The sequence below is a fragment of the Azospirillum thiophilum genome, from assembly GCF_001305595.1.
Taxonomy (GTDB): Bacteria; Pseudomonadota; Alphaproteobacteria; order Azospirillales; family Azospirillaceae; genus Azospirillum; species Azospirillum thiophilum.
The window spans coordinates 1,487,765-1,544,611 of sequence record NZ_CP012401.1 but is presented as its reverse complement, the minus strand read 5'-3'; the positions used below and the strand labels follow the sequence as shown (position 1 = coordinate 1,544,611).

At 69.4% G+C, this 56,847-nt stretch carries 48 protein-coding genes (2 of these 48 only partly in view); 23 read left to right on the top strand and 25 right to left on the bottom strand.

The genetic code is table 11. The annotated features are described in order from the left end of the window. Positions 1-1,178, bottom strand: partial view of a ChaN family lipoprotein gene (locus AL072_RS07115; RefSeq protein WP_052709914.1) — the 5' portion only. It extends 52 nt beyond the left edge of the window; only the first 1,178 of its 1,230 coding nucleotides appear in the window; its start codon is at positions 1,176-1,178; its stop codon lies off the left edge, out of view. Between the two features lie 302 nt (positions 1,179-1,480). On the opposite strand from AL072_RS07115, the gene AL072_RS07110 reads away from it, so the two are divergent. Further along, the gene (locus tag AL072_RS07110) at positions 1,481-2,218 is read left to right on the top strand and encodes an SDR family NAD(P)-dependent oxidoreductase (RefSeq protein WP_045580918.1); all 738 of its coding nucleotides are present in this window, start codon (positions 1,481-1,483) and stop codon (positions 2,216-2,218) included. A 164-nt stretch (positions 2,219-2,382) separates the two neighbouring features. Here the strand turns inward: AL072_RS07110 and AL072_RS07105 are convergent, their stop codons facing one another. Both AL072_RS07105 and AL072_RS07100 read right to left on the bottom strand, forming a co-directional pair. After that, complete coding sequence (locus tag AL072_RS07105; RefSeq protein ID WP_045580919.1) at positions 2,383-3,561, bottom strand: pyridoxal phosphate-dependent aminotransferase; 1,179 nt, start codon at positions 3,559-3,561, stop codon at positions 2,383-2,385. A 46-nt stretch (positions 3,562-3,607) separates the two neighbouring features. Beyond that, positions 3,608-4,909, bottom strand: a complete 1,302-nt coding sequence (locus AL072_RS07100) for a gamma-glutamyltransferase (protein WP_045580920.1) — start codon at positions 4,907-4,909, stop codon at positions 3,608-3,610. Between the two features lie 91 nt (positions 4,910-5,000). Here AL072_RS07100 and AL072_RS07095 point away from each other — a divergent pair, with 91 nt between their 5' ends. The 4 genes from AL072_RS07095 to AL072_RS07080 all read left to right on the top strand — a co-directional run bounded on the left by AL072_RS07095 (position 5,001) and on the right by AL072_RS07080 (position 9,572). Then, a complete protein-coding gene (locus AL072_RS07095) occupies positions 5,001-6,380 on the top strand; it encodes a M48 family metalloprotease (protein WP_045582423.1) in 1,380 nt (459 codons plus the stop codon). A gap of 172 nt (positions 6,381-6,552) precedes the next feature. Further along, positions 6,553-7,992, top strand: coding sequence for an esterase-like activity of phytase family protein (locus AL072_RS07090; protein WP_045580921.1), 1,440 nt, complete (start codon positions 6,553-6,555; stop codon positions 7,990-7,992). 140 nt (positions 7,993-8,132) lie between these two features. Continuing rightward, positions 8,133-8,912, top strand: a complete 780-nt coding sequence (locus tag AL072_RS07085; RefSeq protein ID WP_045580922.1) for a DsbA family protein — start codon at positions 8,133-8,135, stop codon at positions 8,910-8,912. 39 nt (positions 8,913-8,951) lie between these two features. After that, entirely contained in the window at positions 8,952-9,572 is a 621-nt protein-coding gene (locus tag AL072_RS07080; RefSeq protein ID WP_045580923.1) for an HAD family hydrolase, read from the top strand. A 32-nt stretch (positions 9,573-9,604) separates the two neighbouring features. Here the strand turns inward: AL072_RS07080 and AL072_RS07075 are convergent, their stop codons facing one another. The 4 genes from AL072_RS07075 to AL072_RS07060 all read right to left on the bottom strand — a co-directional run bounded on the left by AL072_RS07075 (position 9,605) and on the right by AL072_RS07060 (position 13,465). Beyond that, entirely contained in the window at positions 9,605-10,273 is a 669-nt protein-coding gene (locus tag AL072_RS07075) for an MT-A70 family methyltransferase (protein ID WP_045580924.1), read from the bottom strand. A gap of 128 nt (positions 10,274-10,401) precedes the next feature. Then, positions 10,402-11,109, bottom strand: a complete 708-nt coding sequence (locus tag AL072_RS07070; protein WP_045580925.1) for a Crp/Fnr family transcriptional regulator — start codon at positions 11,107-11,109, stop codon at positions 10,402-10,404. A gap of 443 nt (positions 11,110-11,552) precedes the next feature. Continuing rightward, a complete protein-coding gene (locus tag AL072_RS35950; protein ID WP_045580926.1) occupies positions 11,553-12,116 on the bottom strand; it encodes a cold-shock protein in 564 nt (187 codons plus the stop codon). A 242-nt stretch (positions 12,117-12,358) separates the two neighbouring features. Then, positions 12,359-13,465 carry an alkene reductase gene (locus AL072_RS07060; protein WP_045580927.1) on the bottom strand — a complete coding sequence of 369 codons (1,107 nt, stop codon included), beginning with the start codon at positions 13,463-13,465 and terminating at the stop codon, positions 12,359-12,361. Between the two features lie 196 nt (positions 13,466-13,661). Between AL072_RS07060 and AL072_RS07055 the strand changes: the two genes are divergently transcribed. Both AL072_RS07055 and AL072_RS07050 read left to right on the top strand, forming a co-directional pair. Continuing rightward, positions 13,662-14,426, top strand: a complete 765-nt coding sequence (locus AL072_RS07055) for a histidine phosphatase family protein (RefSeq protein ID WP_045580928.1) — start codon at positions 13,662-13,664, stop codon at positions 14,424-14,426. 25 nt (positions 14,427-14,451) lie between these two features. Then, complete coding sequence (locus AL072_RS07050; RefSeq protein WP_245636616.1) at positions 14,452-15,372, top strand: NAD(P)H-hydrate dehydratase; 921 nt, start codon at positions 14,452-14,454, stop codon at positions 15,370-15,372. A gap of 6 nt (positions 15,373-15,378) precedes the next feature. Here the strand turns inward: AL072_RS07050 and AL072_RS07045 are convergent, their stop codons facing one another. Then, a complete protein-coding gene (locus AL072_RS07045) occupies positions 15,379-16,125 on the bottom strand; it encodes a ribonuclease T2 family protein (protein WP_045580929.1) in 747 nt (248 codons plus the stop codon). Positions 16,126-16,274: 149 nt separating this feature from the next. On the opposite strand from AL072_RS07045, the gene aat reads away from it, so the two are divergent. Continuing rightward, complete coding sequence (gene aat, locus AL072_RS07040; RefSeq protein WP_045580930.1) at positions 16,275-16,919, top strand: leucyl/phenylalanyl-tRNA--protein transferase; 645 nt, start codon at positions 16,275-16,277, stop codon at positions 16,917-16,919. 8 nt (positions 16,920-16,927) lie between these two features. Here aat and AL072_RS07035 read toward each other — a convergent pair whose 3' ends face one another. The 4 genes from AL072_RS07035 to AL072_RS07020 form a co-directional block, all read right to left on the bottom strand. Continuing rightward, complete coding sequence (locus tag AL072_RS07035; protein WP_045580931.1) at positions 16,928-18,070, bottom strand: anhydro-N-acetylmuramic acid kinase; 1,143 nt, start codon at positions 18,068-18,070, stop codon at positions 16,928-16,930. A 44-nt stretch (positions 18,071-18,114) separates the two neighbouring features. Then, the gene (locus AL072_RS07030; RefSeq protein ID WP_045580932.1) at positions 18,115-18,978 is read right to left on the bottom strand and encodes a phytanoyl-CoA dioxygenase family protein; all 864 of its coding nucleotides are present in this window, start codon (positions 18,976-18,978) and stop codon (positions 18,115-18,117) included. A gap of 212 nt (positions 18,979-19,190) precedes the next feature. Next, positions 19,191-19,670 carry a thioredoxin-dependent thiol peroxidase gene (gene bcp / locus AL072_RS07025; RefSeq protein ID WP_045580933.1) on the bottom strand — a complete coding sequence of 160 codons (480 nt, stop codon included), beginning with the start codon at positions 19,668-19,670 and terminating at the stop codon, positions 19,191-19,193. Continuing rightward, the gene (locus tag AL072_RS07020; protein WP_045580934.1) at positions 19,667-22,708 is read right to left on the bottom strand and encodes a bifunctional [glutamine synthetase] adenylyltransferase/[glutamine synthetase]-adenylyl-L-tyrosine phosphorylase; all 3,042 of its coding nucleotides are present in this window, start codon (positions 22,706-22,708) and stop codon (positions 19,667-19,669) included. Before AL072_RS07020 ends, bcp begins: the two co-directional genes overlap by 4 nt. Positions 22,709-22,855: 147 nt before the next feature. Between AL072_RS07020 and AL072_RS07015 the strand changes: the two genes are divergently transcribed. After that, positions 22,856-26,593, top strand: coding sequence for a DUF3971 domain-containing protein (locus AL072_RS07015; RefSeq protein WP_045580935.1), 3,738 nt, complete (start codon positions 22,856-22,858; stop codon positions 26,591-26,593). A 147-nt stretch (positions 26,594-26,740) separates the two neighbouring features. Here the strand turns inward: AL072_RS07015 and tyrS are convergent, their stop codons facing one another. Next, positions 26,741-28,003 carry a tyrosine--tRNA ligase gene (gene tyrS, locus AL072_RS07010; RefSeq protein WP_045580936.1) on the bottom strand — a complete coding sequence of 421 codons (1,263 nt, stop codon included), beginning with the start codon at positions 28,001-28,003 and terminating at the stop codon, positions 26,741-26,743. A 409-nt stretch (positions 28,004-28,412) separates the two neighbouring features. Between tyrS and bfr (AL072_RS07005) the strand changes: the two genes are divergently transcribed. Together bfr (AL072_RS07005) and bfr (AL072_RS07000) are read left to right on the top strand one after the other, a co-directional pair. Then, positions 28,413-28,895 carry a bacterioferritin gene (gene bfr, locus AL072_RS07005; protein ID WP_045580937.1) on the top strand — a complete coding sequence of 161 codons (483 nt, stop codon included), beginning with the start codon at positions 28,413-28,415 and terminating at the stop codon, positions 28,893-28,895. Between the two features lie 14 nt (positions 28,896-28,909). Further along, positions 28,910-29,389: a bacterioferritin gene (gene bfr / locus AL072_RS07000; RefSeq protein WP_045580938.1), complete on the top strand. Its 480-nt coding sequence runs from the start codon at positions 28,910-28,912 to the stop codon at positions 29,387-29,389. Positions 29,390-29,583: 194 nt separating this feature from the next. Here bfr (AL072_RS07000) and parA read toward each other — a convergent pair whose 3' ends face one another. Beyond that, the gene (gene parA / locus AL072_RS06995; protein WP_045582425.1) at positions 29,584-30,228 is read right to left on the bottom strand and encodes a ParA family partition ATPase; all 645 of its coding nucleotides are present in this window, start codon (positions 30,226-30,228) and stop codon (positions 29,584-29,586) included. 173 nt (positions 30,229-30,401) lie between these two features. Between parA and AL072_RS06990 the strand changes: the two genes are divergently transcribed. The 3 genes from AL072_RS06990 (at position 30,402) to leuC (ending at position 34,473) form a co-directional block, all read left to right on the top strand. Next, complete coding sequence (locus tag AL072_RS06990; protein ID WP_045580939.1) at positions 30,402-31,397, top strand: L-threonylcarbamoyladenylate synthase; 996 nt, start codon at positions 30,402-30,404, stop codon at positions 31,395-31,397. 112 nt (positions 31,398-31,509) lie between these two features. Then, positions 31,510-32,928: an FAD-binding oxidoreductase gene (locus AL072_RS06985; RefSeq protein WP_045580940.1), complete on the top strand. Its 1,419-nt coding sequence runs from the start codon at positions 31,510-31,512 to the stop codon at positions 32,926-32,928. Between the two features lie 141 nt (positions 32,929-33,069). Continuing rightward, positions 33,070-34,473 (top strand): 3-isopropylmalate dehydratase large subunit, encoded by a 1,404-nt coding sequence (leuC, locus tag AL072_RS06980; protein ID WP_045580941.1) that lies wholly within the window; start codon positions 33,070-33,072, stop codon positions 34,471-34,473. A gap of 128 nt (positions 34,474-34,601) precedes the next feature. On the opposite strand, the gene AL072_RS06975 is transcribed toward leuC, so the two are convergent. Together AL072_RS06975 and AL072_RS06970 are read right to left on the bottom strand one after the other, a co-directional pair. After that, positions 34,602-35,915 (bottom strand): branched-chain amino acid ABC transporter permease, encoded by a 1,314-nt coding sequence (locus AL072_RS06975; protein WP_052709915.1) that lies wholly within the window; start codon positions 35,913-35,915, stop codon positions 34,602-34,604. A 110-nt stretch (positions 35,916-36,025) separates the two neighbouring features. After that, the gene (locus tag AL072_RS06970) at positions 36,026-37,045 is read right to left on the bottom strand and encodes an aspartate-semialdehyde dehydrogenase (protein ID WP_045580942.1); all 1,020 of its coding nucleotides are present in this window, start codon (positions 37,043-37,045) and stop codon (positions 36,026-36,028) included. A gap of 466 nt (positions 37,046-37,511) precedes the next feature. Here AL072_RS06970 and AL072_RS06965 point away from each other — a divergent pair, with 466 nt between their 5' ends. Then, positions 37,512-39,170, top strand: a complete 1,659-nt coding sequence (locus AL072_RS06965) for an ABC transporter substrate-binding protein (protein ID WP_045580943.1) — start codon at positions 37,512-37,514, stop codon at positions 39,168-39,170. Positions 39,171-39,182: 12 nt separating this feature from the next. On the opposite strand, the gene AL072_RS06960 is transcribed toward AL072_RS06965, so the two are convergent. Continuing rightward, positions 39,183-39,779, bottom strand: a complete 597-nt coding sequence (locus tag AL072_RS06960) for an isochorismatase family protein (protein WP_045580944.1) — start codon at positions 39,777-39,779, stop codon at positions 39,183-39,185. An 84-nt stretch (positions 39,780-39,863) separates the two neighbouring features. Here AL072_RS06960 and AL072_RS06955 point away from each other — a divergent pair, with 84 nt between their 5' ends. Both AL072_RS06955 and AL072_RS06950 read left to right on the top strand, forming a co-directional pair. Then, positions 39,864-40,766: a LysR family transcriptional regulator gene (locus tag AL072_RS06955; RefSeq protein ID WP_045580945.1), complete on the top strand. Its 903-nt coding sequence runs from the start codon at positions 39,864-39,866 to the stop codon at positions 40,764-40,766. Between the two features lie 59 nt (positions 40,767-40,825). After that, positions 40,826-41,791 (top strand): alpha/beta hydrolase family protein, encoded by a 966-nt coding sequence (locus tag AL072_RS06950; protein WP_045580946.1) that lies wholly within the window; start codon positions 40,826-40,828, stop codon positions 41,789-41,791. A gap of 6 nt (positions 41,792-41,797) precedes the next feature. On the opposite strand, the gene truA is transcribed toward AL072_RS06950, so the two are convergent. From truA to def, 3 genes are read right to left on the bottom strand one after another with little or no spacing between them, the layout of a single operon-like run. After that, positions 41,798-42,535 (bottom strand): tRNA pseudouridine(38-40) synthase TruA, encoded by a 738-nt coding sequence (truA, locus tag AL072_RS06945; RefSeq protein ID WP_045580947.1) that lies wholly within the window; start codon positions 42,533-42,535, stop codon positions 41,798-41,800. A gap of 5 nt (positions 42,536-42,540) precedes the next feature. Then, positions 42,541-43,488, bottom strand: a complete 948-nt coding sequence (gene fmt, locus AL072_RS06940) for a methionyl-tRNA formyltransferase (RefSeq protein ID WP_045580948.1) — start codon at positions 43,486-43,488, stop codon at positions 42,541-42,543. 4 nt (positions 43,489-43,492) lie between these two features. Next, positions 43,493-44,005, bottom strand: a complete 513-nt coding sequence (gene def, locus AL072_RS06935; RefSeq protein WP_045580949.1) for a peptide deformylase — start codon at positions 44,003-44,005, stop codon at positions 43,493-43,495. A gap of 397 nt (positions 44,006-44,402) precedes the next feature. On the opposite strand from def, the gene cobS reads away from it, so the two are divergent. The 3 genes from cobS to AL072_RS06920 are packed head-to-tail and all read left to right on the top strand — an operon-like array spanning position 44,403 to position 46,559. Continuing rightward, complete coding sequence (cobS, locus tag AL072_RS06930; protein ID WP_052709916.1) at positions 44,403-45,272, top strand: adenosylcobinamide-GDP ribazoletransferase; 870 nt, start codon at positions 44,403-44,405, stop codon at positions 45,270-45,272. Further along, the gene (locus AL072_RS06925; RefSeq protein WP_045580950.1) at positions 45,269-45,937 is read left to right on the top strand and encodes a histidine phosphatase family protein; all 669 of its coding nucleotides are present in this window, start codon (positions 45,269-45,271) and stop codon (positions 45,935-45,937) included. Before cobS ends, AL072_RS06925 begins: the two co-directional genes overlap by 4 nt. Before the next feature lie 52 nt (positions 45,938-45,989). Next, positions 45,990-46,559, top strand: coding sequence for a pyridoxamine 5'-phosphate oxidase family protein (locus tag AL072_RS06920; protein ID WP_082108833.1), 570 nt, complete (start codon positions 45,990-45,992; stop codon positions 46,557-46,559). 119 nt (positions 46,560-46,678) lie between these two features. On the opposite strand, the gene AL072_RS06915 is transcribed toward AL072_RS06920, so the two are convergent. From AL072_RS06915 to mtgA, 3 genes are all read right to left on the bottom strand, one after another. After that, positions 46,679-48,073, bottom strand: coding sequence for a DEAD/DEAH box helicase (locus AL072_RS06915; protein WP_045580951.1), 1,395 nt, complete (start codon positions 48,071-48,073; stop codon positions 46,679-46,681). Positions 48,074-48,353: 280 nt separating this feature from the next. Further along, positions 48,354-48,893 (bottom strand): flagellar basal body-associated FliL family protein, encoded by a 540-nt coding sequence (locus AL072_RS06910; protein ID WP_045580952.1) that lies wholly within the window; start codon positions 48,891-48,893, stop codon positions 48,354-48,356. A gap of 94 nt (positions 48,894-48,987) precedes the next feature. Beyond that, positions 48,988-49,662 (bottom strand): monofunctional biosynthetic peptidoglycan transglycosylase, encoded by a 675-nt coding sequence (gene mtgA / locus AL072_RS06905; protein WP_052709917.1) that lies wholly within the window; start codon positions 49,660-49,662, stop codon positions 48,988-48,990. Positions 49,663-49,775: 113 nt separating this feature from the next. Between mtgA and AL072_RS06900 the strand changes: the two genes are divergently transcribed. Then, entirely contained in the window at positions 49,776-52,553 is a 2,778-nt protein-coding gene (locus tag AL072_RS06900; RefSeq protein ID WP_082108834.1) for an ATP-dependent DNA helicase, read from the top strand. A gap of 71 nt (positions 52,554-52,624) precedes the next feature. On the opposite strand, the gene AL072_RS06895 is transcribed toward AL072_RS06900, so the two are convergent. Continuing rightward, complete coding sequence (locus AL072_RS06895; RefSeq protein WP_342669600.1) at positions 52,625-54,244, bottom strand: methyl-accepting chemotaxis protein; 1,620 nt, start codon at positions 54,242-54,244, stop codon at positions 52,625-52,627. 968 nt (positions 54,245-55,212) lie between these two features. Here AL072_RS06895 and AL072_RS34865 point away from each other — a divergent pair. Then, the gene (locus AL072_RS34865) at positions 55,213-55,677 is read left to right on the top strand and encodes a helix-turn-helix domain-containing protein (protein WP_158511047.1); all 465 of its coding nucleotides are present in this window, start codon (positions 55,213-55,215) and stop codon (positions 55,675-55,677) included. Positions 55,678-55,758: 81 nt separating this feature from the next. Here AL072_RS34865 and AL072_RS06885 read toward each other — a convergent pair whose 3' ends face one another. After that, positions 55,759-56,706: an AEC family transporter gene (locus AL072_RS06885; protein ID WP_045582431.1), complete on the bottom strand. Its 948-nt coding sequence runs from the start codon at positions 56,704-56,706 to the stop codon at positions 55,759-55,761. 140 nt (positions 56,707-56,846) lie between these two features. Between AL072_RS06885 and AL072_RS06880 the strand changes: the two genes are divergently transcribed. Then, a protein-coding gene (locus AL072_RS06880) for a tellurite resistance TerB family protein (RefSeq protein WP_045580955.1) crosses the window boundary here: on the top strand, position 56,847 shows a 1-nt sliver of it. 425 nt of this gene lie beyond the right edge of the window; just 1 of its 426 coding nucleotides falls inside the window; its start codon straddles the right edge of the window (only 1 of its three bases is visible, at position 56,847); its stop codon lies off the right edge, out of view.

Below are 56,847 nucleotides of genomic sequence, written 5' to 3'. Positions count from 1 at the left end.
GCGCCGTCGCGGCGGATGGTCAGCGGCAGCCAGGTGCCGGGGGCCTGACGGCGGATGACGGCAACCAGATCGGCTGGCGCGCGCACCGGATTGCCGGCGGCGGCCAGGATGCGGTCTCCGCTCCGCAGGCCCGCGGCAGCCGCCACGCTGCCGTCACTGACGGCGCCCACCGAGATTCCGTCCGGACCGGGATCGAGCTGCACGCCCAGCCGCGGCCGCGGCGGCTCGGCCTCGGCAATGGACGGCCCCAGGCCGAAGACGGCGTCTGCGATCCTGCCATCCAGCTCGTCGCAATCGCGGTCGGCGTCCCAGGGCAGCAGCACGGCGGTCCCGGTAATGCCGAGGTCGGCAAGCTGGTGCGGCACGCCGTCGCCATGGGCGGCATGACCCTCGCCCAGGATGGCGACCACCGCGCGGCCGGTGACGCGGCGGGTCTCGGCGATCTTCTCCGCCATCGCGCGGTCCCAGACGCTTTGGGCTTCGATGAAGCGTGCGGCTGCATCGGTCGGGGTGACGCCGTTGGCAGAGCCGGCCTGCGATGCCGGGCGGTCATGCGCGGCCAGCGTCTCGGCCAGCCGGCTGCGGTAGGCCTCCGACGGGCCGGCCGGCGTGCCGACGCCCTCGCGCTCCGCCTCGGGGATGGCGGCCCAGCCGTTGCGGGCGGTGCGGCTGATCAGCGACCGTTCGACGTTCAGCGCCACCACCGGCAGCCGGTGCAGCCGTGCGAATTGCAGAATCGGCAGGTAGAAGTTCGGGTCGAATCCCCAGACCGAGCGCCAATCGGTTTGCCTCAGGAACTCCGCCTCCGTCAGGTCCCCCGCCGCCCAGCGATCGAGCACCGGCTGGAGCCGGCGCGGCAGCATCTCCATCCCGACGGCAAGGTCCGGATTGAGCGCATGCAGCCCGGCAAGCGTATGGAGTTGCCAGCGGTGATGATCCTGCCGGTCATGCTGCTCGCCCAGCAGGACCACCGGCGCCTCGGCCAGCCGACGCAGCAGCGGCACTGGCTCCATCGCCGTCCCGGTGCCGTCGGCCCAGACGCCCGGCGGCACGCAGCCGATGCGCGCGGCATCCTCCGCGCGGGCGGAGGGAGCACCCAAGGCAAGGGCCGCGAGGACCAGGGATGCGAGACGCATGCGCAGGATGGGAGCGACGGAACGGACGGGCTGGCGCGGCAAGGCGACCTCCGGCGGTGCGGGGATTGCGCCAAGGTTGGGCCTGCACCGCCCGCCGTCAATGGACGCCGCAGCGGATTGCGTCGTTCGGCCGCGTCAAGGCCGCTCGCCACGCATCTGCTTGGGCGCGGGCGGGATGCCGGCTGGCGGATGACAGGACCGGCGGCGACGGGTAGGATCGGCGTCAGGCGGTGGACCTGCGGCGGATGATGGGCCTTCGACGGCCGCATCCGCATCCCCCGAGGCCGATCCCAGGGCGCCCGCGCTCCCCGCCGACCGCAATCATCCGTGAAGCGCAAGCCCCCATGCCGCACCGCAAGACCGTCATCCTCACCGGCGCCAGCCGGGGTATCGGACACGCCACCGTCGCCCGCTTCAGCAGCGAAGGCTGGCGCGTCATCTCCTGCTCGCGCGAGGATGTGCCGGCCCATTGCCGGCGCGATCCCAACTGGACCCACCATATCCCGACCGACCTGTCGGATCCCGCCAGCCGCGCCGCCTTCGTGGAGGAGGCGAACAAGGCGCTGGACGGCGCGCCGCTGCATGCGCTGATCAACAATGCCGGCATCTCACCGAAGACCCCGATCAAGGAGCGGCTGGGCTGCCTGAACGGCTCGATCGAGGGCTGGCACCGGGTGTTCGAGCTGAATTTCTTCGCCCCCCTGGTGCTGGCGCGCGGCTTCGCCGCCCCGCTGTCGCGGGCGAAGGGGGCGATCGTCAACGTCACCTCGATCGCCGGCCATTCGGTCCACCCCTTCGCCGGCTCTGCCTATTCGACCTCCAAGGCGGCATTGTCCGGCCTGACCCGCGAGATGGCGGTGGAATTCGCCGAGATCGGCGTGCGCGTCAACGCCGTCGCCCCCGGCGAGATCGAGACGGCGATGACCGGCCCGGAATACGACGTGCTGATCCCGCGCATCCCGCTGAAGCGCATGGGCAAGCCGGAGGACGTCGCCGCGGTGATCTTCTACCTCTGCGGCCCGGATTCGTCCTACGTGACCGGGACGGAGACCTTCATCACCGGCGGTCAGCATCTGTTCTGAGGAGGCGGCTGCCCCCTCCCCATCCCTCCCCCGCTCTCGCGGGAGAGGGGGTAAAACGCTTGTCGGTATGACTTGGCTGCCGAAGCGGCGGCAGTCCCCTCTCCCTCGAAGAGGGGGAGGGTTAGGGAGGGGGCACCATGGCCGCACCCCTCCCCAAAAGGCCCCTACCTCCCAGCCCGCCAGGCGATCAGCCGACGCGCCGCCTCTGCGATCGTCTCCTCCGCCCCGGCGAAGCTGAAGCGCAGGAATCGGCGGCCGCGGGCGGGGTCGAAGTCGATGCCGGGGGTGCAGGCGATGCCCGTCTCCTCCAGGATCCGCTTCGCCAGCGCCTCGCTGTCGTCGGTCATATCCGACACGTCGGCATAGATGTAGAAGGCGCCGTCCGCCGGAGCCATCTTGGTGAAGCCGGCCTTGGGCAGCTCCTCCAGCAGCAGCGCGCGGTTGCGGGCATAGCGGGCGACATGGCCGTCCAGCTCTTCCGTGCAGTCGAAGGCGGCGACCGCCGACACCTGGCTCAGCGTCGGCGCGGAGATGAACAAATTCTGCGCCAGACATTCGACCGAACGCAGCAGATCATCCGGCACGATCATCCAGCCGAGCCGCCAGCCGGTCATCGAGAAATACTTGGAGAAGCTGTTGACGACCAGCGCCTCGTCGTTCACCTCGGCGGCGGTGACCGCGTCGGTGCCATAGGTCAGCCCGTGATAGATCTCGTCCGATACCATGCGCACGCCGTTGGCGCGGCACCAGTCGGACAGCGCGGTCAGCTCCTCCCGGCTCAGCATCGTGCCGGTCGGGTTGGCCGGGCTGGCGACGATCAGCCCCTGCACCGGCTCCTCCAGCGCCTCCAGCAACGCCACCGTCGGCTGGAAGCGGTGTTCCGGCCCGGTTGGCAGCTCCACCGGGACGACGCCGGCCGCGGTCAGGGTGTGGCGGTAGGCCGGATAGCTGGGCGAGGCCATCGCCACCCGGTCGCCGGGATCGAAGGCGGCCAGGAAGCCGAGCTGGAAGGCGCCGGACGAGCCGGTGGTGACGACCACCCGCCGCTCCGGCACCTCGACACCGTAGCGGTCCTTGTACCACCGGGCGATGGCCGCGCGCAGCGGCGGGATTCCCAACGCCCCGGTGTAGCCGAGCGGGTCGGTGCCCGCGACGGCGGCGGCGGCGGCTTCCACCACGCCTTTCGGCGCGCCGGTGGACGGCTGGCCCACCTCCATATGAAGAACCTCGAGCCCGGCGGCCTCCCGCTCGGCGGCGGCGCGCATCACTTCCATCACGAAGAAGGGCGGGATCGCCCCCCGCTTGGAAACCTTGGGCTTCGGCATTGTGGGCTGCTTGCTCATGATCGTCCGTCTCTGAACCCTGTTGGAACCCTGTCCGGGCACATCCTCAGTTCCGCTCGCGTTCGCTCTCGACCGTCAGCGCCAGGCTGTTGGCGCGCGGGTCGGCTGCCGTCCGGCAATAGCGGACTCCATCCTCCGACGACACCCGGCAGCCGACGAAGCTGACCCGCCCCGGAATGGACTGCGGGCGGGTGGCCTGGATCTGCGGGGCGGTCGATTTCTCGTCCAGCCCCGACGGCAGGGCTACCGACAGCAGCGCCGCCGGGCCGGCGGCCGGGCCGTCGTCGCCGTTGGAGGTGCCGACCCCGGCGAACAGGGTGCGACCGACGATGGAGTTGGCGATCAGGGCCGGCGCGCCGAAGCCGCCGCGGTCGACCCCTTGCGCCACCAGCATGCCGGTGCCGGGAATGCCGCGGCCGGTGCCGAAGGGGGCGCCCTGGGTGAAAGCGCAGGCCGCGCCGTTCTCATAGGGATCGATCACCATCACCCCGGCGCCGGCCGCGGTGGCGCCGGTGCCGCCAGCCCCCAGAAGCTGGGCGGCGCGGGTGGCGCGCTCGGCCGGTGGCAAGCCGGCCACCGCCTTCCAGGCCTGGATCAGGGCGGCGCCCGACTCCGGCCCACCCACATCGGCGACATGCAGGTCGGTGATGTCGAAGGGCACCGTCAGCGTCCCGGCGACGCGCGGCTGGTAGGCGCGCAGCTGCGCCGGATCCAGCCCCATGCCCTGGGCGACCGTCGTTGCCAACGGCCCGCTGTAGAAGGCACCGACACCCTGGCGGCGCAGGACCGACAGGGTCGCGGCCAGTTCAGGCTGGGCTGCGACCGTGCCGACCACGGGGGCTCCGCCGGCCAGCAGGCGGCGCCGCGTGTCCGAATCGGCGGCCAGACGCCCGCCGAAGCTGCCGAGATCCTGCACCAGCGCACGGCTGAGGCCGGGGGAGAACTGGGCCATCTGTTCGGCCGGCGCGACCACCTGCTCCCAGCGCATCACCCCGGCCGAGGCCTGGACGGCGTACAGGCCGCGCAGCATGGCCGGCATCGCCACGCTGCCCGCCCCCGCCGGACGCGGCAGGAAATCGATGGTGCGGGCCTGCTTCGCCGCGGCGTCGAACAGCACGCAGACGCCGCCGCCGGTCAACCCGACGCGGGACGGCAGGCTGGCAGTCATCGCCAGCGCCATCGCCGCCACCGCGTCGCCGGCCCGGCCGCCCTGGGTGATGATGTCGCGCCCGATGCCGGCGGCATAGGGTTCGTCGGCGACGACGAAGCTCTGCACCGTCGCGTCCGTCTTGAACTTGGTGTTGACGCAACCGGTCAGCAGTGATGCAGCTATGGCAACCGCGCCCAACCGTCGCCAGATTCCCAAGCGACTGTATCGCGGCCCGGAGTTCCGCCGGTCGTGCGCGGGGGTCCGTTGTTCCAAGCCGGAGGTCGTCACGGTGCGCAAGCCCAGCAGGCTGGTTTCGGTCGTCGCCATCTTGTCCGTATGTCTGGTGTCGCTGGTGTGGGGAGCGCCACCGGCGAGTGCGCAGCGCCGCGCGGAGATGCAGATCCTCGGCGACGCCGAAACGGACCATATCATCCGCAAGATGGCCCGGCCAATCTTCCAGGCGGCGGGCATCGATCCCGACTCGGTCCAGATCCTGCTGGTCAACGACCAGTCGGTGAATGCCTTCGTCGCCGGCGGCCAGAACATCTTCCTGCACACCGGCCTGCTGCTGACCGTCGACAACGCCGAACAGCTGCTGGGCGTCATCGCCCACGAGACCGGCCATATCGCCGGCGGGCATCTGGTGCGCGGGACCGAGGCGATGGACAACGCCTTCCTGTCATCGCTGCTCGGCATGGGGCTGGGCATCGTCGGCGGCCTGGCCTCCGGCAATGCCGGGGCGGGGGCGGCCGGCGTCATGCTGGGCCAGCATCTGGCCGAGCGGAACTATCTGTCCTTCTCGCGAACGCAGGAAGCCTCGGCGGATCAGGCCGGGCTGTCCTTCCTGGAGCAATCCGGCATCTCGGCCAAGGGGATGGAAGCCTTCCTGGAGAAGCTGGGCGTCGGCGAGCCGCTGATGAACGACCGCGACGCCGGCTATCGCATGACCCACCCGCTGACGCGCGAGCGCATCGAGGCGGTGAAGGCCTTCGTCGCCCGCTCCCGCTATGCCGATGCGCCCCTGCCCGCCGCGACCGAGGCCGACCTGCGGCGCATCCAGGCCAAGCTGTACGGCTATCTCGACCCGCGCGGCGCCCTGCAACGCTACAAGGCGAACGACCCGTCTGTGGCGGCGCGCTACGGCCGCGCCTATGCCTATTTCCGTCAGGGCGACATCAGGCAGGCCACGCCGCTGATCGACGGCCTGATCGCCCAGGAGCCGAAGAACCCCTACTTGCAGGAGATGAAGGGAGACCTGATGCTGCAGACCGGTCGCGCGCCGGATGCGGTGCCCCCGTATCGAAAGGCCATAGAGCTGGCTGGTTCTGAAGCCGGAACGATCCGTGTCTCCCTCGCCCATGCTCTGTTGGAGCAGCATGACCCCCGTCTGGCGGACGAGGCCCTGAAAAATCTGCAGATCGCCGCCAAGGGCAAGGCGCAGTCGGCCTTCCTGTGGCGGCTGACCGCCCAGGCCTGGAGCATGAAGAAGAACGACGGCATGGTCGCCTATGCCACGGCGGAGGAGGCGCTGGCCAGAGGCGACATGCCGATGGCCAAGGCGCAGGCCGAGCGGGCGGAGAAGATGCTGCCCGCCGGCTCGCCCGGCTGGCTGCGCGCCCAGGACATCCGCGGCCAGACCGGCGGTGCCGGCGGCGACAAACCGCGCTGAGCGGGACAACCGGAGCTGGGATGACGATAGGTCATATGACCAAAGCATCCTTCCGGTCACGCAACGGTCACCGAACCGACCCCGGCGCGTCATCGCCACTTGCTATTCCGCGGACATCGGGCGCGTCCGGCTGCAAGCCAGGGCCGCCGTCTCGTCCACGGAGCAACAGCCCATGTCGTCCGCCCACCCGTCCTCATGGCGCCCGTCCCGCCGGCGCGACGCCCTGCTCGTCTCCGCCGCGCTGCTGTCCGCCACCCTGGCCACGGCCCTGACCAGCGCCGCCCATGCCCAGGAGCAGCAGGCGAAACGCTATCCCGCCACGCTCGCCGGCCATGCCATGCTGCCGGCCGACACGCTGGTCCAGGCGCCGGCCGATGCCGGCCCGCTGTTCGCCACCGCCGGCAAGTTCACCAATGCCGACCGCAAGCGCGTCGACGCCGTGGGCACCATCCGTGCCACCTCCTTCGCGTCCGACCCCAAGGTCCCGCGCACGACCGAGATCATGCTGCCGGTGGCCGGGCAGGCGGTGCAGGGCTTCTCCGCCGTCGTTCCGCAGGGCAACGGAGAGTTCCTGGCGCTGACCGACAACGGGTTCGGCAGCAAGGTGAATTCGACCGATGCGCTTCTGATGGTCCATCGCGTCAAGCCTGACTGGCAGAGCGGCGCCCTGCAGCGGCTGGAGACGATCTTCCTGCGCGATCCCGACCGCAAGGTTCCCTTCGCCATCGTCAACGAGAACAGCACCGCCCGCTACCTGACCGGCGCCGATTTCGATCCGGAATCGCTGGTGGTCCGGGACGACCGCCTGTTCATCGGCGACGAGTTCGGCCCCTACATCCTGGAGCTGAGCCGCGACGGCATCGTGCAGGCGGTGCATGAGACAATGGTCGACGGCAAGCCGGCCCGTTCGCCCGACCATTACCGCAACGGCATCCTGCCGCCGGTGCCCGGCGCGGTCGCCTTCGAGGTCCGCCGGTCCCGCGGGTTCGAGCCGATGGGCGCCTCGCCGGACGGCAAGACCCTCTACCCGTCGTTGGAAGGCCCGTTGTGGAACGCCGCCGCCAACGGCTTCGAGGGCAAGGACGGCCGCTATTACACCCGCATCATGGAATTCGACGTCGCCAGCCGCAGCTACACCGGCCGGTCCTGGAAATACCGGCTGGAGGACAACGCCAACGTGGTGGCCGACATGGCGGTGATCGACGCCGGCAGCGCCCTGGTGATCGAACGCGACGACGCCAGCGAAGGGGCGAAGACCCAGGCCTGCCAGGGCGAGGCCAAGCCCGATTGCTTCAACGCACCGGCCGCCTTCAAGCGCATCTACAAGATCGACATCGCCGGGGCAGACGCCGACGGATTCGTCCGCAAGGTCGGTTACATCGACCTGACCGACATCGCCGATCCCGACCACAAGGCCCGCGCCGGACAGGCGCCGGAAGGCCGCTTCGTCATGCCCCATCTGGGGCCGGAGGGGGTGAACATCGTCGATGCCGACCATATCGTCGTCGTCAACGACAACAACCTCCCCTATTCGACCGGCCGGAGCATCGGCAAGGCCGACGGCGACGAGATGGCGCTGCTGGCGGTCGGCGAGCTTCTGCGCGCCCGCTGAGTTCGGACGCCGAGATCCGGTGCGGCGATCAGGCGGCAGCGATGCCCGGACATGCGCTTTGCGCTTGTCCGGGCACGATTGCCGGTCCAGTGTGGACGGCCTTCGGCTCAATTTTCCCTTGCGTTTCGGAGACCGTCCCCATGCGCCCCGTCCTGCCGTTCCTGCGTTCCGCCCTGCGGGCCTCCCTGCTGGCATTGCCCGTCGCGGCATTGGCGCTGTCCGCCGCCGCCCCGGCGCGCGCGCAATCGGCAAGTTTCGACGGCAGCCAGAAGGCGGCCATCGAGAAGATCGTCCGCGATTATCTGATGGAGCATCCGGAAGTGATCCTGCAGGCCGTCGACGCCATGCAGGAGCGCCAGAAGACGGCGGAAGCCGAACAGGCCCGCAAGGCGCTGGTCGAGAACCGGGCCGAGCTGACCCGCAGCCCGGCCGACCCGGTGGCCGGCAACCCGCAGGGCGACGTCACGGTGGTCGAGTTCTTCGACTACCAGTGCGGCTATTGCAAGGCGGTGCAGGCCGACACCCAGGCGCTGATCAAGAGCGATCCCAAGCTGCGCTTCGTATTGAAGGAATTCCCGATCCTCGGCCCGGCGTCGCTGGTCGCGTCCAAGGCGGCGCTCGCGGCGCGCGCCCAGGGCAAATACATGGAACTCCACAACGCCCTGATGGCCCAGCGCGGCCAGTTGGACGAGGCCGTGATCATGCGCCTCGCCAAGTCGGTCGGGCTCGACACCGACCGGCTGAAGAAGGACATGGAGTCGCCGGACGTGCTGAAGGTGATCGCCGCCAACCAGGCGCTGGCCGAGAAGCTCAACATCCGCGGCACCCCGGCCTTCGTCTTCGGCGACGAGCTGGTGCCCGGCGCCATCAAGCTGGACGACATGAAGCGGCTGACCGATGCCGTCCGCGCCAAGGGCTGAGGCGGATCGTTCGATTACCGGAACAAATAGGGGACCGGAATGACTGGGGGAACGGCGCCGTCCATCGTCGTGTTCGACATCGGGCAGGTGCTGATCGAATGGGATCCGCGGCATCTCTACCGCGAGCTGTTCGACGGCTATGAAGACCTGATGGAGGATTTCCTCGAACGGATCTGCAGCCCCGCCTGGAACCTGGAGCAGGATCGCGGCCGCCCCTGGAGCGAGGCGGTCGCACAACTGGCCGCCGAGCATCCGGACTGTGCCGAGTTGATCCGCGCCTATGACGACATGTGGGAGCGCATGGTCCCCGGCCCGATCCCCGGCACCCCGGAGATCCTGGCGGAGCTGAAGGCACGCGGCGCCCCCGTCTATGCCATCACCAACTTTTCCGCCGACAAGTTCGACCTGACCTGCAGGCGCTTCGACTTCCTGAACGGCTTCGACGGGATCATCGTTTCGGGGCGGGAACGATTGGTGAAGCCCGACCCGGCGATCTTCCACCTGCTGACGGATCGTTACGGACTGGAAGCGAACCGCTGCTTCTTCATCGACGACAATCCCGACAATGTCGAATCGGCCAAGTCGGTCGGCATGTCGGCCCACCTGTTCCTCGGCGCCGAAGCGTTGCGGCGCGACCTGGAGGCGGTGGGGCTGCTGTAGGCTCCCCACCGGCCGATCTCACTCCCGCCCGATCACTCCGCCGTCGCCTCGCGGTCGGTGGCGGAGTTGAAGGCGTAGGTCTTCCAGGTCGGCTCGTAGCTGTCGTCGGCCTGGTTGCCCCAGACCGACCAATTGGGACGGGCGCCGCGGGCGAACATCTCCAGGAAGGGGCCAGGGCTGCAGGCTTCGATCAGTTCATACTGTTCGTCGGGCTTGCGGCTGTGCTCGCGCTTGCGGCTCTCGATCAGGTTGACCTGGGTGCGCCCGGGGGGAAGCGTGCGTGCCTTCTTGCCGCGCACGCCGAACAGGATCAGTTCGGTGACGTTGCGGAAGTAGAAGCCGACGCCGCGCCCGTCCGACCCGCCATCCTTGCGCACCTTGTGCCAGATCAGGTTGGTCTTGTACTCGAACCCCCAGCTGCGCATGACCTGCAGCCCTTCCGGCAGCAGGGCATTGGGAACCCACAGATAGAGATGGGCCGTGGGAGCGACGATGTCGGCGACCGGCAGGGCGCAGATATCCTCCACCGTCATGGTGCCATAACGGGAGAGGCGGCGATGCTCCGGCGCCATCTTGCCGGTGCGGTTGACGAAGCGCCAGGGCGGGTCCGCCATCACCGTGGCGAAGCGCCGGTCGCCGGCGAAAGCCACCAGATCCCGCACCGGATCCGATGCCGCCGCCACCGTCTTGCTGTCGCCCATCACTGCCTCGAAATCCTGAACAAACCCGGTACTGGGAGGGGTGCAAACTCGCACGGAGGGACGGCGCCGTCAATCCGGTCTGACTGCCTCGCCGACGCTGTTACAGGCGCCGGCCCAACGGTTGGCGGTCACTCGTCTTCCCCCGCCTCGGCCAGGACACGCAGGGCGGCACGGTCGGCCACGCTCACGCTCAGCCCCTGCGTTTCCACCCCCGACGGGCGCAGCTTGGCAAGCGCACGCGACAGGGTTTCCGGCTGCATGCCCAGGCGGCGCGCGATCAGCGCCTTGTCGAAGGGAAGCTGGAACTGCGCCGGCCCGTCGCCCGGCGGGCAGACGCGCAGCAGGAAGGCGGCGACCCGCTGCGGCGCCGGCTGAACCTGGAGCTGTTCGATCTGCGTCACCAGATGGCGCAGGCGGACCGACAGCGATCCCAACATGCCGAAGGCGATGCGATCATCCTCGCGCAGGCAGCGGGCGAAGCCGTCGGCGGTCAGGGTCATGATCCGGCCGTCGGTCACCGCTTCCGCGCAGACCGGGAATTTTCCGTCGGCGAACATCGCGGCCTCGGCAAAGCTCTCCGCCGGGCCGATGACATGGACCACCGCCTCCGCCCCGTCGCGGGTCAGGCGGAACAACTTCACCCAGCCGTCGAGCAGCACGAAGAAGCGGTCGGCCGGCTCATCCTGGAGGAACAGGGTGGTGCCGCGCGTCACCGGCCGTACGATCGCCACCCCGCCCAACAGGGCGACCGCCCGGTCGGACAGCTTGGCGAACAGCGGGATGGCGCGCAGTGCGGCCGCATCCTCCGCCGACAGGTTGCTGTGGTTGATCGTCATGACGGCTTCGCTTCCCCGACCGTTGAGGCGCCATCGCCGGCAGCGCCATCGCCGACGGTACCACGGCTGACGGCAGCATGGCGGCGGCGCTGCCCTGCCGGTGCTGCGGAAAGTACGGGAGAAACGCCGGCCGCCCCGAAAGGGGCGGCGCATGGACGCTGGGCATAGGATAGGAAATTAGGGAGCGGAAGACACACGCAACCTGCAGCCGGGCCGAACCAGGGCACGGCCGGATCACTCACGAGCCAGGACCGCAAAAGACAAGAACGCACGGCGCCCCCAGTAAAGGAAGCACCGTGCGATAGAGATCCGGATTTTCACCGGGAAGCCCAACACCAAACGGCATCAGGCCCCAGACCATATGTAAGCCAGCGGAGCCAGCCGGCGGGGCGCAGGTTCAATCGAACATGCGCCGACCGACCGAGGCCCGGGAGTCCCGGACCTTAGAGGTACTCGACCTTGCCCGCTTCCGGACCCTTCTGGCCCTGACGAACGGTGACGCGCACCTGATCGCCTTCCTGAAGGGTCTGCATGCCCGAACGGCGCAGCACGTTGACGTGGACGAAGACGTCCTTGCCACCGGTGCTGGGCGTGATGAAGCCAAAGCCCTTGTCGGCATTGAACCACTTCACGGTGCCGTCGACTTCTTCGCCGCCGGCGCTGCCGCCGGCATCGTAGCCGCCGCGGTCGAAACCGCCACGGTCGAAGCCGCCGGTCCGCGGACGGGCCGAACGCTGAGCGGTCGACGCATCGACCGTGTGGATGGAGGCGACCTGCGGACCCTTCGGCCCACGGGCCAGGTCACAGGTGATGGTGGTGCCTTCGTCCAGCGCGTCATAGCCGGCGGCCTGAACCGCAGAGACGTGCAGGAAGGCATCGGGCGAACCGTCCTCAGGCGACACGAAGCCGAACCCCTTGGTGGGGTTGAACCACTTCACGGTGGCGGTGACATTGGACTTGGTGATCTCGGGAGCGCGGAAGCCCTGGCGGGGCGGGCGGTCGAACATGTGTCTTCAAGCTCATAGAGTGTGCCGAAAGTCTTTTGTCACAGGGTTCCGGTCCCAGGTCAAGCCTTCCAAAGGCAAGATGACCAAATCGCCGCTAATTGCCCCATCCCTGGCTCACGCTTGGCGCCCCGGTGGAAAGGAAACGGCACCGAAGTGCCGTCCACCCGCCACCGCCCGGCACCCGCCCGCCCCTCCGCGATGCGACTCGGGAGAGTTTTGCACGCACACCGCGAGCCTGCCGGTCAACCAGCCGCCGGATACAACACCGGATAGTCCGTATAACCGTGGGAATCGCCGCCATAGAAGGTCGCCTGGTCGGGCTCCGCCAGCGGAGCGTCGATGCGCAGCCGCTCCACCAGATCGGGATTGGCGATGAAGGGACGGCCGAACGCCACCATGTCGGCATGGCCGCCGGCGACCGCCTCGATCGCCATGGCGCGGGTATAAACGTTGTTGGCCATGTAGCGCCCGCTATAGAGCCCGCGAAGGTCGGCCAGCAGGCCGCCGAACCCGGGATGCGGGCCGCGCGTCACCCCCTCGATCATGTGCAGGTAGGCGAGGCCGTAATCGTTCAGCCGCCGGATCACCGGGCCGAAGGTGCCGGCCGGGTCGCTTTCCTGCGCGTCGTTGGACGGGCTGAGCGGCGACAGGCGGATGCCGACGCGGTCGGCCCCGGCCTCCGCCACCACGGCGTCCAGCACCTCGAACAGGAAGCGGGCGCGGTTCTCGACCGATCCGCCATAGGCGTCGGTGCGCGTGTTGGTGCCGTCGCGCAGGAACTGGTCGATCAGATAGCCGTTGGCGGCATGCACCTCCACCAGATTGAATCCAGCGGCCAGCGCGTTGCGGGTGGCCTTGCGGTAATCCTCGACGATGCCCGGCAGTTCGGACAGGTCGAGCGCGCGCGGGGCCGGGATGTCCTTGAAGCCGTCCGGCGTGAAGGCCTTGACGTTCGGTTTCACCGCCGACGGCGCCACCGGCAGTGCGCCGCCCGGCTGCAGGTCGGGGTGGGAGATGCGTCCGACATGCCAGAGCTGCAGGCAGATATGCCCGCCCTTGGCGTGGACCGCGTCGGTGACCAGCTTCCAGCCCGCCACCTGCTCGGCACTGTGGATGCCGGGGGTATAGGCATAGCCCTTGCCCTGCGGGGAGATCTGGGTCGCCTCGGCGATGATCAGGCCGGCGCCGGCGCGCTGGGCGTAATACTCGGCATTCATCGCGGTCGGAACGCCAGTGACGTTGTCGGTGCGGCTGCGCGTCAGCGGCGCCATGGCGATGCGGTTCGGCAGGCTGTAGCGGCCGATGCCTACCGGCTGGAACAGGGGGGCCGCGTCCTGGCTCTCGGTCATTGTCCGATCCATTCTGATGGTTGGAAGCTGGAACAAGAGTGTGGCGCGGCGCCGGCAACCGGCAAGGCGCCCGCATGCCGCAGTGCGCAAACGGGCAGCATGGCTGCCATACCGCGACTTCCGCCCTGCCGGGACCTTTCCGTCCGCCCGTCGGTTATTCCCGACAGATTCGCTCATCCAACCTAGGGAATCGCCGATGCAGCAGCGCTGGCCCGACCGACTGTGGATCGTCCGCCATGGCGAAAGCGCCGGAAACGTCGCCCGCGACGCCGCGCAAACGGCCGGACTGCCCCGGATCGACATCGCCGAACGCGACGTCGACGTGCCGCTCAGCCCGCTCGGCGAGCGGCAGTCCGACGCGCTCGGCCGCTGGTTCGCCGCCATGCCGGAGGAGGAGCGGCCGGACGTGGTCCTCACCTCCCCCTACCGGCGGGCGATGAGCACGGCCGAGCGGCTGCACCGGACGGGCGGCCTGCCGGTCGCCCCGGCCGATTTCGTCATCGACGAGCGGCTGCGCGAGAAGGAATTCGGCGTGCTCGACCGGCTGACCCGCCACGGCATCGAGGCCGAATTCCCCGACCAGGCCGAGTTCCGCCGGCTGCTCGGCAAGTTCTACCACCGCCCGCCGGGGGGCGAGAGCTGGTGCGACGTGATCCTGCGGCTGCGCAGCGCGCTCGACACCGTCAGCCTGCACCATGGCGGCCGGCGGGTGCTGATCGTCGGGCATCAGGTGGTGGTGCTGTGCCTGCGTTATCTGCTGGAGAACCTGACGGAGGACGGGATCCTGGCCATCGACGCCGCGGGCGACGTCGCCAACTGCTCGGTCACCGAATACCGGTTCGATCCCGGAGCCGGGGCGCGCGGCGGGCTGCTGCTGCACCGCTACAATGTCGTCGCCCCGCTGGAGGAAGCCGGGGCCGCGGTCACCGCCGAGCCGGACGCCGCCATCGCCGCACGCTGAAAGTCACACGCTGAGGAGACATCGTTTGGACGCACCGGAGGAGACCGCCGTCACGCCCGGCCTGCTGCGCGGGATGCCCCTGCCCCAGCCGGACGGCGACGGCGACAAGGAAAGCCGCGGCCGGGTGCTGGTGGTGGCCGGCAGCGTCGGCGTGCCGGGCGGCGCTCTGCTGGCCGGGCTCGGCGCACTCAGGGCGGGCGCCGGCAAGCTGCAGATCGCCACCGTGGCAGGCATCGCCCCGCATCTGGGGCTCGCCTTGCCGGAGGCTCTGGTCGTCGGGCTGCCGGAAACGCCGGACGGCGGCATCGCCGCCTCGTCGGCGGTGATGCTGGCCGACCGCGCCTCCCGCTGCGACACCGTGCTGATCGGTCCCGGCATGGTGGAGGAAGCGGCGACGGCGACCCTGGTCGCCGACCTGCTGGCCCGGCTCGGCCCGGCGGAGGAGGGAGGCCCGCGCTTCGTGCTGGATGCCGCCGCACTGGCCGGGCTGGCGCGGGATCCCGCCCCGCTGCACCGGCACGAGGGCCGTCTGGTCGTCACCCCGCATGCCGGGGAGATGGCCGGTCTGCTCGGCTGCGCGCGGAGCGAGGTCGATGCCGACCCGCTGGGCTGCGCAAGGCGGGCGGCGGCCCGGCTGAAGGCGGTGGTGGCGCTCAAGGGAGGCTGCACCCGCATCGTCTCGCCCGACGGCCGGGCCTGGGCCTATCGCGGCGGCACGGTCGGGCTCGCCACCTCCGGCTCCGGCGACACGCTGGCCGGGATCGTCACCGGACTGCTGGCCCGCGGCGCTGGTCCGGAGCAGGCCGCCATCTGGGGCGTCTATCTGCATGGCGAGGCCGGCAACCGCCTCAGCCGCCGGATCGGGCCGCTCGGCTTCCTCGCCCGCGAACTGCTGGCCGAGATTCCGGCGGCGATGGCCGCCCTGGCGGAGAGCGGAACGGGCTGACCCGCCTCAGCGAACCGGGACGGCAGGAGCGGGAGCGGACGCGGGAGCCGGCGGAAGCACCGGAGCGGCCGGAGCCGGCGCGTCGCGGCGGGCGGGCTGCGACGGCGCCACCTCCGCCGACAGGGCGGCATCGCGGTCGCGGCAACGGTCGACCACCTTCTGGCCGCAGGCCATGAAGCCCAGATCCTTGTTCAGGCACACCCGCACCTCCGCCAGGTCGCGGCGGGAGCAGACGACCGCCACCCCTTCCGCCGTCAGGCCTGGGTTCGACTCCAGGAACAGCCGTTCCACCTGCGTCGCCGGCACGGTCGGGCCGGGGGTCTTCAGTGATTCCGGGATCGCGACCTTGGCAGCGGCCGCGCGCAGGGCGGCGAAATAGTCGGTGGCGTTCAGGCCGGAGCAGGTCCCGTGCTTGCGCCATTCATGCATCATCAGCCCGACGCTGGGCATCACCGCCATGGTCTGGTCCACCACCGCCTTCGGCACGTTGCGGTCGCGCGAGCAGGTGGCCGGATAGCTGCCGTCATTGTATTGCGGCCACAGGCCATGGACGACGAAGCCGTACTTCCTCTCGCCGCACTGGTCGGGATCGGGACCGTTCCGGTCGCGGGCGCAGTAGGTCGGCGACCAGGACAGCGACAGGATGTAGTAGTCGAAGACGCCCGGCTCCGCCCGCCTCTGCGCCCAGGAGGGGCTCGCAGCGAAAAGTCCGGCAACCAGGACGGATAGGAGGACGGAAACGACACGACACATCACGATATCTCCTGACGATATGCTTCCCAGCGTTGCATACCATGGAAGGTGGTTGCTGTCGCGGGGTCTCGACGCCACTATCATTCGGCCGGGCATTCGGCCAGGCCTGCCTGTCGCCGGGCGTTCCACCACCGGGTATAGTGATCGGCATGTTCACCCTGTCCGCCCCGATGCTGCTGCGCGCCTACGCCGCCGGTATCTTCCCGATGGCCGAGAGTGCCGAATCGCGGGAACTCCACTGGTTCGACCCGGAACGCCGCGGCATCCTGCCGCTGGACGACTTCCACGTCCCGCGCAGCCTGCGCAAGGCCCTGCGCCGCGGTCCGTTCGAGCTGCGCTTCGACAGCGCCTTCCGCGACGTCATCGAAGGCTGCGCCGAGGCGACGGAAGAGCGGCCGAAGACCTGGATCAACCACGACATCGTCCGCCTCTATGCCGAGCTGTTCGACGCCGGTTTCGCCCACAGCGTCGAGTGCTGGCGCGACGGCCGGCTGGTCGGCGGGCTCTATGGCGTGTCGATCGGCGGCGCCTATTTCGGCGAGAGCATGTTCAGCCGCGAGACCGGCGCCAGCAAGGTGGCGCTGGTCCATCTGGTCGCCCGCCTGCGCGCCGCCGGCTTCGCCCTGCTCGACACCCAGTTCGTGACCGAGCATCTCTGCCGCTTCGGCGCCATCGAGATTCCGCGCACCGACTACCGGCGCCGGCTGGCCGCGGCGATGGAGCGCAAGACGGACTTCCGCTGCGTCGACCAGGAAGCGGCGCTGGCGGAACTGCTGGAGGCGGCGACCGGCTGAACCGAACGCTAAATGTTCGGTCCCGGCACATGGAAAGCGCCCCCGCAGGTCGGCGCCGGCACGCCGGTGGTGGCCGGCAGGCTCAGCGGCAGCCCCAGCCGGCTGCGCACCGCGAGATAGCCGAAGGCCTGCGCCTCCAGCGCGTCACCGTCCCAGCCGACGAGGTCGGCCGGATCGACCGGCACGCCCAGACGGTCGGCAAGCATCCGCATCAAGGTGGAGTTGCGCCGCCCGCCGCCGCAGACCAGCCAGCGCACCGGCGGGGCCGGCAGATGCGGGACGACTCGGGCGACCGACGAGGCGGTGAAGGCGGTCAGGGTCGCGGCGCCGTCGGCGGCGGACAGGCCGGCCACCGGTGCCGGATCGAAGGCGTCGCGGTCGAGCGACTTCGGTGCCGGGCGGTCGAAATAGGGATGGGCCATCAAGGCAGCCAGCGCCGGGCCGTCGACCCGTCCGGCCGCCGCCAGCGCCCCGTCGGCGTCGAAGCGGCCGAGCCCGTGGCGCAACACCCAATCGTCGATCGGCGCATTGCCCGGCCCGGTGTCGCAGGCCACCACCCCGGCCTCCCCTCTTCCCTCCGCCTCTTCCCCCTCCGCCGGCTCCGGGCCGATCCAGCTGACATTGGCGACGCCGCCGATGTTGAGGACGGCCAGAGGACGCGGCAGCCCGTGGGCAAGCGCGCGGTGGAACAGCGGGACCAGCGGCGCCCCCTGCCCGCCGGCGGCGACGTCGGCGCTGCGGAAGTCGTCGACCACGGCAATGCCGGTCGCCGCCGCCAACCGGGCGCCGTCGCCGATCTGCCAGGTGCGGCGCCGGCCCGGGTCCGGGTTGTCAGGATCGTGGAGGATGGTGTGGCCGTGAAAGCCGATCAGGTCGATGTCGCGCGCCGCCGCCCCGGCCTGATGCAGCAGGCGGCCCACCGCGTCGGCATGGGCGTCGGTCAGGGCCCGCTCAACCGCCTCGACCGGCCCGATCCCGCCGAGGCAACCGCGCAAGGCCGCGCGGAAGCCGTCGTCATAGGGGATGGTCAGGAAGGCCAACGCCTCCACCCGGTCCCGCCCGTCGGTCCGCAGAAGTGCGGCATCGATGCCGTCCATCGAGGTGCCGCTCATCAGGCCGACGACGGTGCGCAGGCCCTCCCTGATATCCATGCTCTCGCTCCGCAACGCGTGGTGGCGCTGCGGCATAGTCTAGCTCAGCTGAGCCAGAGCTGCAGCATCAGCCGGTCGCGGCTGGTCGGCGGCATCGCGCGGTGGTAGCAGGAGGTATCCTCGATGAAGCCGGTGCCGGCCGGCCCCTCGACCACCAGGATGCGGTCGCGGGCGAAGCGGGAGAACAGTTCCTCGTCGCGGGCGTTGGCGGACCCCAGCAGCATGCGCAGCGACTTGCCGTGATGGCTGCCGCGGACCAGCGCATGCTCCCCGGCGCCGGGGCCGACGTCGGTCAGGTAGAACTGCGCCGAGCAGAAGTGGAAGTCATGGACGTCGTAATGCCAGTCGATGGTCTGGCCCAGCTGCCGCCGCTCGTCGTCGGTGGCGTCGGTGACGAAGCTCCAGAACAGGCGCGGGATGATCTTGGTCGGGCGGAAGCCGAGGAAGGCCCCGGCGCAGTCCATCAGCAGCGGATCGCGGCAGACCCGGCGCACCGCCGGACAGTCCAGCGGGTCGGGGACGATGCCCATCACCGCGGGCGAGCCGTCCTCCAGCCTGCCGTCGCGGACGTCGTGGCGGTAGAACATCCTCTCGCCGCGCAGGCGCCGCTGCAGGGGGGAATGGGTGGCGAACTCCACCAGTTCCTCCACCATCGCCCGGGGCAGGTCGAAGCCCATGGCGATCGAGTCGCGCCGCAGGTCGGCCAGGGCGCCGTCCACCGTCCGGTCGGGGAACAGGCTGACCGGCAGCGGGGGAAGCGACACCGGCGGCCCGGCCGGTGCCCGCTGACGCGAGCGGGGGGACAGCCGGCGCAAGGCGCTGTAGCCGCGCCGGACCGATTCGAAGCGGCCCAGCGCATAGTGAAGCTCTCCGGCGACGAGGCGCCGGGCAATGTTCGCAACGTTCATAGGCGGTGCATCCCTAAGGCGGCCGAAGGACCAGAAACGCGGTGGGTTGCGCGGCCTCTGGTGCGGGAATGCACGAAGTGTAGGCAGGTTTGGGGTGATTCTAAAAATACCCTTCGGGCGTACGACCTCACGCCGGAGGAATAGCCGGGCCGGCAAGGCGTCCTTCCCAACGGGTTCGTGCCGGGAGAAAAAGGACGCCCCGCCTGGGACCGTCAGAGCGCCTGCACCGCCTTCAGCACGGCGGCGACATGGCCGGTGACCTTGACCTTGCGCCAGACGTTGCGGACGACGCCGTCCTTGTCGATCAGGAAGGTGGCGCGGTCGATGCCCATGTACTTGCGGCCATACATGCTCTTTTCCACCCAGGTGCCGTAGGCCTCGCAGACGCTGCCGTCGGTGTCCGAGGCAAGGGTGAAGGTCAGCCCGTGCTTGGCCTTGAACTTGTCGTGGCTGGCGGCGCTGTCCTTGGACACGCCGATCACCACCGCGTCGACGGCGGAGAAGTCGGGCAACTGGTCGCGGAAGCCGCAGGCCTCCGACGTGCAGCCCGAGGTGTCGTCCTTCGGGTAGAAATACAGCACCACCGGCTTGCCGCGCAGGGCGGACAGGGTGACGCTGCCGCCGCCATCGGTCGGCATGGTGAAATCCGGGGCGGGCGATCCGGCATCGACGGTGGTCGCAACAGCGGTCATGGCAGCTTCGGATCCTCTTTGACGGCGCCGGGGGGCGCCAGATGGCTGGCCGGCTCCTCGACCAGGGCCTGGAAATGACCGTGGGCGCGGGCGGCAATGGCGCGGATTCTGCGGTCAAGCTCCGGGAAGTCAACCGGCTGCGCTGCCTTTTCGTCGGGAAAGGCGGCGCGATGCAGTCCGGCCAGCAGGCTGGGCGACACCTGTGTCGGGTCCAGCACCCCGGCCGTGGTCAGCCGCAGGAAGCCCTGCACCCGCCGCCATAGCCGCAGCGTCGCTTCGAGATCCTCCGCCACCTCCGGCGCCAGCGCCCCCGTCCGGGCGGCGCAGCCGAGCGCCTTGGCGGTGCCGACATGCAGGATGTCCGGCAGGTCGTGGCCGTGGCGCAGTTGCAGGTACTGGGCGATGAACTCGATGTCGATCAGGCCGCCGCGGGCGTATTTGACGTTCCAGGGGTTGGCGGTGCCGAACTCCTTGTCGATCCGCCGGCGCATGTCGGCGACGTCCCACAGCAGCCGGCCGGGATCGCGCGGCGCCGTCAGCACCGACCGGATCGCCTCCGACACCCGCCCGGCCAGACCGGCATCGCCGCCGATCACCCGGGCGCGGGTCAGGGCCATGTGCTCCCAGGTCCAGGCGTCGCTCGCCTGATACTTGACGAAGGCGGCGAGCGAGGTGGCGAGCGGCCCGGCATTGCCCGACGGACGCAGCCGCATGTCCACCTCGTAGAGGCGCCCGTCGGCCATCGGCGCGGTGATGGCATTGGTCAGGCGCTGCGTCAGCTTGATGTAGTACTCGTTGGGCGACAGCGGCTTGGCTCCGTCGGACAGCAGCGGAGCCCCGCTCCCCTGCCCGCTCCCCTGCCCTGCCCCGGCGATGTCATAGATGACGATCAGGTCGATGTCCGAGGTGACGGTCAGTTGCCGGCTGCCCAGCTTGCCCATTGCCACCACCACCCAGGCGCCGCCGGGAATCCGGCCGTGGCGCTGGGCGAACTCCTCCTCCACCCGCCGGGCGAGATCAGGGACGACGAGGTCGGCGAGGTCGGCCAGGAAGGCGCCGCAGCGGTCGCCGTCGGTGATGCCGCGCAGGATGTGAACCCCGGCGCGGAAGCGCTGGTCGTTGGTCCAGCGCCGTGACAGGGTCAGCGCGTCCTCGAAGTCGCGGGCGGCGGCGATGACGCGGGCATGGTCGGCGGCCAGCCCCTCCTCCTTGCCCGGCAGCGGGTCGAAGAAGTCGGGCGACAGCACCGCATCCAGCAGCGACGGGTTGCGCGACAGGGTCGCTGCCATCTGCGGTGCGATGCCCATGATCTCCGCCACCAGCTCCAGCAGCCAGGGATTGGCGACGAACAGCGAGAACAGCCCGACCCCCGCCGGCAGCTTTCCCAGGAAATCGTCGAAGTTCATCAGCGCGCCATCGGGCGCCGGGGTCTTGGCCAGTGCGCTCAGCAGCGCCGGGGTCAGCTCGGTCAGCAGCTCGCGCGCACGGCCCGACCGGGTGGCGCGGTAGCGGCCGCGGTGCCAGGCCGACACCACGCTGATGACGCGCGCCGGGTCGGCGAAGCCCATGCCGGCCAGCGTCTCCACCGTGCCCGGATCGGGATCGGTGCCGGTGAAGACGAGGTTGCCGGGGCCGGAGAGCGACGGCGCCTCCTCGAACAGCTCGGCATAGCGGTCCTCCACCTGCCCCAGCGTCGCCAGCAGCTCCGCCCGGAAGTCAGCGGGATCGCCATAGCCGAGGAAGGTCGCCAGATGCGCCACCCCGGCATCGTCGGCTGGAATGCGGTGGGTCTGCTGGTCGTCGATCATCTGGATGCGATGCTCGACCCGGCGCAGGAAATGATAGGCCGCCGCCAGATCCTCGACCGTCTGCGGCGGCACACGGCCGACGTCGCGCAGCGCCTCGTTCGCCATCAGCGTCGGGGCGATGCGCACGCGCGGGTCGCGCCCGCCGAAGATCAGCTGCTGGGTCTGGGCGAAGAACTCGATCTCGCGGATGCCGCCGCGGCCGACCTTGATGTCGTGGCCGTTGACCGTCACCTCGCGGTGGCCCTTATGGGCGTTGATCTGGCGCTTGATCGAATGGATGTCCTGGATGGCGGCGAAATCCAGGTTGCGGCGCCAGACGAAGGGCTCAAGGAAGCGCAGGAAGGAGGCGCCCGCCACCTCGTCGCCGGCGATCGGGCGAGCCTTGATCATCGCCGCGCGTTCCCAGTTCTGGCCGACGCTGCCGTAATAAATTTCGGCCGCCGACACGGAAACCGCCAGCGGCGTGGCCCCCGGATCCGGCCTAAGACGAAGGTCGGTGCGGAAGACGTAGCCGTCCTTGGTGCGTTCATCCATAATGCGGACAAGATCGCGTGCGAGCCTGATGAAGGTCCGTGCGAGGTTGTCCGGCTGGGGCGTCTGCACAACGGCGTCGTCGTACAGGACGATCAGGTCGATGTCGCTGGAATAGTTGAGTTCGCGCCCGCCAAGCTTACCCATGCCCAACACGATCAGGCCCGAACCGACCCACGGTCGCTGCGGATCAGGCAGCGTCAGCGTGCCCGCCTCCCCGGCGCGGCGCAGCAGGAAATTCGCGGCCAGCCGGACCCCCGTCTCCGCCAGCTCCGACAGGGCGCCGGTGACGCGGAACAGCGGCCAGACCCCGGCGATGTCGGCCAGCGCGATCAGCAGCGCCGCCCGCCGCTTGGCCACCCGCAGGCCGGCCATCAGCCGGTCCATCGACCGCTCCCCGTCATGCTCGGCATGGAGCGCCGCGATCAGCGCGGCGAAGGTCGCGTCGAACCCGTCCTCCATCGTGTTGCGGACGAAGGGCAGCTCCCGCGTCAGCCCGTGGCCGAGATACGGGCTGTTGCCGCACACCGCCTCGACCAGCGCACGGCCGGGCCCGGACTCCGCGAAGGCCTCCGCCCAGGCCCGCGTCTCCGGCTCCGCCGCGGCGGCCTGCTGGCGCCAGCGCTCCAGGCCCAGCGCCGCCTGCGCAGCATCGAAGGGCTTCGGCAAGGGTGCTGAGAAGGGCTTGGGACTGGACATGACGGCATTCTTTCCTGCTCAAAACATGTGCAGAAAGCTGCACGCGTCGGGAGAGAAGGTCAATCGGGCCGATTCCCGCGTCCCCGCGCACTCCCTCCCTTCCCTCCGGAAGAGGGCACCGGGCGGCGCTTCCAAGGTCGGTGCCCCATGATCCGGCGCACCGCGAGGATCCTCGTCCTGACGCTGAGCAGCGTGGCGGCGGTGGCGCTGGCGGCGGCCGGGCTGTTCACCTGGCGGCTGTCGCAGGGTCCGATCGCGCTCGACCCGCTGATCCCCTATGTCGAACGGGCGCTGAGCGACCGCGACGGCCGCTTCCGCAGCGAGGTCGGCGAGCTGGTGCTGTCGCTGGAAACCGACGACAGCCTCCAGGACGGCGGCGGCCGGCGCCTCGACCTGCGTGCCCGCCGGGTGCGGGCGCTGAACGCCGACGGGGCGGAACTGGCCGCGGTGCCGGAGATGGGCATCGGCTTTTCCATCCCGGCGCTGCTGCGCGGCACGCTGGCGCCGACGCGCATCGATCTGGTCCGCCCGCGCCTGAGCGTGCTGCGCCGGGCCGACGGCAGCCTCGCCTTCGACGTGCGGGCCGACGCCGAATCGGCACGGAAGCCCGAGAACGACGGGCCCGACCTGCTCGACGAGGCGCTGGACAGCCTGCGCCGCCCGCCCGACATCGACCGGCCGATGGGGCTGCTGCGCCGCCTGTCGGTGACGGGCGCCGACCTGCGGGTCGAGAACCGCATGCTCGACCTGTCCTGGCACGCCACCCGCGCCGACATCGTGCTGACCCGCGATGGCGAGGGTGCGCAGGGCCGGGCGCGGGTGACGCTGGACCTCGGAGGCAGCGGTCCGGAGCAGGCGCGGCGCGCGGTGACTGTCGCCGCCACCGGCCATTACAACATCGCCGACGCCACCACCGACCTGACCCTGTCCGTCGACGGGCTGGAGCCGGCGTCGCTGGCCGAGATCGGCCCCGCGCTGGCGCCGTTGGCGGCGGCGAAGCTGCCGCTGTCGGGCACGGTCACGGCGCGGCTGGACCAACGGTTCGAGCCGACCCGGGTCGATCTGACCCTGCGCGGCGGCGCAGGTGCCGTCGAGTTGCCCGCCCTGCGGCCTGAGCCGGTCGCGGTGCGCAGCCTGGACCTGCGCGGCAGCCTGGACGTGCCCGGCCGGCGGCTGCGGATCGACGGGCTGTCGCTGGCGGCCGACGCCATCGATGGCGGCCCGCCCCTGTCGCTGACCGCCCAGGGAGAGCTGACGGAGGACGGCCAGGGCCGCAGTGCCCGGGCCGTCCTGTCGCTGACCGCCGGCGGCCGCTCCGCCGGGCTGGAGCTGTCGGGACGGCAGGCGCCGGACAAGAGCGGTCAGGCGACCGCGCGGCTGAATGGCTTCACCCCGGCCGCCGTCGCCGGCCTCGCCCCGCTGCTGGCGCCGCTGTGGGCGGCGGAGCTGCCGCTGTCGGGCATGGTGGAGGTCGCCTTCGACCCCTCGCTGCACCCCACCGCCGGCAAGGCCGACCTCAGCGCCGGCCATGGCCGTCTGCACAGCCCGACGCTGTTCGCCGGTCCGGTGCACGTCCAGTCGCTCCGCCTGCGCCTGCAGGGCGACCGCGAGCGCATCGACCTCGACGGCCTGAGCGCGGTGCTGGGCGAGGCCGGCGGGCCGCAGCCGCGCCTGGAGGCAAGCGCCACCGCCCGGCGCCAGGGCGACCGCTTGGCGGTGGAGGCGCGGGCCGCCGCCGCCGGTATGGCGCTGGACGAGTTGCATCGCTACTGGCCGAAAATCGCCAGCCCCAACGCACGGGACTGGGTGACGAAGAACCTGTCCCACGGCACGGTGACGCAGGCGCGGGCCGAGGCATCCCTGTCGCTGCCGCTTTCCCTCCTGGAGTCCCAAGCGTCGGGCGGGGCGGCGGAGCCGGAATTGACCCGCTTCCTCGCCACCATGACCGGCGAGGACATCAACGTCCGCTATTTCCACGACCTGACGCCGGTGACCGGGGCCGGGATGGAGGCGACGACCGACGGCAAGACCTTCACCATCCAGACCAGGGGCGGCCGCATCGCCGACCCGAAGTCGGGCGACATCGAGATCGGCGAAGGCAAGGTGGTGATCGGCGGGCTGGAAACCGGCAAGGAGACGATGGACATCCGCCTGCCGGTCCAGGGGCCGGTACGCTCCATCCTGACCCTGATCGACATGCCGCCGCTGGGATATCCGACCAAGCTGGAGATGGATCCGAAGCGCACCCAGGGCACTGCCGAGGCCGAGCTGCATTTCGCCTTCCCGCTGCTGGCCGACCTGAAGGTCGAACAGCTGAACCTCGACGTGACCGGCAAGCTGCACAAGGTCGGGGTGGAGAAGGTCGCGGCCGGGATGACCGCCACCGACGGCGAACTGTCGCTGGCCCTCGACCTCAAGGCGATGCAGATCAAGGGCGCGACCAAGCTGGACGGCATCCCCGTCTCCGTCGACTGGACCGAATCCTTCGACAGCGCGGCCAAGGGCCCGCGCACCCGGATCGCGGTGAAGGGCGACGCCACCGCCGACGACCTGCGCGCCCACGGCATCGACCTGGAGGACCGGGTTCAGGGTCCCTTCGGCGCCGACATCCTGTTCACGGTGGACCGTAAGCACAAGCTGGCGCTGACCGCCGCCCTGAACCTGGAAAAGACCCGGCTGTCGATCGAGGAGCTGGCCTGGGCCAAGCCGCCCGGCAAGCCCGGCACCGGCAGGCTGACCCTGGAATTCGACAAGGACCGCCCGACCCGCATCAGCAACCTGACCGTCGATGCCGGCGGGCTGAAGAGCGTCACCAACCTGGAACTGGCCGACGGAGGCAAGCGGGTCGCCCGGCTGCAGACTCCCAGCTTCAAGCTCGGACTGACCGACCTGCGCGCCGACCTGACCGTGCTGCCGCCGGCCAGGCCCGGCGGTCCGGCCGGCGGCTATGCCGGCACCATCACCGGCGCCAGCCTCGACGCCCGCGGCCTGACCGGCAAGACCCCAGCAGGCGAAGGGGCGACTGCGCCCGCGCCGAAGGGCTCGACGGCGGGCGACGACCGCAAGACCCCGCTGGACGTCGCCATCAAGTTCGATTCGGTGGTGTTCGGCGACGGGCGCCGGCTGCGGCAGGTTTCGGGATCCCTGCGGCGAGACGCCACCGCCTGGACCCTGCTGGATCTCGCCGGCCGCAGCGAGGGCGGCGGCGTCTCGCTGAAATGGCGGCCGGGGCCGCGGGGCTTCTACGACCTCGCCATCTCTGCCGACGATCTGGGATCCGCCCTGCAGGCGATGGACCTGAACGACCGCATGCGCGGCGGGCAGCTGACCCTGACCGGCCGGTCGGTGGAGCCACGGGCCGATGCCGCCATCGCCGGCAAGGCGGAAATCCGCGACTACACGCTGGTCGACGTGCCGGTGCTGGCCCGCATCCTCAACGCCATTTCGCCGTCCGGCTTCGCCGAACTGCTGGGCGGCGGCAAGGGGGTGAATTTCGGCCGCATGTCGGCGGACTTCCACAAGGAGGGCCGGCTGCTGACCCTGAAGGACCTGCGCACCTCCGGTTCGGCGCTGGGCCTGACGCTGGAGGGACAGGTCGATCTGGAGACGGAGACCGCCAACCTCCGGGGCACCATCGTCCCGGTCTATGGCCTGAACCGGCTGATCGGCCAGATTCCGCTGCTGGGCGACGTTCTCAGCGGCGGCGAGGGCCAGGGCATCTTTTCCGCCACCTGGCATGTCCAGGGGCCGCTGTCCGACCCCGACGTCTCGGTCAACCCGCTGGCGGTGCTGGCCCCCGGCTTCCTGCGCAACCTGTTCTTCCTGGGCGGCGACGGCACGCCGACGCCCGACACGCGGCCGCCGCCGGAGGCGCACACGCGGTGAGGGAGGGGACGCTTGTCGGCGTGACGTACCTCCCAAAGCGGTGGCAGTCCCCTCTCCCCCTCGGCGGACTGAAGGTCCGTCCGATAGAGGGGGAGGGTTAGGGAGGGGGCACCGGCACGTCAGTCAGCACCGACACCCCCCAGGCACTCACCCCACCTTCACCAGCGCATGGCGCTTCTTGCCGGCGCTGAGCTTCACCACGCCGTCGGCATTCAGGTCGGCCGTGGTCGCCTTCGCCGCCTCGTCTGCGATTGGGCCGTCGTTCAGCTTGGCGCCGCCGCCCTTGATCAGGCGTCGCGCCTCGCCCTTGGACGCGGCGAGGCCGGCGGACACCAGCAGGTCGACCACCGGCACTCCGGCCTCCAGGTCGGCGCGGGCGACCTCGATGCTCGGCAGCCCTTCGGCGGCGGCGCCTTCCTCGAAGGCGCGGCGCGCGGTCTCGGCGGCCTCCAGCGCGGCCTCCTCGCCATGGGCGAGCTTGGTCACCTCGTTGGCGAGGATCTTCTTGGCCTCGTTGATCCCGGCGCCCTCGAGGCTTTCCAGCCGGGCGATCTCGTCCAGCGGCAGTTCGGTGTAGAGGCGCAGGAAGCGGCCGACATCGGCGTCCTCGGTGTTGCGCCAGTATTGCCAGAAATCGTAGCTGCTCAGCTTGTCGGCGGTCAGCCACACCGCGCCGGCCGCCGTCTTGCCCATCTTGGCGCCGGACGAGGTGGTCAGCAGCGGCGTGGTCAGGCCGAACAGCTCGGCACCGTCGGTGCGGCGACCCAGCTCGACGCCGTTGACGATGTTGCCCCACTGGTCCGACCCGCCCATCTGCAGCGAGCAGCCGTGGCGGCGCTTCAGCTCCACGAAGTCGTAGGCCTGGAGGATCATGTAGTTGAATTCCAGGAAGGTCAGCGGCTGTTCGCGGTCCAGCCGCAGCTTGACCGACTCGAAGCTCATCATGCGGTTGATGGTGAAATGGCGGCCGATGTCGCGCAGCAGCGGGATGTATTTCAGCTCGTCCAGCCAGTCGGCGTTGTTCGCCATCACCGCGTCGGTCGGTCCGTCCCCGAAGGTCAGGTAGCGGCCGAAGATGCGCTTGATGCCCGCCATGTTGCCGGCGATGACCTCGTCGGTCAGCAGCTGGCGCGCCTCGTCCTTGCCCGACGGGTCGCCGATCTTGGTGGTGCCGCCGCCCATCAGCACGATGGGTTTGTGGCCGGTCTTCTGCAGCCAGCGCAGCATCATGATCGGCAGCAGGCTGCCGACATGCAGGCTGTCGGCGGTGCAGTCGAAGCCGATATAGGCGACGATCGGCCCCTTCTGCGCACGCTCGTCCAGCGTGGCGAGATCGGTGCACTGGTGGATGAATCCGCGCTCCTGGAGGGTGCGCAGGAACTCCGAGGCGGGGGCGGAGGTCGTCGTCATGGCCGCAATCCGGCAGTCGTTGGAAAGAAGGGCGAGGCCCACTGGGTGGTGAGGGCGGAGAAATCCCGCGGTCTGTTAGCACGGAACGGCCCCTGCCTCAATGCGGCCCCGGAAGCCGTTGCCGCGAGCAGACATGCGGTCGGACAGGTGCCCGCGCCCAAGCATCGCCGCCGCGCGGCAAGTCGAGCCACACAACTTCACCCTGCGAAGTTCGGGAAAACCCTACTCCACCGCAATTGACTTTGATTCGCAACACAAGGGCCGCACGCAGCCTGTATTTTTGGCAGACCGCATTCCGCCAATTGATAGTGACTATCAACTACAGTTTGGTTTTTATGAGAGTTTTTTATTGTGCGAGTCCTTTCTCTGTGCCAAGGTGCGACCAATTGTCTATTTAGGAGCATCCACCATGCAAGGTGATCAAGGGGTCGTCGACCGTCTGAACAAGCTGCTGACCGGCGAGCTGAGCGCGGCCGACCAGTATCTTTCCCATGCGCGGACGATGGAGGACATGGGCCTCAAGGCGCTGGCCGAACGCATCTCGCATGAGCGGACCGAAGAGTTGGAGCATGCCGACAAGCTGATCCGCCGCATCCTGTTCCTGGAAGGCACGCCGGACGTCGCCAGCCGCGACCCGCTGCGCATCGGCAAGACCGTGCCGGACATGCTGCGCAACGACCTGACCCTGGAATACGAGGTGGTGGCCGCCCTGAAGGACGTCATCGCCTATTGCGAACAGGTGAAGGATTACGACACCCGCCGCATCCTGCTGGACCTGCTGGTCGACACCGAGGAAGACCATGCCCACTGGCTGGAACAGCAGCTCCGCCTGATCGACATGCTCGGCCTGCAGAATTACCTGCAGTCGGGCATGGGCGGCATCACAGGCTGAGGGGAGCACGGATCATGAAGGGCAACAGCGACGTCATCGCCCAGCTTCAGATCGTCCTCAAGGACCAGCTGACGCAGATCAACCAGTATTTCCTGCACGCCCGCATGCTGAAGAACTGGGGCGTCAAGGCGCTCGGCAAGTGGGAATACCATGCCTCCATCGAGGTGATGAAGAGCGCGGACGAGATCATCGAACGCATCCTGTTCATCGAGGCGATCCCCAACCTCCAGGATCTCGGCAAGCTGCACATCGGCGAGGACGTGCCGGAAATCCTGTCCAGCGACCTCGCCGCCGAGTCTGAGGCCCGCGACCGCATCGCCGCCGCCATCGCCGTGTGCGAGGAGAAGGCCGACTACGTGTCGCGCGACGAGCTCTCCGAACTGCTGGAAGAGTCGGAGGAGCGCATCGACTATCTGGAAACCCAGCTGAGCCTGATCGACGACATCGGTCTGCCCAACTACATCCAGTCGGCGATGGGCGAGATCAAGGACTGAGGGCATTCGGGGGGGGGCCTCTCGCCCCTCCCCATCCCTCCCCCGCGTTCCGCGGGAGAGGGGGTAGGACGTTTTTCGGCCTGATGTGACTGCCAAAGCGACGGCAGTCCCCTCTCCCCCTCGGCGGACCGAAGGTCCGTCCGATAGAGGGGGAGGGTTAGGGAGGGGGCATTCGAAGCCAACCCCCTCCCTCCTCAAACCCGCCCCAGAATCTCCTCGGCCAGCGCCTGCATCTCCAGCGCGGCCTGTGTCTTTCGCGCCGCTTCCGTCACCGAGAAGCCGGTCATCAGCGTGCCGGCATAGGCGGTGCGGTTGCCGACCTGCGCCTCGGCGAGCTCGACCGCGGGCGGATCGGCCAGTTCCTGCACCCGGGCGATCAGCTCGTCGGCGATGCGGGCACGCGGCGGCACGCGGTTGAGCACCAGCAGCAGCCGGCGCTTCTCCTGCGCGGCGAGGTCGATGGTCGGGTGGACCGCCCACAGATCCATCGGGCTCGGCTGCACCGGGGCGATCACCAGCGAGGCGGCGCGGACGGCGATGCGCGCCTCGGTCTGGGCATGGGGCGGACTGTCGATCACCACGATGTCGTGGCTGCGCGCCAGCTTCTCGACCTCCGCCTGGGTGCGCCAGCCGTTGATCTGCACATGGCTGAAGCCGGGATTCCCCTGCGTCGCCTCGTGGCGGACGGCGTGCCAGCGGGTCAGGCTGCCCTGCGGGTCGATGTCGACGGTGGCGACGCGGTATCCCGCTTGAGCCCAGGCGATGGCGAGATGGGCGGCCAGCGTGGTCTTGCCGGCGCCGCCCTTCTGCTGCGCCACGGTGAAGACCTTGCCCGTCATGCCCGCACCCATCATGTTGTCGTTGGCGATTTGCCCATCCCCCTCATAACCTTCGGCATGGCACCGGTGCAACCGCGCGAATTGACACTTCTTCCCCAGGCTCTAGGGTTTGGCGATCGGATTCACGCTTCAAATCGATTCCGATTTTCCGCGATCCGATCTGGAAAGACGCCGTGACCGACCATTCCGCACCCGATAGCGGCGAGAAGCGCCCGGCGCTGCTCCCGACCACCCCCGCCGGCATCGCGCGTGCGGGCGAGCTGCTGCGCGCCGGCCGCCTGGTCGCCTTCCCGACCGAGACGGTCTATGGCCTGGGCGCCGACGCCACCGACGACCGCGCCGTGGCCGCCATCTTCGCCGCCAAGGGCCGGCCGCAGTTCAATCCGCTGATCGCCCATGTCCCGGACCTCGCCGCCGCCCGGTCCTGGGGCCTGTTCGACGAGCGCGCGACCGAACTGGCGCAGCAGTTCTGGCCCGGCCCGCTGACCATGGTGGTGCCGCGCCCGGCCAACTCCGCCCTGTCGCTGCTGGTCAGCGCCGGGCTGGACAGCATCGCCATCCGCGTGCCCGGCCACCCCGTCGCGCAAGCCATCCTGCGCGCCGCCGGCCGGCCGATCGCCGCCCCCAGCGCCAACCGCTCCGGCGCGGTCAGCCCGACCACGCCGCAGCATGTGCTGGAAAGCCTGGGCGACCGGGTCGACGCCGTCGTCACCGGCGGCAAATGCATGGTCGGCGTCGAATCGACCGTCATCGACCTCACCGGTCCCGAGGCGGTGCTGCTGCGCCCCGGCGCGGTTCTGGCCGACGAGATGGAGCGGCTGATCGGCCCGGTCCGCCTCTCCGCCGGCGACCCGACCGCGCCGAAATCGCCCGGCCAGTTGGAAAGCCACTACGCCCCCAATGCCGCCGTCCGCCTGAACGCGTCCTCGGCGGAGGCGGACGAGGCGTTCCTGACCTTCGGTCCCGACCGCTTCGTCTTCGGCGGCACCACCCGGCTGAATCTCAGCCTGGAAGGCGACCTGAACGAGGCGGCGGCAAACCTGTTCTCCCACCTGCGCAGCCTCGACCAGGGCGGGGCGGCGCGCATCGCGGTGATGCCGATCCCCGAGGTGGGCTTGGGCATGGCGATCAACGACCGCCTGCGCCGGGCGGCGGCACCGCGGGGCTGAACTGTCGCGCGACAGCTGCTCTGCGCAACAGGCACATGGAAATGGGGGCCGCGAGATTGTAGAAGTGTCGCGCTCCCAAGCGCCAACTTCCCTTCTGCCGGACCCAAGCGCCATGACCAGCATCGCCGCCGCCCTCGACCGGATCCGCGCCATCGTCGGCCCGTCGGGCATCCTCACCGACGCCGCCGACATGGCCCCCTATCTTTCGGAATGGCGCGGGCGCTTCAAGGGCAACAGCCCGGCAGTGGTCCGCCCGGCCAACACCGGGGAGGTCGCTGCCGTCGTCACGGTCTGCGCCGAGGCCGGCATCCCCATCGTGCCCCAGGGCGGCAACACCAGCCTGGTCGGCGGCTCCATCCCCTACGAGGAGGGGCGCGAGATCGTGCTGAGCCTGTCGCGCATGAACCGCATCCGCGACATCGACACGCTGAACTACACCATGACGGTCGAGGCCGGCGTGGTGCTGACCAGCATCCAGGACGCCGCGGCCGACGCCGACCGGCTGTTCCCGCTCAGCCTGGGGGCCGAGGGCACCGCGCAGATCGGCGGCCTGATCTCCACCAATGCCGGCGGCATCAACGTGCTGCGCTACGGCAACACCCGCGACCTCGTGCTCGGGCTCGAGGTGGTGCTGGCCGACGGCCGGGTCTGGGACGGCATGCGCCGGCTGCGCAAGAACAACACCGGCTACGACCTGAAGAACCTGTTCATCGGCGCGGAAGGCACGCTGGGCATCGTCACCGCCGCGGTGCTGAAGCTGTTCCCGCGCCCGCGCCAGTCGGTCACCGCCTTCATCGCCGTGCCCAGCCCGGCCGCCGCCATCGAACTGCTGGCCCGACTGCGCGCCGCCTCGGGCGACGCCGTGTCGGCCTTCGAGCTGATGTCGCGCCGCTGCCTGGACTTCGCCCTCAAGCATGTCGCCGGCACCATCGACCCCCTGTCGGAGCCGTCGCCCTGGTATGTCCTGACCGAGCTGACCGCCGGCACCAAGTCCGACGCCTTCCAGGAGAGCGTGGAGACCGCGCTGGGCGAGGCGTTCGAGGCCGAACTGGCGACCGACGCCACGCTGGCCCAGTCGGACGCCCAGGCCAAGCAGCTGTGGTTCATCCGCGAGGCCATCGTCGAGGCGCAGAAGTTCGAGGGCGGGTCGATCAAGAACGACGTCTCCATCCCGGTCTCCCGCGTCGCCGAGTTCATCGACCTGGCGGAGGCGGCGGTGGAGCGGGCCTGCCCCGGCATCCGCCCGACCCCCTTCGGCCATGTCGGCGACGGCAACATCCACTTCAACCTCAGCCAGCCCGAGGGCGCCGACACCAAGGCCTATCTCGACCGCTGGGACGAGATCTGCCACGTCGTCAACGAGGTGATCTTCAAGCTCGACGGTTCGATCTCCGCCGAGCATGGCGTCGGCCGCTTCAAGAAGGACGAGATGCCGCTCATCAAGGGGCCGGTCGAGTTCGATCTGTTGCGCGCCGTCAAGGCGACGCTCGATCCCAAGGGCCTGCTGAATCCGGGAAAGATGCTGCCGTAAGGGTTTGGCAGGTCATAAAGTTGCGGGGGACAGGCTTGCGGCGACAGACGTAGCGCGATGCTTGTCCCCGGCACGACACAAGGCTATGGTGCGGCCTCCGATTGTTCTGCGCCTGACGTACCGCCAGAGAGAGTTTTTCCGATGTCCAAGCCGCGCACTCTGTTCGACAAGATCTGGGACAGCCACGTCGTGCACCGCCAGGATGACGGCACCTGCATCCTCTATATCGACCGCCATCTGGTCCATGAAGTGACCAGCCCGCAGGCGTTCGAAGGATTGCGCGTCGCCGGCCGCAAGGTGCGCCGTCCGGAAGCCACTCTCGCCGTCCCCGATCACAACGTCCCCACCACCGACCGCTCCAAGGGCATCGCCGAGGAGGAAAGCCGGATCCAGGTGGAGACGCTGGACAAGAACGCCCGCGACTTCGGCGTCCGCTATTTCCCGATGGACGACATCCGCCAGGGCATCGTCCACATCGTCGGCCCGGAACAGGGCTTCACCCTGCCCGGCGCCACCATCGTCTGCGGCGACAGCCACACCGCCACCCACGGCGCCTTCGGTGCGCTGGCCTTCGGCATCGGCACGTCGGAGGTGGAGCATGTGCTGGCCACCCAGACCCTGCTGCAGAAGCCGGCCAAGAACATGCTGATCCGCGTCGACGGCGCGCTGAACCCGGGCGTCACCGCCAAGGACATCGTGCTGGCGATCATCGGCAGGATCGGCACCGCCGGCGGCACCGGCTACGTGATCGAGTTCGCGGGCGACGCCATCCGCGAGCTGTCGATGGAAGGCCGCATGACCGTCTGCAACATGGCGATCGAGGGCGGCGCCCGTGCCGGCCTGATCGCCCCGGACGAGAAGACCTTCGCCTATGTCCAGGGCCGCGCGTTGGCGCCGAAGGCCGGTGCCTTCGAGCAGGCCGTCGCCTACTGGAAGACGCTGCCGTCGGACGAGGGCGCGGTCTATGACACCACCGTCGTCCTGAACGCCGCCGACATCGCGCCGCAGGTCACCTGGGGCACCAGCCCGGAAGACGTGCTGCCGATCACCGCGACCGTGCCGAACCCGGCCGAGATCGCCGATGCCGGCAAGCGCGCCGCCGTCGAGCGCTCGCTGGCCTACATGGGCCTGACCCCCGGCCAGCCGCTGACCGAGGTGAAGGTGGACACCGTGTTCATCGGCTCCTGCACCAATGGCCGCATCGAAGACCTGCGCGCCGCCGCCGACCTCGCCAAGGGCCGCAAGGTCGCCGAGGGCGTGCGCGCCCTGGTGGTCCCCGGTTCGGGTCTGGTCAAGGAGCAGGCCGAGGAAGAGGGTCTGGACAAGATCTTCGTCGAGGCCGGCTTCGAGTGGCGCGAGCCGGGCTGCTCCATGTGCCTGGCGATGAACGCCGACCGTCTGGCTCCCGGCGAGCGCAGCGCCTCGACCTCGAACCGCAACTTCGAGGGCCGTCAGGGCCGCGGCGGCCGCACCCACCTCGTCAGCCCGGCGATGGCCGTGGCGGCGGCGGTGACCGGGCATCTGACGGACGTGCGGACGCTGTAAACACGCCGATTGCCCCCTCCCCAACCCTCCCCCGCCCTCGGCGGGAGAGGGCGCCAGCGTCGCCCTGCGAATCAACCCTCTCCCGCCGAAGGCGGGGGAGGGAGGGGGGGCATCCGCCGTGAAGCCTCCTAATCCCCCCGCCCCCGCGCCTGCCCCAGCAGTCCCTGCGGCCGGTAGATCAGGAACAGCGTCAGCAGCCCGAACGCCACGATGTCCTTGTAGGCGATGGCGAAATAGGCCGACCAGAAGGTCTCGACCAGCCCGAGCAGGGCACCGCCCAGCATCGCGCCGGGCACCGATCCGATGCCGCCGACCACCGCCGCGGCCAGCGCCTTGAAGCCGATCAGGTAGCCGGTGAAGAAGTTCACCCCACCATAATAGAGCGCGATCACCGACCCCGCCGCTGCGGCCAGCCCGCCGCCGATGGCGAAGGTCACCGCAACCGTCCGGTTGACGTCCACCCCCACCAGTTCCGCCGCCGCCACGTCGTCGGTGCAGGCGCGGTGCGCCCGGCCGAAGGCGGTCCGCTGCATGATGCCCCACAGCAGGGCGTAGAGTCCGCCGGTCAGCCCCAGGATCGCCAGTTGCGCCGTCAGCGCGGTGACGGTGAAGGCGCCGTCGCTCAGCAAATCGTGCCGGCCGGTCAGCACCGGGGCCGGCCACCAGTCTCGGGCGCCGTGCAGCAGCCGCACCCCCTCCTGATAGGCGATCGACAGACCGACCGCGACGATCAGCGGCGTGTGGCTCCGAACGCCGCGCAGGCGGCGGAAGACCAGCCGGTCCATCGTCCAGCCCTGCACCGCGGTGAAGCCCATCACCAGCACCAGCGCGCCCAGCAGCGCCGGCGGCCATGTCGCCCAGCCGGCCATGCCCAGCCCGGCCGCCGCGATGGCCGTCAGCATGGCGCCGAGCATCGTCAGCTCGCCCATCGCCAGATTGATCTGGCCGAGAATCGCATAGACCAGCGTGTAGCCCAGCGCCAGCAGTCCATAGACGCAGGCGACCGTCGCGGCATTGATCACCTGCTGCGCCAGGAACAGCACCGGCATCCAGCGCGTCGGCGGCTGACGTTCCCCCGCAACCGCCACCGGACCGGCGGCATCGCGCGGCGGCCGGATGCGCAGCCATTGCTGCAGCATGGCGAAGCGCATCTCCGACAGCCATCCGGTGCGGTCGGTCGCCACCGCCACCAGCGTCCGCCGCCCCTCCTCCAGGCCGGTGCCGGCGAAGCGGCAGGCGATCCAATGCTGTTTTCCCGCAACGCTGTAGTCGATCCGCAGCACCCGCTTCTCCTCGGCATAGCCGCGGGTGGACAGGTCGGTGGCGGAGCCGCCATCGAAGGCGGGGATCAGCTTCCGGCACAGCGCATCCTGGTCGGCATCGACGCCGCACCCGGTGAGCATCAGCAGGACGAGGCACAGCAGCGGCAGGATGCGGAGCACGGAACCGCCCGGTCAGGTGGGACGGTCCAGCCTACCGGCAATCGGGATGGGCTGGAAGCCGGTCGCGGGTGGCGAGCGCTTGAAGAGATCGGTTCAAGCGCTCGCGGTCCTCACTCGACCAGATAATCCCGCACCAGCAGTTCGGCGATCTGCACGGCGTTGAGCGCGGAGCCCTTGCGCAGATTGTCGGCGACGCACCACAGGGACAGGCCGTTCTCGACCGAGATGTCCTCGCGGATGCGGCTGATATAGACGGAGTCGTCGCCGGCGACCTCGACCGGGGTGATGTAGCCCTCGCCGCTCTGCTGGTCGATCACCGACAGGCCGGGGGACGCGCGCAGGATGTTGCGGGCCTCCTCCGCGCTGACCGGCTCCTCGGTCTCGATGTTGATCGACAGGGCATGGCCGATGAAGGTCGGCACGCGGACGCAGGTGGCGGCGACCTTCATCTTGGGATCGAGGATCTTCTTGGTCTCCACCATCATCTTCCACTCTTCGCGGGTGGAGCCGTCCTCCATGAAGCTATCGATGTGGGGGATGACGTTGAAGGCGATCTGCTTGGGAAAGACGCTCTTGGCGATGGGATCGTTGACGAAGATGGCACGGGTCTGGGTGAACAGCTCGTCCATCGCCTCCTTGCCCGCCCCCGACACCGATTGGTAGGTCGACACCACGACACGGCGGATCGTGAAGCGCTCGTGCAGCGGCTTCAGCGCCATCACCATCTGGATGGTGGCGCCGTTGGGGTTGGCGACGATGTTGCGCTTGCGGAAGCCGGCGAGCGCCTGCGGGTTCACCTCCGGCACCACCAGCGGCACGTTGGGATCCATGCGGAAATGGGAGGTGTTGTCGATCACCACGCAGCCGGCGGCGACGGCGCGCGGGACATGGACCGCCGAGACCTTGGCGCCGGGCGACGACAGCACGATGTCCACGCCGTTGAAGTCGAACTTGTTGAGATCCAGGACCTTGAGGATGTCGTCCTCGCCATAGGAGACCTCCTGGCCGATGGATTTGTCGGAGGCCAGGGCAATGACCTTGTCGGCCGGGAACTTCCGCTCGGCCAGCGTTTGCAGGATCTCGCGTCCGACATTGCCGGTGGCGCCGATGACCGCGACGGTATAGCCCATGACGAGGGGTGTCCTTCTGCCGAATCTGTACGAATGACTCTGTACGAATACAAGGATGGTGCCGGGGGGCGTTAGGAGCTAGGCACTTTCCCGGCGAATTGCAACCCGTCCGGCGACGATCCCTCCGGCCCCGGCCGGGATGTGCCGTCGCCGAGCGGCACTTTTCAACCCGCGCTTAAATGCCGCCCGTCGCCATGATAGGAATATACACCGAAACCGGATCACGGGAGGACAAGGTGCGCGCAGAGGCTCGCTCAAGGAAACGGCAGGGCCCGCTTTGCCCTCTCCCTCGCGGATGGAACATGGAACAGGCCTGGAATCCTGTTTCATCCGGTTTCAAATGTTCCATCCGTCGCATTCCGCCGCCCCAGAGCTGCCGACCGGCCGGCTTGACAGGCCCCGGAACGCGGCGGGAAGATTCCCGTCTCGACAGCGCCCGAACGGGGCCTCCAGGGAGATTTCACGGATGACCACCTTCAAGCGCGGCCTGACCGGGCGGACGGCAATGGGGCGGACGGCGATCGGACAGGCGGCGATCGGACGGGCGATCTTCGGAGCCGCCGCCCTGGCTTTCGCCGGCTTCGCCGCCGTCCCGGCATCGGCCGATACGCCGAAGGACGCGCTGGTGATGGCGTGGCAGTTCGACGACATCGTCAGCCTCGACCCGGCCGAGATCTTCGAGCTGTCGGGGGCGGAATACAGCGCCCAGGTCTATGACCGGCTGATCCATTTCGACGTCAACGACGTCAGCAGGATCGAGGGCGAGATCGCCGAAAGCTGGACCGTGTCGCCCGATGGCAGGACCTTCACGTTCAAGATCCGCGACGGCATCGCCTTCCATTCCGGCAACCCGCTGACTGCCGAGGATGTCGCCTGGTCCTTCTCCCGCGCAGTGAAGATGAACAAGGGGCCGGCCTTCATCCTGACCCAGTTCGGCCTGACCCCGGACAATGTCGACCGGATGGTCCGGGCGACCGATCCGCGCACGCTGGTCTTCACCACCGACAAGACCTATGCCCCGACCTTCGTGCTGTACTGCCTGACCGCCGACGTTGCGTCGGTCGTCGATGCCAAGCTGGTGAAGGGCAAGGAGAAGGGCGGCGATTTCGGTGCGGGCTGGCTGAAGACCAACTCCGCCGGCTCCGGCCCCTTCATGCTGCGGCAATGGAAGGCGAGCGAGTTGCTGGCCTTCGACGCCAACCCGAAATACTGGCGCGGCGCACCGAAGATGAAGCGCGTGCTGATCCGCCACATCGCCGAGCCGGCGACCCAGCGGCTGTTGCTGGAGAAGGGTGACGTCGACGTCGCCCGCAACCTGAAGCCGGAGCAGTTCGAGCCGCTGAAGTCGAGCGACGCCATCCGGCTGGTCCAGGCACCGAAGGGCACCCTGTGGTATCTCAGCCTGAACCAGAAGAACGCCACCCTGGCCAAGCCCGAGGTGCGCGAGGCGTTCAAGTATCTGGTCGATTACGACGCCATGGCCGGCACGATCATGAACGGCATCGGCGCCGTCCATCAGGCCTTCCTGCCCAAGGGTTTCCTGGGCGCGGTGAACGACAATCCCTACAAGTACGATCCCGCCAAGGCGAAGGAGCTCCTGGCCAAGGCCGGCTACCCCGACGGCTTCACCGTCAGCATGGACGTGCGCAACACCAACCCGACCCAGGACATGGCCCAGGCGATCCAGGCCAGTGCCGCCAAGGCCGGCGTTAAGATCGAGATCATCCCCGGCGACGGAAAGCAGGTGCTGACCAAGTACCGCGCCCGCAACCACGAGCTGATGATCCAGCAATGGGGTGCCGACTACCAGGATCCGAACTCCAACGCCGACACCTTCGCCTCCAACCCCGACAACAGCGACAACGCCAAGTCCAAGCCGCTGGCATGGCGCAACGCCTGGGACATCCCGGAGCTGACGAAGAAGACCGCCGCCGCCGTGGAGGAGCGCGACAGCGCCAAGCGCGCCGCCCTGTACCAGGAGTTGCAGCGGACGGTCCTGGCCGAATCGCCCTTCGTCATCATGTTCCAGCAGACCGAGATGGTCGCCGAGCGCAAGAGCGTCAGCGGCCTCGTCTGGGGCCCGAGCTTCGACACCAACTATTACTGGAAGGCCGAGAAGAAGTAAGGAGGATGCGGCTCACCGCCAAACCCGCGCATCCTCCACCACCACCGCGAGGCTGTCGGACAGGCCGGTCAGCACGCCCCGCTGGATGTCGGTCGCGGACACCACGCCGCCGCGGCCGTCCGGCAGGTCGCGGGTGGCGGTGGCCGCTGCCACGACCGTCACCCGCCAGCCATGGTCGACGGCCGAGCGCGCGGTGCTGCTGACGCAATTGTGGGTCATGAAGCCGGCGATGATCATCTCGCCGCGCCCGGTGCCACGGGCGACCGCCTCCAGGCCGGTGCCGGCGAAGGCGTTGGCGAGGCGCTTGACGATCACCGGCTCGCCTTCGCGCGGGGTGACCGCCGGGACGATCTCCGCCAGCGGCCCGGCCGGGTCGAACAGCGGGGCGCCCGGCGCGGTGTGATGGACGATGTGGATCACCGGCACGCCGTTGGCGCGGGCAAGCTCCAGCAGGGCGGCGGCCTGCTCCACCGCCGCATCGACGCCGGACAGGCGCAGGGCTCCGTCCGTGTATTCGCGCTGAAGATCGATCAGCACCAGCACCGCCTTGTCGAGCGGACTGGGATGGCTGGGGGCGCCGACGATCTGGCGCAGGGTCTTGGATGTCATCGGTCGGGCACTCCGGTCGGCACAGGTCGATGGCGGCGATGCTGCCCGGTTCATCGGCGGACTGCCATCCGCTATCCTCGCACCATGACTGTTCGGAATTTCACAGGCCCCGCCCCGCTCGACTGGGACGATCTGCGCGTCTTCCTGGAGCTGGCCCGCACCGGCAGCCTGTCGGCGGCGGCGCGCAGCCTGCGGCTGAGCCATGCCACGGTCGGCAGGCGGCTGGCAGCGCTGGAAGAGGCGCTGGGCCAGACGCTGGTGGAGCGGCGGCCCGACGGCTATGTCCTGACCGGGGAAGGCGAGAGCGTCCGTGCGCTGGCCGAGGCGATGGACGAGCGGGCGCAGGCGATCCGCCGCCGCGAGGGCAGCGGCGAGGGGGGTGGCGAGGGGGGCGGCGCCGGCCTGACCGGCACGGTGCGGCTGACCATGACCCAGGCGCTGGCCGACCGCTTCGTCATTCCGCGGCTGGGACCGCTGCGTGCCGCCCATCCGGGGCTGGATCTGGAGGTGATCGCCGACAACCGCACCCTCAGCCTCGCCCGGCGGGAAGCCGATCTGGCGATCCGGCTGGCCCGGCCGCAGCGCGGCGATCTGGTCGGCCGGCGGCTGGCGACGCTGGGCTATGGGCTCTACGCCGCACCGGATGCGCCCGACGCCCTGATCGCCTACGACGAGTCGATGGCGGAACTGCCGGAAGCGCTGTGGCTCGACCGCCATGGCGGCGGCCGGCGGGTGGCCTTCCGGTCCAACAGCGTGCAGGGGCAGCTGGCGGCGGCGGTGGCCGGCTTCGGCATCGCCTTCCTGCCCTGCCTTCTGGCGGACGGCGTGCCGGGGCTGGAGCGCCGTCCCCTGCCCGGCCCGCCGCTGACCCGCGAGGCGTGGCTGCTGGTCCACCGCGACCGCCGCGACGTGCCGCGGGTGCGGGCGGTGATCGGGCATCTGGTGGCCGTCTTCAGCGCCGAGCACGCCCGGCTGGAAGGCTGTTGACGATGCCTTGCCGTCTCCACCACCCTCCGCCAGCCGTCACCGCAAAGGGCTTGTCCCCCATGTCGCTCCGCTCCCTGTGTCTGGCCGGCATCGCCGTCGCGGCAGCGCTCCCCGTCCACGCGCAATCCCGCCCCAATGACGAATCCTTCTCCAACGCGGTGGTTGCCGCCGGGAAAACCATCACGCGCAGGCAATGCGCCGACCTGGAGGCGCGGGAAACCGCCAGCTGGGTGGAGGTGGACGGCCACGGCGAATGCCTGCGCTATTACGCAGCCGGCCTGAAGCCGGGCTCCAATCCGATCGTCGCGGCCTGGATGCATGGCGACATCATGGGCTCCAAGCCGCGGCAGATCGGGCATCAGGAGGGGCTGGGCGTCGCCGGGATGATCGAGCAGGAACGGATGCTGTCGGAGCGCTTCGGCGTGCCCTTCATCTTCCTGGCCCGTCCGGGGGCCTACGGCAGTTCCGGCAAGTTCTGGACCATGCGCCATACCCCACGCGAGGCGGCGCTGATGAACGCCCATCTCGATCTGCTCAAGACGCGCTACGGCATCGGGCAATGGTCGCTTGGCGGGCACAGTGCGGGGGGCACGCTGACGGCCGAATTCCTGGCCCGCCGCACCGACCTGCAATGCGCCGTCATCTCGTCGGGAGCGTCGGCTTATGAGGCGTATCTCAAGGCGCACGACGCCAAGGCCCGGCTGGCCAAGCCCGAGACATGGTTCGATCCCTACCGCTCGCTCGACCGGATTCCCAGGGACCCGGCCCGCCGCATCTTCGTCATCGGCGACCCGCGGGAAACGAACGTGCTGTTCCGGACCCAGCGCCTTTACTTCGACGGCCTGGCGGCACGCGGGCACAAGGCTTGGCTGGTCCCGCTCGAACGCGCCCGGCCGCCCCGCTTCCACGGTCTGGTGGATTTCGGCGAAACCGCCACCGGCCTCTGCGCCCAAGGCATTGACACGGAGAGGCTTCTGGAAAAGCTCCAATCCATGCCCGGGCAGCCGGAGCGGATCAGCAACTGATCCGGTTCAGTAGCGCGCCGCCACGAAATACAGCCCGTCCGGCGGACAGGTCGGCCCGGCCTTGGCACGGTCGCGGGCATCCAGCGCGCGGCGGACGTCGTTGGGGCTCCATTTGCCGGCGCCGACCAGTTCCAGCGTGCCCACCATGTTGCGGACCTGATGATGCAGGAAGGAGCGCGCGGCGGCATGGACACGGATTTCCTCGCCCTGCCGCTCGACGTCGAGCCGGTCGAGCGTCTTCACCGGCGATTTGGCCTGGCACAGCGAGGCGCGGAAGCTGGAGAAATCATGCTGGCCGACCAGGACCTGCGCCGCCGCGTGCATCGCCCCGGCATCGAGCGGACGGGTGACGTGCCAGGCCCGGCCGGACTCGAGCGCCAGCGGCGCCCGGCGGTTGACGATGCGGTAGACATAGGCGCGGCCGGTCGAGGTCAGCCGGGCGTGGAAGTCGTCCGCCACCGCCTCCACCTCAAGCACCGCGATGGGGGCCGGCTTCAGATGGAAGTTCAGGGCATCGCGCAGCTTCAGCCCGGTGAAGGGCTTCTCCAGGTCGAAATGGCAGACCTGCCCCAGCGCATGCACGCCGGCATCCGTCCGGCCCGAGCCGTGGACGCGCACGGTCTCGCCCGACAGGCGCTGCACCGCCTCCTCCAGGCTCTGCTGCACCGAGGGGCCGTTGTCCTGCCGCTGCCAGCCGACGAAGGGACGACCGTCATACTCGACGGTCAGTTTCCAGCGCTGCACGGCGGTCAGTCCGCGACGGCTTCGGCGGAGACCGGCTGCCCAAGGCCAAGAGCGAAGCCGCGCAGGAAGGCGGCGCCGTCCACCGGCGCTTTGCCCGGCCGCTGCACCCTGGTCAGCCGCACCGCCCCGTCGGCGCAGGCCACCGTGAGCCGGTCATCCAGCAGCGTGCCGGCGGAACCGGCCATGTCCGGCGCCGGCTCTGCCGCCAGCACCTTGATGCGCTCGCCATTCGCAGCATCGAACCAGCAGCCGGGCCAGGGGGTCAGGGCGCGGACCTGCCGCTCGACGTAAGCGGCGGACTGGCTCCAGTCGAGCCGGCCATCCTCGCGCGTCAGCTTGGCGGCGTAGGTGACGCCCTCTTCCGGCTGCGGCACGGCCTTGAGCGTGCCGGATGCCAGCCCCTCCAGCGCCGGGACGATCATGCGGGCGCCCAGCGCCGCCAGGTCGTCATGCAGGCTGCTGGCGGTGGTGGCGGGGGTGATGGCGACCGCCTCGCGGGACAGCATGGCGCCGGTGTCGAGCCCGATGTCCATCTGCATGATGGTGATCCCGGTCTCGGCATCGCCGGCCAGGATGGAGCGCTGGATCGGCGCCGCCCCGCGCCAGCGCGGCAGCAGCGAGCCATGTACGTTGACGCAGCCCAGCCTTGGGGCGTCGAGGACCGGCTGCGGCAGGATCAGGCCATAGGCGGCGACAACCGCGGCATCGGCGTCGAGGCCGGCGAACTCCGCCTGGGCCTCCGCATTGCGCAGGCTCTTGGGCGTGCGCACGGGGATGCCATGCTCCTCGGCGAAGCGGTGGACGGGGGATTTCTGCACCTGCTGGCCGCGGCCGGCCGGGCGCGGCGGCTGGCTGTAGACGCAGACGACCCGATGCCCCGCATCGATCAGCGCGGCAAGGCTGGGCACGGCGAAATCCGGCGTGCCCATGAAGACGAGACTGAGCGGGGTCATCGGGTCAGGCCGTCGCCTTCTGGAGCTTCTGCACCTTCTTCAGCAGGATGCCGCGCTTCAGCGTCGACAGATAGTCGACGAACAGCACGCCGTTCAGATGGTCGATCTCGTGCTGCAGGCAGGTGGCGAGCATGCCGTCGGCCTCCAGCTCCTGCGGCTGGTTGCGTTCGTCGAGATAGCGGACGCGGATTCGTTCCGGACGCGTCACCTCGGCATATTGCTCGGGCACCGACAGGCAGCCCTCCTCGCACACCGCCTTCTCGTCCGACGACCAGACGATCTCCGGATTGGCGAGGCGGATCGGGTTGGGCGGCTCGCCCTTCTCGTGGACGTCGACCACGATGACGCGGTCGAGCACCCCGACCTGCGGGGCGGCCAGACCGATGCCGTTGGCGTCGTACATGGTCTCCACCATGTCGTCCATCAGCTTGGCGACGCGCGCATCCACTTCGGCGACGGGTTGCGCCTTGCGCTTCAGGACCGGATGCGGGGCGACGAGGATCGGAAGACGGGCCATGGGTGCTCGACGATGCTGAGAGGGACAGTTCAAACGGACAAATTAGGTGGACCAAGTGTTTTGGTCAAGGAATCGGCCGCCCCGGCGAACGGCGAATGGAACATTTGAAACCGGATGAAACAGGAATCCATGCCTGTTCCATGTTCCATCCGCCGGGCCGGGCAGCGGGACACCCTGGCGTCGCCCTGGTGCCGGACCGGCGGAAACGGCCTGATGGGATGGAAATGCATGCGAATCCTCCCAGGCGGCGAATGAACGTCCCATTCCGCCCCCATCCTGCCACGGATGTCCGGCAACGATAAGGACAGGCGGAAAATCCTCTTATCCGCCGGAGCGGCGGCACCTCGCCAAGCAGGGTTGCGCCGGGCGCCGCTTGGGCGTAGGTCGATGCCCAATCATGCCCGATGCCATGCCCGACACCGCCCCGCCGCCACCGCCCCAGTCGCCGGCCAAGCCCCGCTGGACCCAGGACGCAGCCCTTGCCCTGGTGTTCCTGACGCGCCTGCCGCTTCCTGCCATCGCCCCCCTGAGCGGCTCCCTGAACGGCCCCCTGGCCGAGGGTGCCGCGGCACGGGCGATGGGGTGGTTCCCGCTGGTCGGTGCGCTGGTCGGGCTGGCCGGCGGCGCCGCCCTCGCGCTGGCCGCCGCGCTGAACCTGCCGCCGCTGGCCGGGGCGCTGCTGGCGCTGGCGGCGACGGTGCGGCTGACCGGCGGGCTGCACGAGGACGGGGCGGCAGACGTCGCCGACGGCTTCGGCGGCGGGCGCGACACAGCCCGCAAGCTGGAGATCATGCGCGACAGCCGGGTCGGCAGCTATGGCGTGCTGGCCCTGGTCTTTTCGGTGGCGATCCGCGCCGCGGCCCTGGCGGCGCTGCCGGTGCCGGTGGCGGTCGCGGCGCTGGTGGCGGCCGGAGCGCTGTCGCGCTGCGCGCTGACGGCGCTGGCACTGGCACTGCCGCCGGCGCGGCGCGACGGGCTGGGGGCGGCCCAGGGACGGCCGGCAGCCTCGACGGTCCTGCTGGCGCTCATCCTCGGCCTCGCGGTGGCGGGGGCGGCGCTGTGGGGGATCGCCCGGCTGGGCGCGGATGCGGTCGCGCTTCCCCTGGCCGCGGTTTTCCTGGCATCCCTGACGGCAGTCTGGGCGATGGCGGCCCTGGCCCGGCGGCAGATCGGCGGGCAGACCGGCGACGTGTTCGGCGCCGCCCAGCAATTGGCCGAGGCGGCGGTCCTGCTGACGCTCGCCGCCCTGGCCGGAGGCGCCCGATGACCGCGCTGAGCGTCACCCCCCTGACCGTCACCCGCTGGTGGCTGATCCGCCATGCGCCGGTCCACAATCCCGGCAACGTCATCTGCGGGGCGAGCGACCGCGAGGCCGACACCGCCGACCGCGCCGCAGCGGCGGCGCTGGCGGCCTCCCTGCCCGCCGATGCGCTGTGGCTGACCAGCCCGCTCCGCCGCAGCCGGCAGACCGCACAGGCGCTGTGGCAGCGGGCGCCGCGCCTGGCCGGCACCGCGGTGGTGGAACCGGCGCTGACCGAGCAGGATTTCGGCGACTGGGAGGGCATCAGCCACGACACCGCCGCGACGCGCGATGCGGAGGCCGCCGCCCGCTTCTGGCGCAACCCGGCCCGCCACGCCCCGCCGGGCGGCGAGAGCTTCGCCACGGTGATGGAGCGGACGGCGGACGCGCTGCGGCGGCTGACCGCGCTGCATGCGGGACGCGACGTGGTCGCGGTCATCCATGCCGGCACCATCCGCGGCGCGCTGGCCACGGCGCTGGATCTGACGCCGGAAGCGGCGCTGCGGCTGCGGATCGATCCGTGGTCGCTGACCCGGCTCGATCACTATGGCGCCGGCGCAGGCGACGATGTGGAAACCGGGGCCGGCTCCTGGTCGGTCGGGGGAGTGAATGCGAGGCACGGAACCTTTTGACCCCGGCCGGCGTTCTCCAATCTCACTTGGGTTACCGAGCGAGAGGCAGACCATGGTCCGCAGCACAACCGCCGACACCACCGGTTCTACCACCGGCTCCCCCACCGGCTCCCAGACACCCCACGGCCACAGCCGGGACGACGTCGAAAAACTCTGGAGCCTGATCAAGGGGGTCCACGTCGCGATGATGACGACGCTGGACGACAACGGCCGTCTGAACTCCCGCCCGATGGCGACCCTGTCGCATGCCGGGTTCGAGGACGGCACCCTGTGGTTCTTCACCCGCGCCGATTCCGGAAAAGTGTCGGAGATCGACCGCCACTGGCGCGTCAACCTCGCCTACGCCGCCCCGGACAAGCAGGATTACGTGTCGGTCTCCGGCATCGCCGAGGTGGTGCGCGACCGCGACAAGATCCGCTTCCTGTGGCGGGACATCATGTCGACCTGGTTCCCCAACGGCCCGGACGATCCCGAGGTCGCCCTGCTGAAGGTGTCGGTCGATCAGGCCGAATATTGGGACAGCCCGTCGAGCGCCATGGTCTACGCCTATGGCTATGTGAAGGCGAAGCTGACCGGCGAGTCGCCCGATCCCGGCGACCATGCGAAGATCGCCTTCCAGTAAGGACAAGCCCGCTGAACAGAGCGGCTTGAACGGAAACGCCCTCCCCCGCCGGCCGCAAGGCCGGCGGGGGAGGGCGTTTCCTTATCACAGGGCCGGAGTCGGCGGTTGCCCGCCTCTCCTTACCAGCTCTTGGCGCGGGCCTGGGCCGGCTTGCCGCTGCCGTGGGCATCGCGGCGGGCATGGTCCGGACGGGCGTCGCCACGATGGTTGTCGTTGCGGGCATAGTCCGGACGCGGGCCGCGCGGGCCGCCCGGGGCCTTGGCCTCGCCATTGCGGTGCCAGGGCTTGCCGCTGCCGTTGGCGCCGGCACCAGCGCCATAGCCGCCGGAACGGCCGTTGCGGCCGGCCGGACGGCCGCTGCCGCCGCCACTGGTGAAGGGACGCGTCGGCTCCAGGCCGGGCACGACGTGGATCGCCAGCGTCGCCTTCGTGTAGCGCTCGATCCGGACCAGCGTCTCGCGGTCGGCACGGGCGGCGAAGGAAATGGCGATGCCCGAGGCGCCGGCCCGGCCGGTGCGGCCAATGCGGTGGACATAGTCCTCCGCCGAACGCGGCAGGTCGAAGTTGATGACGTGGGTGATGTCGCGCACGTCGATGCCGCGCGCGGCGACGTCGGTCGCCACCAGCAGGCGGACCTGGCCCGAGCGCAGGCGCTGGAGCGTGCGGTTGCGCTTGGTCTGGTCCATGTCGCCATGCAGGGCGGCGGCGGAATGGCCGGCGGCGCTCAGTTCCTCGGCCAGCGTGTCGGCGTCACGCTTGGTGGCGGCGAAGATGATGGCCTTGCCGACTTCTTCCTGGCCGGCGAAGTGCATCAGCAGGCGGCGCTTGTGGTCGAGGTCGTCGGCATGGTGCAGACGCTGTTCCACGTTGATCGCGGTCGCCTGGCTCTCGACGGCGACGCGCTCCGGGTTGCGCAGCAGGTTGCCGGCCAGCTGCGCCATGCGGCGGTCCAGCGTGGCGGTGAACAGCATGGTCTGGCGCGTCGGCGGGCAGCATTTGGCGATGGTCTCGACATCGTCGAGGAAGCCCATGTCCAGCATGCGGTCGGCCTCGTCGAGAATCAGCACCTCGACATCATCCAGCGCGATGCGGCGGCGGGAGACATGGTCCAGCAGACGGCCGGGGGTGGCGACCAGCACATCGACCGGACGCGACAGCAGACGCAGCTGCTCGCGGTAGGGCATGCCGCCGACCACGTCCACGATGTTCAGCTTCATGAACTTCGCGTATTTGCGGGCGGCGTCGGTGACCTGCTTGGCCAGTTCGCGCGTCGGGGCAAGCACCAGCACGCGGGGCGTGGCGGCGCCGTTCAGCGGCATCTCGGCGGTGCGGGTCAGGGCCGGCAGCATGAAGGCCGCGGTCTTGCCGGTGCCGGTCTCGGCGGTGGCGAGGATGTCGCGGCCCTGGAGCGCCGGCGGAATGGCGGCGAGCTGGACCGGGGTCGGGGTGGTGTATTCGAACGCCTCGAGGGCCTTCAGGACGAGCGGGTGCAGACCGAGTTCGGAAAACGTCAAGGCGTAAAAACCTTCTCAAAGCAGGACGGCACGGCCCCGCGCGCCCCGATGGCGGGCGTGGGACATACCGGCGGACTCGCCGGGAGGAGGTCGATAGAGGGAGAGGCGTCTATCCGATGCAGCGGCCAACGCGCCCCCCTAACACTCGAGGGCGTCCACCGTTGCGCAATCACAGCGCGTCTCGCTCAAGAGACGCGCGAGCCTCCAGCGATCAAGACGCCCTAGATATGCTATCGCGCCGCACAAGACAAGACCCATCGCGGACCGAGCCCCGCGTGGATCACTTGACGACCATGCGTTCGATGTAGATGTCGCGGATCAGCCCGGTCCCGGCTTCGCGGTTGACCGCCTCCTTGATGCGCGCCTTCAGGAAATCGGCGGAGCCTTCCCCGGTCAGCTTTTCCGTCCCCGTCTGGCTGACGGTCTGGAACAGCCGGTCGGCGATGCGGTCCTGGTAGCGCAGGACGCGGTCGGCCTCGACCCCCGGCGCCAGCACCAGCGACGCCTGCATCTCCACCGCGCGCTGGCCGCCCAGCGGGACCTCCAGCGCCGGCAGCGTCGCCAGACGGACTTTCGGTCCCATCCGCGCCTCGATCCGCCGCTGTTCCAGGATGCCGTCGAGCGCGGCGAGGCCGCCATAGGCAAGCCCGGCCAGGGTCATCAGCGCCAGCAGAACGATGACCACGATACGGGTCGGATGGGCGGCTTTCGAATCGGCGGCAGGATGCGGCGCCGGTTCGTCCACCAGCGGGCCGGCCCCATAGGTGCCGGGCGGCGGGGTCGGATAGGGCCGGCCGTGCAGGGAGCGGTCCGTGGCCATCGAGCGGTCTCCTCCGGGCGGCGCGCGGGCATGTCGGAGTATGGCGCTTCGGCGGTTAAGATAAGGTGGAGGCAGACGGCGCCCGCGCACCAGTCTACCGCACGCAATCGTCCAGCCCGTCGCGCCGCACCACCGCCATGCGGCGTTCGATCACCCCGGCGCGGCGGGCGACATAGGCGCCGGGGCGCGACGGCGACCAGTTGCGCGGGCTGGGCAGCACCACCGCCAGCAGCGCCGCCTCGCGTCTCGTCAGGGAGGCCGCGGATTTGTTGAAATGGTGCCGCGCCGCCGCCTCGGCGCCATAGACGCCGTCGTCCCATTCGACGATGTTCAGATAGACCTCCAGGATGCGGCGCTTGGTCCACAGCGTTTCGATCAGCAGGGTGAACCAGGCCTCCGCCCCCTTGCGGGTCCAGCTGCGGTCGGGCCAGAGGAAGGCGTTCTTGGCTGTCTGCTGGCTGATGGTGCTGCCGCCGCGCAGGCGCCGGCCCGCCTCGTTCTCCTCGAAGGCGCCCTCGATGGCGGCCCAGTCGAAGCCGCCATGGCCGCAGAATCCGGTGTCCTCCGACGCGATCACCGCCTCGGCCAGGGCGGGGGAGATGCGCTCCAGCGGCTCCCAGTCGCTCGTCAGTCCAGAGCCGCCCAGCGCGCGGATCAGCATCAGCGGCGTGGCCGGCGGCGGCACGATCCGGTAGAGCGCCGCCCACAGGATGCTGGCGGCCACCAGCCCAGCCGCCCCGATCAGCGCCCAGCGCAGCAGTTTCCGCATCAAGTCCCGTCCCCGCCTGTTCCCCGCGCGACACCCCTCAATGGGGGTGAAGCGGCGGCACGTCAACAAGCGGCACTCGCTTTGCGGCGGCCGGCCGCCATATAGTGCCGGCGATGGACATGACCGCCGATCCCACGCCGATCCACCGCCTCGACGACGCGCCCGCCATGGTGGCCGGCGCGCGCCGCGTCGTGTCGCTGACGCTGGACGGCGAGGTCGAGGAGCTGTCGCTGGCCGCCGCCGCGTCGCAGGTGCGCCGCCGGCCGGCGCTGGTCTGCCATGCCCGCGCCTTCGCCCGCCGGCTGGGAATCGACGGCTTCGCCGCCTTCGACGTGCTGGAGCTGTTCGCCTTCGTCCATCCCGCCCGCTTCTGCGTCCCCACCCCGCGCGGCATGGCAGAGGCGCTCGACCTGCCCATCCCCGACGGGCACGAGGCCGAGGCGCTGGCCCTGCAACGCGCGGTGCGCCGGCTGCTGGGCGATCTCGGCGCGCCCGCCACCCCCGGCGGGCGGGAGGAGGCGTCCGACCCCGTCGCCTTCGCCTGGGAGATGGGGCGGGCCGGCTGGCTGTGGGGTCCGGCGGTGCTGGCCGCGCTCGGCAAGCCCGACGGGCCGGAGAAGGGCGCCGCCCGCTCGGGCCTGCGCGTCTGGACCCGCATCAAGGAGTGGGAGGAGGGCGCGCCGCCGCCGCCGCCCGCCCAGAATCCGGTCGATCCCGACGAGGCGCGCCGCCGGCTCGCCGTCATGCTGTCGGCCAGCGTGCCGGGCAAGATGGCGGAGCCGCGGCCACAGCAGGCCGACTATTCCAGCGCGGTGTCCGCCGCCTTCGCCCCGCGCCAGTTGCCCGACACCCCGAACGTCGTGCTGGCGGAGGCGGGGACCGGCGTCGGCAAGACGCTGGGTTATCTGGCGCCGGCCACGGTGTGGGCGGAGAAGAATGGCGGGACGGTGTGGATCTCCACCTACACCCGCAACCTCCAGCACCAGATCGACGCCGAGCTGGACCGGCTCTATCCCGATCCGGCGACCAAGACCCGCAAGGTGGTGCTGCGCAAGGGCCGCGAGAACTACCTGTGCCTGCTGAACCTGGAGGAGGCGGTGCGCGCCATGCCCTTCCAGCCGCACAACGCGGTGGGCGTCGGGCTGATGGCGCGCTGGGCGGCGGCGACGCGCGACGGCGACATGACCGGCGGCGACTTTCCCGGCTGGCTGGTCGACATCGCCGGGCGCGGGCCGACGCTGGGGCTGGCCGACCGCCGCGGCGAATGCATCTACTCCGCCTGCGACCATTACGCCCGCTGCTATATAGAGAAAAGCGTGAGGCGCGCGCGCCGCGCCGACATCGTCATCGCCAACCACGCGCTGGTGATGGTGCAGGCGGCGCTCGGCGGCGGCGAGGAACCGACGCTGCCCAGCCGCTACGTGTTCGACGAGGGCCACCATGTCTTCGACGCCGCCGACAGCGCCTTCGCCGGCCACCTGACCTGCCGCGAGACGCAGGAGCTGCGGCGCTGGCTGCTGGGGGCGGAGGAGACCGGGCGCAGCCGCGCCCGCGGCCTGAAGCGCCGGCTGGAGGACATCGTCGCCGGCGACGAGGAGGCCTTGCGCCATCTCGACGACATCCTGATCGGCGCCCGCGTGCTGCCGGCCGACGGCTGGTCGGCGCGGCTGGCCGCCGACAACCCGCAGGGGCCGACCGAGCGCTTCCTGCTGCTGGCGCGCCGGCAGGTCTACGCCCGCACCGCCGGCCAGGGCGGCCCCTACAGCCTGGAGGCAGACAAGGCCTATCCGGTCGACGGGTTGCTGGATGCGGCGGCGGAGCTGGAACAGGCGCTGGTCCGCCTGTCGGAGCCGGTGGAGGCGCTGTCCCGCCGGCTGGCCCAGCGGCTGGAAGACGAATCGGCCGAACTCGATTCCGACCAGCGCCGCCGCATCGACGCGCTGTCGCGCAGCCTGCACCGCCGCGGCACCCTGACGGTGGAGGCGTGGCGCGCCATGCTGCGCACCCTGCCGACCGAGACGCCCTCGCAGTTCGTCGACTGGTTCGCGGTGGAGCGGATCGACGGGCGCGACGTCGATGTCGGGCTGTACCGCCACTGGGTCGACCCGACCGTTCCCTTCGCCGAGGCGCTGGCCGGGCCGGCGCACGGCATGGTGGTGACCAGCGCGACGCTGACCGACGGCACCGGCGATGTCGGCCAGGACTGGCGCGCGGCGGAGGACCGCTGCGGCGCCAGCCACCTGCCGGCCCCGGCGATCCGGGCGCAGGTGCCCTCCCCCTTCGACTACCCGAACCGCACCCGCGTCTTCGTGGTCAACGACGTGCGCAAGGACGATCTAGGCCAGGTGGCGGCGGCCTACAAGTCGCTGTTCCTGGCGGCGGGGGGCGGCGGGCTCGGGCTGTTCACCGCGATCAGCCGGCTGCGCGCGGTGCGCGACCGCATCGCCGAGCCGCTCGACGGCATGGGCATCCCGCTCTACGCCCAGCATGTCGACCCGCTCGACGTGTCGACGCTGATCGACATCTTCCGCGGCGACGAGCATGCCTGCCTGCTCGGCACCGACGCGGTGCGCGACGGGGTGGATGTGCCGGGCCGGAGCTTGCGCCTGATCGTGTTCGACCGTGTGCCCTGGCCGCGCCCCGACATCCTGCACCGGGCGCGGCGCGACGCCTTCGGACGCCGCCGCTACGAGGACATGATCACCCGGCTGCGCCTGAAGCAGGCCTTCGGCCGGCTGGTCCGCCGCGCCGACGACACCGGCGTCTTCGTCCTGCTCGACCCGATGATGCCGAGCCGGCTGGCCGGCGCCTTCCCCGAGGGCGTGGAGATGCGGCGCGTCGGGCTGAAACAGGCGGTCGAGGAAACAGCGGAGTTCCTGCGGGGATGGTGAGGGCGGCGGCCCGTCCGTGAACCCGGGCCGCTACCGTCTCAATCCCGGGAGGACGCCTTACGCCGTTCCTTTTACGCCGCCTTGATGGCGCTGAGGAAATGCTCGACGTCGCGCCGCATGCTTTCGGCCTGTTCCGCCAGGCTGCCGGCTGCGCCGAGAACCTGGTTGGCCGCGGCACCGGTCTCGCCGGTGGCGAGGGTGACGCCGGATACGGTGGACGACACCTGCCGGGTGCCGACAGCGGCCTGCTGGACGTTCCGCGAGATCTCGGCGGTCGCGGCCCCCTGCTCCTCGATGGCGGCGGCGATCGAGGTCGAGATGTCGTTGATCGAGGAGATGGTGCCGCTGATTCCCTCGATGGCCTTCACCGCGCCCCCGGTGGCTTCCTGGATCTCGGCGATCTGGGCGGCGATCTCGTCGGTGGCCTTGGCCGTCTGGTTGGCCAGGCTCTTCACCTCGCTGGCGACGACAGCGAAGCCCTTGCCGGCCTCTCCGGCGCGGGCCGCCTCGATGGTGGCGTTCAGGGCCAGAAGGTTGGTCTGTCCGGCGATGTTGGTGATGAGCTGCACCACGGCGCCGATCCGCTGGGCGGCATCGGCAAGACCGCGAACCGTCGTGTTGGTCCGGCCGGCTTCGGCCACCGCCTGCCCGGCGATCCCGGTCGAGCGCGTCACCAGAGTGCCGATCTCGCGGATGGAGGTCGACATCTCCTCCGCCGCGCTGGCGACGGTCTGCACATTGGCGTTGGTCTGTTCCGCCGCCGCCGATGCCGTGGTCGCCTGTTCCCGGGTTTCCATGGCCGTCCGCGACAGGGTCTGGGCGGTGCTGTCCAGTTCGGTGGCCGCCGCCGCGACGGTCCGCAAGGCATCGGCCGCCTGGGCCTCGAACCCGCGGATGAGACCGTCGATCGTCTCGGCCCGGCGCAGCTTCACCTCCTGCTCGGCCGCCTGGACGGCAGCAAGGCGATCGGCCTCGATCAGGCCCTCCTTGAAGACCTGGACGGTGCGGGCCATCTCGCCGATCTCGTCCCCTCGCTCGTCACCGGTCACGGCCACATTGTAATCCCGGCGGGACAGCCGCAGCATGACGCCGGTAAGGCCGATGATCGGTTGGGAAATCGACTTCACGGCGAGAAGCCCGCCCAGGATGCCGATCACGAGCGCGACCACGATGGCGGCGATCACCCCGCCGAACGCCGTCCGGTAGACCGCTTCGCCTTGCTCGCCGGCCGCCTGCGCCTGTGTCATGTTGTAGGTGGTAAGCTGCACCAGGGCCGCCTCCATTCTGGCCGCACCCTCGCGCGAGTCGGTCTGATACAGGAGACGCACCGTATCCGCCTGGTTCTTGCGGGAGAGATCGAGCAGTCTCTCATTGCTGAGCTTCAAATAATCCTTCAGGTGGTTGGAAAACTCGCCATACAGCGCCGTTTCCCGGCCGGGAGTGATGAGCTTTTCATAATTCGATTGCGCCTCTGTCAGCTTTTTCAGCGTATCGGATAGCCGGCGGTCGTCATTTTGCTTATCGGCCTGGGTCGTGCTCAGAATATGGCTGGCCTCGCGGGCCCGATAGGCCATGACGAGCGATCTCATCTCTCCAAGCGCGGAAACGGACGGCAACCAGTTCTCACGGATATCCTGCGCACGGTCGTTGAGAAGGGACACCTGCTTCAGCGAAAAGCCGCCCAACCCCATGATCAGAACGAGAATCGTGCCCACAAGGCACAAGATTTTCATTTTTATTGACATGTTTTTAACTGCATTCATCGCGAACCCTCCTGCATCTCGGGTGGCTGGGCGGCCCATGGCCGGCATGACCTGCAGGATTGCTATATATCTTATGGGTGTAGATATACACACTAAAACGTGTTTAGCATATATATGTCTGTTTTGGTTGCGCGGACGGGCCACAAGCAACAATAAGTGACGGAGAGATCAGAAATGAAACAAAGACACGCATGATCATGACAAAAAAGAAATGATTCGGCGTCCGTGACGTAGCGGCCAAATAACGAATTGAATGCACGCTTTTCGGATATATGAATCTCTTGCACCAAGCCTTGATTGAATGATTTTCTCGCACGGTGATCGCAAGGCGAGTTTGGCGACGGGACGAGTGTCAGGAGCAATGGAACAGCGTTCCATTGGCTCGCGTGAATGGACTTCCTCGTCAGGGCAGTGTCGCTTGATGAGCAGGATCGCGCTTCACCGAATGGGCATTGCCGACCCGACTCAAAGATATTTTCAACGACGCTGAGGCGGGCAACGCCTTCGACCGCATTACCAGCCATGCTGCCAAGCTAACCTGGCATATCCCTACCCTGTCATTGGCTAAAGACAGTTCGAAGAAAATGATATAATGACCACGGCAATAGTGCCGCGGTCCTGCGGAGAAATCTCCGCCCGCGTCCACACATGCCGAGGCCTTCTGCCACAGGTACCATGACATGCTCAATCCAGCGCCGAAAAAGCAATATTCCTTTATGAGTCTATTGCATCTCTCTCTCCGGCACGATCGAGATACTGTACGTAAAATTATGTGCTGTCAAATCGAAAAAATGTGTTGCAGCCGGACGGCGGACGCACTGCGGCAACGGTTCTGCGGCAAGTTCCCGGTTTGCCGGAATGCTTTGTCAGCTCACTGATAAAGCAGGAGTGCTGCGATGAACCGGCTTTCGGAAAGGTTGAAGCTGATAAGAATCCATCTGAAAGAGACGCAAAAATCGATGTCGAGGCGCTTCAATCTGGGGGAGAACACTTGGCAGACATATGAGCTGTACGGGAAGCCGCCCAAAGGAGAGACCTTGGCCGTTCTTGCCGAACTGGGTTTCGACATCAATTGGTTGCTGACCGGGCGCGGCGACGTGATGGTCACAGAGGAAAGAGCGCGGGCGAGTGTCCCGGCGATCGATGACCGCCTGATCTGCGAAGCGGTCGAATTCGTCGAGCAATGGTTGATTGCAAGCGGAAAGGAAGCCCATTTCAAGGCGCAGCTGAAGGGAAAGCTGGTGGTGGCCTTGTGCCGGCTGGCGGTGGAGGAGGCTGGAACCGGCCGCCCCGAACTGAATCCCGCCGCAGCGCGGCAACTGATATGGTTCGCATGCCAAACCAGCGCTTTGGACGGTTGAGCATGCACGTTTTTCAATGCGGCTCATAATGTGGCGAGGGCTATGCCCCACAGCGTCCGGCCGCGCGCGCTGCGCCGGCTCTCAGCCCCCCGGCGCATAGACCGCCAGCAGCGCCGACAGTGTGACGACGCTCAGCACCGTCGACACCAGGATGGCGGACGAGGTGCGCTCGACATAGGTCTGGTACTGGGTCGCCACCACGAAGGTCAGCGCCCCGGTCGGCAGCGCCGCCAGGATCACGGCGCTGCCGGTCCAGAAGGGGTCCATCGGGAACAGGGTCTGGGTCAGCACCCAGGCCAGCGCCGGATGCACCAGCAGCTTCAACGCGCTGATCCACCCCGCCTCCGCCAGCCCGGCGGTCAGCCGCTGCGATGCCAGGAACAGGCCGATGGCGAACAGCGCGCAGGGCCCGGCGGGGGAGCCCATCAACTCGCAGAAGGTGGCGATCGGCTTCGGCACCGCCACGCCCGGCAGCAGCGCCGACCAGGCGAGGCCGGCGGCGGTCGACAGGATCAGCGGGTTCTTCGCCAGCGCCCGGCCGACATCCTTCAATGCCTTGCCCAGGCCATGGCCGTGGCTGTTGGCGAACTCCATCCAGATCACGGCGATGCCGACCATGATGGCGCTCATGATCACGGTCGCCAGGATGGTGGGGGCCAGATGGTCCGGGCCGAAGGCGGCCAGGAACAGCGGGATGCCCATGTAGCCGGTGTTGGAGAAGGCCGAGTTCAGCCCCTGCATGCACTGGATCTGCGTCCGCTCGCGGTGCAGCAGCCGGCCGATGACCGCGCCCAGCGCATAGACCAGCAGCATCGACCCCAGGAAGGCGCCGATGAAGGGGCCGTTGAAGATCTCCGGGATCGACCGCCGGGCGGTGCCGAGGAACAGCACCGGCGGCAACGCCATCCAATAGACGAACTTGTTGAGCGCCTCCGACGAGGCGGCGCCCAGCAGCTTCGACTTCCCGGCCAGGAATCCGGCCAGGATGATGGCGAATACGGGAAATGCGACATTGAGCACGACGTTCATGGTGCGCGACAATAGGCAAGCCCAACCGTCGCGTCGAGCCGCCGACCCCTCCGCTTCCGGCATGGCACCCTTGACGCTGCCGGAACGGCAGTCGAGATTGCCCGACGAACACGCGACCGCTCCCCAGGGGAGACCGCTCCA

Bases quoted from the DNA above. Each gene is read 5' to 3' on its own strand.
- cobS (WP_052709916.1), top strand. From the start codon at position 44,403: ATGCCCGATGCCATGCCCGACACCGCCCCGCCGCCACCGCCCCAGTCG.
- AL072_RS07020 (WP_045580934.1), bottom strand. From the start codon at position 22,708: ATGTCCAGTCCCAAGCCCTTCTCAGCACCCTTGCCGAAGCCCTTCGAT.
- AL072_RS06950 (WP_045580946.1), top strand. From the start codon at position 40,826: ATGTCGCTCCGCTCCCTGTGTCTGGCCGGCATCGCCGTCGCGGCAGCG.
- mtgA (WP_052709917.1), bottom strand. From the start codon at position 49,662: ATGCGGAAACTGCTGCGCTGGGCGCTGATCGGGGCGGCTGGGCTGGTG.
- AL072_RS06895 (WP_342669600.1), bottom strand. From the start codon at position 54,244: ATGGGGTTGGGCGGCTTTTCGCTGAAGCAGGTGTCCCTTCTCAACGAC.
- leuC (WP_045580941.1), top strand. From the start codon at position 33,070: ATGTCCAAGCCGCGCACTCTGTTCGACAAGATCTGGGACAGCCACGTC.
- AL072_RS07075 (WP_045580924.1), bottom strand. From the start codon at position 10,273: ATGGGCGACAGCAAGACGGTGGCGGCGGCATCGGATCCGGTGCGGGAT.
- AL072_RS07035 (WP_045580931.1), bottom strand. From the start codon at position 18,070: ATGGATATCAGGGAGGGCCTGCGCACCGTCGTCGGCCTGATGAGCGGC.
- AL072_RS07015 (WP_045580935.1), top strand. From the start codon at position 22,856: ATGATCCGGCGCACCGCGAGGATCCTCGTCCTGACGCTGAGCAGCGTG.
- bfr (WP_045580938.1), top strand. From the start codon at position 28,910: ATGAAGGGCAACAGCGACGTCATCGCCCAGCTTCAGATCGTCCTCAAG.
- AL072_RS34865 (WP_158511047.1), top strand. From the start codon at position 55,213: ATGAACCGGCTTTCGGAAAGGTTGAAGCTGATAAGAATCCATCTGAAA.
- AL072_RS35950 (WP_045580926.1), bottom strand. From the start codon at position 12,116: ATGTTCGACCGCCCGCCCCGCCAGGGCTTCCGCGCTCCCGAGATCACC.
- AL072_RS06960 (WP_045580944.1), bottom strand. From the start codon at position 39,779: ATGACATCCAAGACCCTGCGCCAGATCGTCGGCGCCCCCAGCCATCCC.
- AL072_RS07105 (WP_045580919.1), bottom strand. From the start codon at position 3,561: ATGAGCAAGCAGCCCACAATGCCGAAGCCCAAGGTTTCCAAGCGGGGG.
- AL072_RS07110 (WP_045580918.1), top strand. From the start codon at position 1,481: ATGCCGCACCGCAAGACCGTCATCCTCACCGGCGCCAGCCGGGGTATC.
- AL072_RS07085 (WP_045580922.1), top strand. From the start codon at position 8,133: ATGCGCCCCGTCCTGCCGTTCCTGCGTTCCGCCCTGCGGGCCTCCCTG.
- AL072_RS07045 (WP_045580929.1), bottom strand. From the start codon at position 16,125: ATGTGTCGTGTCGTTTCCGTCCTCCTATCCGTCCTGGTTGCCGGACTT.
- AL072_RS07060 (WP_045580927.1), bottom strand. From the start codon at position 13,465: ATGACCGAGAGCCAGGACGCGGCCCCCCTGTTCCAGCCGGTAGGCATC.
- fmt (WP_045580948.1), bottom strand. From the start codon at position 43,488: ATGACCCCGCTCAGTCTCGTCTTCATGGGCACGCCGGATTTCGCCGTG.
- AL072_RS07055 (WP_045580928.1), top strand. From the start codon at position 13,662: ATGCAGCAGCGCTGGCCCGACCGACTGTGGATCGTCCGCCATGGCGAA.
- AL072_RS06910 (WP_045580952.1), bottom strand. From the start codon at position 48,893: ATGGCCACGGACCGCTCCCTGCACGGCCGGCCCTATCCGACCCCGCCG.
- AL072_RS06925 (WP_045580950.1), top strand. From the start codon at position 45,269: ATGACCGCGCTGAGCGTCACCCCCCTGACCGTCACCCGCTGGTGGCTG.
- bfr (WP_045580937.1), top strand. From the start codon at position 28,413: ATGCAAGGTGATCAAGGGGTCGTCGACCGTCTGAACAAGCTGCTGACC.
- AL072_RS07030 (WP_045580932.1), bottom strand. From the start codon at position 18,978: ATGAACGTTGCGAACATTGCCCGGCGCCTCGTCGCCGGAGAGCTTCAC.
- parA (WP_045582425.1), bottom strand. From the start codon at position 30,228: ATGACGGGCAAGGTCTTCACCGTGGCGCAGCAGAAGGGCGGCGCCGGC.
- tyrS (WP_045580936.1), bottom strand. From the start codon at position 28,003: ATGACGACGACCTCCGCCCCCGCCTCGGAGTTCCTGCGCACCCTCCAG.
- AL072_RS06920 (WP_082108833.1), top strand. From the start codon at position 45,990: ATGGTCCGCAGCACAACCGCCGACACCACCGGTTCTACCACCGGCTCC.
- aat (WP_045580930.1), top strand. From the start codon at position 16,275: ATGTTCACCCTGTCCGCCCCGATGCTGCTGCGCGCCTACGCCGCCGGT.
- AL072_RS06970 (WP_045580942.1), bottom strand. From the start codon at position 37,045: ATGGGCTATACCGTCGCGGTCATCGGCGCCACCGGCAATGTCGGACGC.
- AL072_RS06955 (WP_045580945.1), top strand. From the start codon at position 39,864: ATGACTGTTCGGAATTTCACAGGCCCCGCCCCGCTCGACTGGGACGAT.
- bcp (WP_045580933.1), bottom strand. From the start codon at position 19,670: ATGACCGCTGTTGCGACCACCGTCGATGCCGGATCGCCCGCCCCGGAT.
- AL072_RS07070 (WP_045580925.1), bottom strand. From the start codon at position 11,109: ATGACGATCAACCACAGCAACCTGTCGGCGGAGGATGCGGCCGCACTG.
- def (WP_045580949.1), bottom strand. From the start codon at position 44,005: ATGGCCCGTCTTCCGATCCTCGTCGCCCCGCATCCGGTCCTGAAGCGC.
- AL072_RS06900 (WP_082108834.1), top strand. From the start codon at position 49,776: ATGGACATGACCGCCGATCCCACGCCGATCCACCGCCTCGACGACGCG.
- AL072_RS07090 (WP_045580921.1), top strand. From the start codon at position 6,553: ATGTCGTCCGCCCACCCGTCCTCATGGCGCCCGTCCCGCCGGCGCGAC.
- AL072_RS06965 (WP_045580943.1), top strand. From the start codon at position 37,512: ATGACCACCTTCAAGCGCGGCCTGACCGGGCGGACGGCAATGGGGCGG.
- AL072_RS06985 (WP_045580940.1), top strand. From the start codon at position 31,510: ATGACCAGCATCGCCGCCGCCCTCGACCGGATCCGCGCCATCGTCGGC.
- AL072_RS07080 (WP_045580923.1), top strand. From the start codon at position 8,952: ATGACTGGGGGAACGGCGCCGTCCATCGTCGTGTTCGACATCGGGCAG.
- AL072_RS06885 (WP_045582431.1), bottom strand. From the start codon at position 56,706: ATGAACGTCGTGCTCAATGTCGCATTTCCCGTATTCGCCATCATCCTG.